At 31.4% G+C, this 57,671-nt stretch carries 53 protein-coding genes and 1 riboswitch (1 of these 54 running past the window's edge); of the genes, 29 read left to right on the top strand and 24 right to left on the bottom strand.

Features of this window, described 5'->3' with window-relative positions; translation table 11 throughout:
* The 5 genes from KO500_RS13375 to KO500_RS13355 all read right to left on the bottom strand — a co-directional run.
* Positions 1-587, bottom strand: the 5' portion of a protein-coding gene (locus KO500_RS13375; protein WP_215957059.1) for a type IV pili methyl-accepting chemotaxis transducer N-terminal domain-containing protein. Its footprint begins 220 nt before the window's first position; the window shows 587 of its 807 coding nt (coding positions 1-587); its start codon is at positions 585-587; its stop codon lies beyond the left edge, outside the window.
* A gap of 168 nt (positions 588-755) precedes the next feature.
* Positions 756-2,648, bottom strand: coding sequence for a phosphoglycerate dehydrogenase (gene serA, locus KO500_RS13370; protein ID WP_215957058.1), 1,893 nt, complete (start codon positions 2,646-2,648; stop codon positions 756-758).
* Positions 2,649-2,807: 159 nt separating this feature from the next.
* On the bottom strand, positions 2,808-3,506 hold the full coding sequence (locus tag KO500_RS13365) for a DUF3307 domain-containing protein (protein ID WP_215957057.1): 699 nt from the start codon (positions 3,504-3,506) through the stop codon (positions 2,808-2,810).
* Positions 3,503-4,114 (bottom strand): SatD family protein, encoded by a 612-nt coding sequence (locus KO500_RS13360; RefSeq protein ID WP_215957056.1) that lies wholly within the window; start codon positions 4,112-4,114, stop codon positions 3,503-3,505. The genes KO500_RS13365 and KO500_RS13360 overlap by 4 nt, the downstream gene beginning before the upstream one ends.
* Before the next feature lie 80 nt (positions 4,115-4,194).
* Complete coding sequence (locus KO500_RS13355; RefSeq protein ID WP_215957055.1) at positions 4,195-4,647, bottom strand: methyltransferase family protein; 453 nt, start codon at positions 4,645-4,647, stop codon at positions 4,195-4,197.
* 57 nt (positions 4,648-4,704) lie between these two features.
* Between KO500_RS13355 and KO500_RS13350 the strand changes: the two genes are divergently transcribed.
* From KO500_RS13350 to KO500_RS13335, 4 genes are all read left to right on the top strand, one after another.
* Positions 4,705-5,277 (top strand): non-canonical purine NTP diphosphatase, encoded by a 573-nt coding sequence (locus tag KO500_RS13350; protein ID WP_215957054.1) that lies wholly within the window; start codon positions 4,705-4,707, stop codon positions 5,275-5,277.
* 197 nt (positions 5,278-5,474) lie between these two features.
* Positions 5,475-7,301 (top strand): DEAD/DEAH box helicase, encoded by a 1,827-nt coding sequence (locus KO500_RS13345; protein ID WP_215957053.1) that lies wholly within the window; start codon positions 5,475-5,477, stop codon positions 7,299-7,301.
* Positions 7,302-7,391: 90 nt separating this feature from the next.
* Positions 7,392-8,177, top strand: coding sequence for a carboxypeptidase-like regulatory domain-containing protein (locus KO500_RS13340; RefSeq protein WP_215957052.1), 786 nt, complete (start codon positions 7,392-7,394; stop codon positions 8,175-8,177).
* A 50-nt stretch (positions 8,178-8,227) separates the two neighbouring features.
* Entirely contained in the window at positions 8,228-9,046 is an 819-nt protein-coding gene (locus KO500_RS13335; protein WP_215957051.1) for a metallophosphoesterase, read from the top strand.
* Here the strand turns inward: KO500_RS13335 and KO500_RS13330 are convergent.
* Positions 9,043-9,714 carry a TrmH family RNA methyltransferase gene (locus KO500_RS13330; protein ID WP_215957050.1) on the bottom strand — a complete coding sequence of 224 codons (672 nt, stop codon included), beginning with the start codon at positions 9,712-9,714 and terminating at the stop codon, positions 9,043-9,045. The two genes, KO500_RS13335 and KO500_RS13330, sit on opposite strands and share 4 nt — an antisense overlap.
* Positions 9,715-9,773: 59 nt before the next feature.
* Between KO500_RS13330 and KO500_RS13325 the strand changes: the two genes are divergently transcribed.
* The 3 genes from KO500_RS13325 to purB all read left to right on the top strand — a co-directional run bounded on the left by KO500_RS13325 (position 9,774) and on the right by purB (position 12,473).
* Entirely contained in the window at positions 9,774-10,475 is a 702-nt protein-coding gene (locus KO500_RS13325; protein ID WP_215957049.1) for an SIR2 family NAD-dependent protein deacylase, read from the top strand.
* The gene (locus tag KO500_RS13320) at positions 10,472-11,032 is read left to right on the top strand and encodes an adenylosuccinate lyase (protein WP_215957048.1); all 561 of its coding nucleotides are present in this window, start codon (positions 10,472-10,474) and stop codon (positions 11,030-11,032) included. The genes KO500_RS13325 and KO500_RS13320 overlap by 4 nt, the downstream gene beginning before the upstream one ends.
* Positions 11,033-11,129: 97 nt before the next feature.
* Positions 11,130-12,473, top strand: a complete 1,344-nt coding sequence (gene purB, locus KO500_RS13315; protein ID WP_215957047.1) for an adenylosuccinate lyase — start codon at positions 11,130-11,132, stop codon at positions 12,471-12,473.
* A gap of 71 nt (positions 12,474-12,544) precedes the next feature.
* On the opposite strand, the gene KO500_RS13310 is transcribed toward purB, so the two are convergent.
* The 6 genes from KO500_RS13310 to KO500_RS13285 form a co-directional block, all read right to left on the bottom strand.
* Positions 12,545-13,420, bottom strand: a complete 876-nt coding sequence (locus tag KO500_RS13310) for a mechanosensitive ion channel domain-containing protein (protein WP_215957046.1) — start codon at positions 13,418-13,420, stop codon at positions 12,545-12,547.
* A 158-nt stretch (positions 13,421-13,578) separates the two neighbouring features.
* Positions 13,579-14,115 (bottom strand): DUF4252 domain-containing protein, encoded by a 537-nt coding sequence (locus KO500_RS13305; RefSeq protein WP_215957045.1) that lies wholly within the window; start codon positions 14,113-14,115, stop codon positions 13,579-13,581.
* A 64-nt stretch (positions 14,116-14,179) separates the two neighbouring features.
* Positions 14,180-14,725 carry a DUF4252 domain-containing protein gene (locus KO500_RS13300; RefSeq protein WP_215957044.1) on the bottom strand — a complete coding sequence of 182 codons (546 nt, stop codon included), beginning with the start codon at positions 14,723-14,725 and terminating at the stop codon, positions 14,180-14,182.
* Between the two features lie 34 nt (positions 14,726-14,759).
* Positions 14,760-15,302, bottom strand: a complete 543-nt coding sequence (locus KO500_RS13295) for a DUF4252 domain-containing protein (RefSeq protein WP_215957043.1) — start codon at positions 15,300-15,302, stop codon at positions 14,760-14,762.
* Between the two features lie 12 nt (positions 15,303-15,314).
* Positions 15,315-15,752, bottom strand: coding sequence for a hypothetical protein (locus KO500_RS13290; protein ID WP_215957042.1), 438 nt, complete (start codon positions 15,750-15,752; stop codon positions 15,315-15,317).
* Positions 15,739-16,248 carry an RNA polymerase sigma factor gene (locus KO500_RS13285; RefSeq protein ID WP_215957041.1) on the bottom strand — a complete coding sequence of 170 codons (510 nt, stop codon included), beginning with the start codon at positions 16,246-16,248 and terminating at the stop codon, positions 15,739-15,741. Before KO500_RS13285 ends, KO500_RS13290 begins: the two co-directional genes overlap by 14 nt.
* Positions 16,249-16,454: 206 nt before the next feature.
* Between KO500_RS13285 and KO500_RS13280 the strand changes: the two genes are divergently transcribed.
* The gene (locus KO500_RS13280; RefSeq protein WP_215957040.1) at positions 16,455-17,975 is read left to right on the top strand and encodes a S41 family peptidase; all 1,521 of its coding nucleotides are present in this window, start codon (positions 16,455-16,457) and stop codon (positions 17,973-17,975) included.
* 57 nt (positions 17,976-18,032) lie between these two features.
* On the opposite strand, the gene KO500_RS13275 is transcribed toward KO500_RS13280, so the two are convergent.
* Positions 18,033-19,892, bottom strand: coding sequence for a TonB-dependent receptor plug domain-containing protein (locus tag KO500_RS13275; protein WP_215957039.1), 1,860 nt, complete (start codon positions 19,890-19,892; stop codon positions 18,033-18,035).
* 72 nt (positions 19,893-19,964) lie between these two features.
* A riboswitch (cobalamin riboswitch) is annotated at positions 19,965-20,169 on the bottom strand.
* Between the two features lie 234 nt (positions 20,170-20,403).
* On the opposite strand from KO500_RS13275, the gene KO500_RS13270 reads away from it, so the two are divergent.
* From KO500_RS13270 to KO500_RS13240, 7 genes are all read left to right on the top strand, one after another.
* The gene (locus tag KO500_RS13270) at positions 20,404-21,567 is read left to right on the top strand and encodes an ABC transporter substrate-binding protein (RefSeq protein WP_215957038.1); all 1,164 of its coding nucleotides are present in this window, start codon (positions 20,404-20,406) and stop codon (positions 21,565-21,567) included.
* The gene (locus KO500_RS13265; RefSeq protein WP_215957037.1) at positions 21,568-22,596 is read left to right on the top strand and encodes a FecCD family ABC transporter permease; all 1,029 of its coding nucleotides are present in this window, start codon (positions 21,568-21,570) and stop codon (positions 22,594-22,596) included. It begins immediately after the preceding gene.
* Between the two features lie 18 nt (positions 22,597-22,614).
* Entirely contained in the window at positions 22,615-23,385 is a 771-nt protein-coding gene (locus tag KO500_RS13260) for an ABC transporter ATP-binding protein (RefSeq protein WP_215957036.1), read from the top strand.
* An 81-nt stretch (positions 23,386-23,466) separates the two neighbouring features.
* The gene (rmuC, locus tag KO500_RS13255; RefSeq protein ID WP_215957035.1) at positions 23,467-24,852 is read left to right on the top strand and encodes a DNA recombination protein RmuC; all 1,386 of its coding nucleotides are present in this window, start codon (positions 23,467-23,469) and stop codon (positions 24,850-24,852) included.
* Positions 24,853-24,902: 50 nt separating this feature from the next.
* A complete protein-coding gene (locus KO500_RS13250; protein ID WP_215957034.1) occupies positions 24,903-25,268 on the top strand; it encodes a 6-phosphogluconate dehydrogenase in 366 nt (121 codons plus the stop codon).
* Positions 25,269-25,270: 2 nt separating this feature from the next.
* Positions 25,271-25,816, top strand: coding sequence for an acyl-CoA thioesterase (locus KO500_RS13245; RefSeq protein WP_215957033.1), 546 nt, complete (start codon positions 25,271-25,273; stop codon positions 25,814-25,816).
* Positions 25,817-25,854: 38 nt separating this feature from the next.
* Entirely contained in the window at positions 25,855-26,385 is a 531-nt protein-coding gene (locus KO500_RS13240; protein WP_215957032.1) for a GNAT family N-acetyltransferase, read from the top strand.
* Between the two features lie 65 nt (positions 26,386-26,450).
* Here the strand turns inward: KO500_RS13240 and pgl are convergent, their stop codons facing one another.
* Positions 26,451-27,164 (bottom strand): 6-phosphogluconolactonase, encoded by a 714-nt coding sequence (gene pgl / locus KO500_RS13235; RefSeq protein ID WP_215957031.1) that lies wholly within the window; start codon positions 27,162-27,164, stop codon positions 26,451-26,453.
* 9 nt (positions 27,165-27,173) lie between these two features.
* Positions 27,174-28,706 (bottom strand): glucose-6-phosphate dehydrogenase, encoded by a 1,533-nt coding sequence (gene zwf / locus KO500_RS13230; protein ID WP_215957030.1) that lies wholly within the window; start codon positions 28,704-28,706, stop codon positions 27,174-27,176.
* Positions 28,707-28,917: 211 nt separating this feature from the next.
* Here zwf and gndA point away from each other — a divergent pair, with 211 nt between their 5' ends.
* On the top strand, positions 28,918-30,330 hold the full coding sequence (gndA, locus tag KO500_RS13225) for an NADP-dependent phosphogluconate dehydrogenase (protein WP_215957029.1): 1,413 nt from the start codon (positions 28,918-28,920) through the stop codon (positions 30,328-30,330).
* A gap of 78 nt (positions 30,331-30,408) precedes the next feature.
* Here the strand turns inward: gndA and KO500_RS13220 are convergent, their stop codons facing one another.
* The 3 genes from KO500_RS13220 to rpmH form a co-directional block, all read right to left on the bottom strand.
* Positions 30,409-31,977 carry a sulfatase gene (locus KO500_RS13220; RefSeq protein WP_215957028.1) on the bottom strand — a complete coding sequence of 523 codons (1,569 nt, stop codon included), beginning with the start codon at positions 31,975-31,977 and terminating at the stop codon, positions 30,409-30,411.
* A gap of 124 nt (positions 31,978-32,101) precedes the next feature.
* The gene (gene carB, locus KO500_RS13215) at positions 32,102-34,954 is read right to left on the bottom strand and encodes a carbamoyl-phosphate synthase large subunit (protein WP_215957027.1); all 2,853 of its coding nucleotides are present in this window, start codon (positions 34,952-34,954) and stop codon (positions 32,102-32,104) included.
* A 112-nt stretch (positions 34,955-35,066) separates the two neighbouring features.
* Positions 35,067-35,228 carry a 50S ribosomal protein L34 gene (rpmH, locus tag KO500_RS13210; protein ID WP_215957026.1) on the bottom strand — a complete coding sequence of 54 codons (162 nt, stop codon included), beginning with the start codon at positions 35,226-35,228 and terminating at the stop codon, positions 35,067-35,069.
* 207 nt (positions 35,229-35,435) lie between these two features.
* On the opposite strand from rpmH, the gene KO500_RS13205 reads away from it, so the two are divergent.
* The gene (locus KO500_RS13205; protein WP_215957025.1) at positions 35,436-35,951 is read left to right on the top strand and encodes a DUF2892 domain-containing protein; all 516 of its coding nucleotides are present in this window, start codon (positions 35,436-35,438) and stop codon (positions 35,949-35,951) included.
* Between the two features lie 70 nt (positions 35,952-36,021).
* On the opposite strand, the gene KO500_RS13200 is transcribed toward KO500_RS13205, so the two are convergent.
* The gene (locus tag KO500_RS13200) at positions 36,022-36,969 is read right to left on the bottom strand and encodes a lytic transglycosylase domain-containing protein (protein ID WP_215957024.1); all 948 of its coding nucleotides are present in this window, start codon (positions 36,967-36,969) and stop codon (positions 36,022-36,024) included.
* 33 nt (positions 36,970-37,002) lie between these two features.
* Positions 37,003-37,680, bottom strand: coding sequence for an alpha/beta fold hydrolase (locus tag KO500_RS13195; protein WP_215957023.1), 678 nt, complete (start codon positions 37,678-37,680; stop codon positions 37,003-37,005).
* A 175-nt stretch (positions 37,681-37,855) separates the two neighbouring features.
* Here KO500_RS13195 and KO500_RS13190 point away from each other — a divergent pair, with 175 nt between their 5' ends.
* Complete coding sequence (locus KO500_RS13190) at positions 37,856-38,152, top strand: GNAT family N-acetyltransferase (protein ID WP_215957078.1); 297 nt, start codon at positions 37,856-37,858, stop codon at positions 38,150-38,152.
* Positions 38,153-38,185: 33 nt separating this feature from the next.
* On the opposite strand, the gene mtaB is transcribed toward KO500_RS13190, so the two are convergent.
* From mtaB to KO500_RS13175, 3 genes are all read right to left on the bottom strand, one after another.
* Positions 38,186-39,514: a tRNA (N(6)-L-threonylcarbamoyladenosine(37)-C(2))-methylthiotransferase MtaB gene (mtaB, locus tag KO500_RS13185; protein WP_215957022.1), complete on the bottom strand. Its 1,329-nt coding sequence runs from the start codon at positions 39,512-39,514 to the stop codon at positions 38,186-38,188.
* Between the two features lies 1 nt (position 39,515).
* On the bottom strand, positions 39,516-40,691 hold the full coding sequence (locus KO500_RS13180) for a GlmU family protein (protein WP_215957021.1): 1,176 nt from the start codon (positions 40,689-40,691) through the stop codon (positions 39,516-39,518).
* Positions 40,692-40,778: 87 nt separating this feature from the next.
* On the bottom strand, positions 40,779-41,033 hold the full coding sequence (locus KO500_RS13175; RefSeq protein WP_215957020.1) for a type B 50S ribosomal protein L31: 255 nt from the start codon (positions 41,031-41,033) through the stop codon (positions 40,779-40,781).
* A gap of 166 nt (positions 41,034-41,199) precedes the next feature.
* On the opposite strand from KO500_RS13175, the gene KO500_RS13170 reads away from it, so the two are divergent.
* The 9 genes from KO500_RS13170 (at position 41,200) to KO500_RS13130 (ending at position 51,468) form a co-directional block, all read left to right on the top strand.
* On the top strand, positions 41,200-41,709 hold the full coding sequence (locus KO500_RS13170; RefSeq protein ID WP_215957019.1) for a DUF4199 domain-containing protein: 510 nt from the start codon (positions 41,200-41,202) through the stop codon (positions 41,707-41,709).
* Positions 41,710-41,779: 70 nt separating this feature from the next.
* Positions 41,780-42,301, top strand: a complete 522-nt coding sequence (locus tag KO500_RS13165) for a DUF4199 domain-containing protein (protein WP_215957018.1) — start codon at positions 41,780-41,782, stop codon at positions 42,299-42,301.
* A 34-nt stretch (positions 42,302-42,335) separates the two neighbouring features.
* Positions 42,336-43,310: a glycosyltransferase family 2 protein gene (locus tag KO500_RS13160; RefSeq protein WP_215957017.1), complete on the top strand. Its 975-nt coding sequence runs from the start codon at positions 42,336-42,338 to the stop codon at positions 43,308-43,310.
* A 30-nt stretch (positions 43,311-43,340) separates the two neighbouring features.
* Positions 43,341-45,050 carry a phospho-sugar mutase gene (locus KO500_RS13155; RefSeq protein WP_215957016.1) on the top strand — a complete coding sequence of 570 codons (1,710 nt, stop codon included), beginning with the start codon at positions 43,341-43,343 and terminating at the stop codon, positions 45,048-45,050.
* Positions 45,050-46,873, top strand: a complete 1,824-nt coding sequence (locus tag KO500_RS13150) for an ABC transporter ATP-binding protein (protein ID WP_215957015.1) — start codon at positions 45,050-45,052, stop codon at positions 46,871-46,873. The genes KO500_RS13155 and KO500_RS13150 overlap by 1 nt, the downstream gene beginning before the upstream one ends.
* A gap of 107 nt (positions 46,874-46,980) precedes the next feature.
* A complete protein-coding gene (locus tag KO500_RS13145) occupies positions 46,981-47,523 on the top strand; it encodes an RNA polymerase sigma factor (RefSeq protein WP_215957014.1) in 543 nt (180 codons plus the stop codon).
* A gap of 45 nt (positions 47,524-47,568) precedes the next feature.
* Positions 47,569-48,090 carry a hypothetical protein gene (locus KO500_RS13140; protein WP_215957013.1) on the top strand — a complete coding sequence of 174 codons (522 nt, stop codon included), beginning with the start codon at positions 47,569-47,571 and terminating at the stop codon, positions 48,088-48,090.
* Positions 48,080-48,526 carry a hypothetical protein gene (locus tag KO500_RS13135; RefSeq protein WP_215957012.1) on the top strand — a complete coding sequence of 149 codons (447 nt, stop codon included), beginning with the start codon at positions 48,080-48,082 and terminating at the stop codon, positions 48,524-48,526. The genes KO500_RS13140 and KO500_RS13135 overlap by 11 nt, the downstream gene beginning before the upstream one ends.
* Positions 48,527-48,819: 293 nt before the next feature.
* On the top strand, positions 48,820-51,468 hold the full coding sequence (locus tag KO500_RS13130; RefSeq protein WP_215957011.1) for a TonB-dependent receptor: 2,649 nt from the start codon (positions 48,820-48,822) through the stop codon (positions 51,466-51,468).
* A 65-nt stretch (positions 51,469-51,533) separates the two neighbouring features.
* Here the strand turns inward: KO500_RS13130 and KO500_RS13125 are convergent, their stop codons facing one another.
* Positions 51,534-52,562, bottom strand: a complete 1,029-nt coding sequence (locus KO500_RS13125; RefSeq protein WP_215957010.1) for a WD40/YVTN/BNR-like repeat-containing protein — start codon at positions 52,560-52,562, stop codon at positions 51,534-51,536.
* Between the two features lie 74 nt (positions 52,563-52,636).
* Between KO500_RS13125 and KO500_RS13120 the strand changes: the two genes are divergently transcribed.
* On the top strand, positions 52,637-53,869 hold the full coding sequence (locus KO500_RS13120; RefSeq protein ID WP_215957009.1) for an RsmB/NOP family class I SAM-dependent RNA methyltransferase: 1,233 nt from the start codon (positions 52,637-52,639) through the stop codon (positions 53,867-53,869).
* A gap of 110 nt (positions 53,870-53,979) precedes the next feature.
* Positions 53,980-57,639: a phosphoribosylformylglycinamidine synthase gene (purL, locus tag KO500_RS13115; RefSeq protein WP_215957008.1), complete on the top strand. Its 3,660-nt coding sequence runs from the start codon at positions 53,980-53,982 to the stop codon at positions 57,637-57,639.
* The last annotated feature ends 32 nt before the right edge of the window (positions 57,640-57,671 follow it).

The raw sequence follows: 57,671 nt of genomic DNA, 5'->3' as shown, positions 1-57,671 counted from the left end.
ATCACGGGATTTACTATAAAAAATATTTCAAAAAGAATTATAATAAGCGAAAAAACAGCCAACTCTAATTCAACAATCATTATGGTTTTAATCTCTTCCTCCGATTGCCTTTGAAATAAATAAACAATATTATCCATTATTTCTAAAAAGCTATCCGTATTTGTTGCCAACTCCTTAGTATCTATACTTTCAAAATTATCAAAATCACTTAAATTGGTGTAAATATGATCCAAATAAGGTTTAAGATCATTAAATCTTGTTTGTATTTCCTCATTATCTAAAGGATAAACTCCTAATCCTTCATCCCCTTTTTGCAGTATCGTATTTGTTCTATTTAATTTATTTAATGCAATACGCATTTCAGAATAGTCACAATTTTGAAATTTGCATTCATAAAAATCTTTTAACACCAATTGACTCAACATTCTTTGCCTACCAGACATATTTATAACATAAGCTGCTTGTTCTTGCTTTTTTAAAGAATATTGAATTATTGACTGTATTAAAATAGTCAAAACAATTATAGTAAGCACCAATAAATAGTACCTATAAAATTTTTTAGTAGTATTTGAAAACTTAAATTTCATTTAATATATACAAGATATTTCCTACAATGTTAACGTTTAAATTATAATATATTATATGAACTACAGTGTTTTCAAACATAATTTATATAAAGTCTTGCTTTTAAAATACAAAAAAGCCACTATGTAAATTTACACAATGGCTTTTAAATAATAACACTTAAAAATTATTTAGTAAAGAACTCTAAATTTGATTGTATTTTCTATCTTTTTTAGTTCTTTTATAACATCTTTATCGTATTCTTTATTTACATCAGATATTACATAGCCAACTTCATTATCCGTAGATAAATATTGCCCTGTAATATTTAACTCATAACGAGCTAAAACTTCATTAACTTTAGCCATAACACCTGGTACATTCTTATGAATATGCAAGAACCTATGTGACTTATTTTGTTTTGGTAGACGAATATTTGGGAAGTTAACTGCATCAACAGTATTACCTGAATTTATATAATCCATAATTTTATTAGGCACAAACTCAGCTATATTTGCTTGAGCCTCTTCCGTACTCCCCCCAACATGTGGTGTTAGAATTACATTGTCAATGCCTTTCAACTCAGTTTCAAACTCACCATTACTTCTTGGTTCTTCAGGAAAAACATCAATTGCTGCACCTCCTAATTTACCACTTTTTAATGCATTAGCTAATGCAGGAATATCAACCACAAAACCACGAGCTAAATTAATGAAGAAAGCTCCTTTTTTCATTTGATTGATTTCACGCTCACCAATAAAATTAAGGTTGGCTTTATTATCATCAATATGTAATGTGACCACGTCAGATATATTCAAAAGATCTTCAAGACTATTACATTTAACTGCATTACCCAAAGCTAATTGATCATTAACATCGTAGTAATACACACGCATACCAATTGCCTCTGCTAGTACTGACAATTGTTTACCAATATTACCATAACCAACAATACCTAGGTTTTTACCACGAACTTCTCTTGAGTTTGCCGCTGTTTTTTGCCATTGTCCTTGGTGAATTTCTGTACTACGTGTAAACACACTACGCATTAACATTATAATTTCTCCAATAGCTAATTCTACTACTGAGCGTGTGTTTGAATATGGAGCGTTAAACACAACAACACCATTTTCCTTACACGTATCCAAATCTATTTGAGTTGTACCAATACAAAAAGCACCAACTACCATTAATTTATCGGCAGCTGCTAAAACAGCTTTAGTTACTTGCGTTTTAGAACGGATACCAAGTACGTGTACACCTTTTATTTTTTCAATTAAATCTTCTTCGGTTAAACTATGCTTTACTGTTTCAACTGAGAAACCTGCTTCTGTTAATGTTTTAAAAGCATCAGCATGTACATTTTCTAATAACAACATCTTTATCCTATTTTTAGGATAAGAGATTTTTCTAGGTAAATCGTTCACAAATAAAAATTCATCAAGGTTAGGTGTAATATAGTCTGCATTTTTTGCAGCCTTTTCACGGTGTACATTTTCGGTATAAGCAAAAAACTTATCGGCAATACCTGCTTCTCTCATCACGTAATCGCTATACCCATCGCCAATAACTTGAACCTCACCGTCAAGGTTCATGTTTTTAAGACAATCTATTTTTCCATTATGCTTTGAAAGGTAGTTTTCCTCATCAAAACCAATTATCTTTCCATCTTCATCAAACTTAAACGTGTTAGCATACACTCTCTCAGAAGGGATATTATATTCTTTCACAATCGGATCAATAAACTCTTTAAATCCACAGGAAATCACATAAATATCATCAGCATAGTCTTTAAAAAACTCTTTATTTGCCTCAATAGATTTAGAAATTTTGGTGCGTAATTGCTCTACCAATTCAACTAAATCATCTTTATGGGCATTCAATAGTTTTATACGCCTTTCTAAAGATTCTGTAAAAGAAATATCACCATCAATACCTAAGTTGGTAATTGCTTGAATTTCTTTAATAATTTCTTCTTTATCTGATTTACCTTCTAATGTTAGTTCGGCTAAAACATCTAAAGCTTCTACTCGGGTTAAAGTACTATCGAAATCGAATACATACTTTCTTCCTGTTGCTATCATTTTTTTGACTAATTAAGCGTCAAAAATAAAAATTTATTTACTCTAATAATACCTTTTCAATTTAAATCTGATTCCGAATTAATAATTGTAACATTTTGGTGTAGAATTGTTCGTTTGAATGGTCTTATATTGACAATCTGATAATTTAAAAATTCATAATTAAAAATTCAAATAAATCACACCTGTTAAAATTGCAATTCCAAAACTAAGAAGTGTTCCTATTAATATATATTCAGTTAATTCTCTACTATTACTTTCTTTTAAATCATTAAATCTAAAAACTGATTTTGCAGCAATTAAAAAACCTATTACTTCCCACCTACCCAATAAGATAAATGCCAATACAAAAAAACGTTCAATAATACCAATATACATACCTGCATTTGGTAACGATTCATGATCATCTTCTATATATTTTGACATACCCTCTAACAACTTACCGATTATAACTGCGGTTGGAAAACTCACAAATACAAATGCTGTTACTAGCTTTATATCAATACTTTCTACTAATGCCCAAGTATGCTCTATAACACCACCATAATAAGCACACACATATAAAACCAACACATGCAATAATTGATCTATAAAAAATGGAATACTTTTATTTTTAAATTTATGATTTACATATAGTTTTAGAGTATCTATCGCATAATGACTCATCAAAACTACCAATCCTATTTTCCAATAACTTAAATTCCACAACAAAAGCATCGCTAGCAAAAAATGCAACAAAACGTGATAATAAAGATATTTAGACTTCACTTTCTTATCTTCTTTACCAACAACCCATTTGGTAGGTTGCAACATAAAATCACCTATAAGATGTGCCAAAAAAAGTTTTATAAATAGTATCATTTTAAATGTTTGGTTAATGTTGTTTTGTAAAAATTTAAAACTTGATGCACCAAGTCTAACCTTGCTCTTTTTTGACGCTGACTAATAGCCGATTGTTGCACTCCTAATTTATCAGCAATTTCTTGTTGTTGCATATCGGGATTATCTAATGAATTGGCTATAATTTCAGCAGAAACAGGACTCCAATCATCCATAAAATCTAAAGCTAGTTTAAATATTAAATTTAAAGTCTCATTTACCTCATTGTTTGATGTTGCAATTGCCAAACTTAACTTTTGTTCTTTTAATTTTTCAAACACGCGACCTGAAAATTGATACGCTTCTCCGTTTGATTCACTCACTGTTTTAGCCTCATATGTTTCTTCACCAAGGCCAATTCCCATTCTCACATCTAAACCCTTAGTTTCCTTTATTTTTGCTTTTAACCCTACTGCACACTCTAAAGCTATATCTGCTTCTATTTTCAATTGAAACTCATCACCTCTATACACTTCCCAATCTTTTGGGGTTTCTCCAAAATTTGAAAGGTATTCTTTTAAAGTGTTCATCCACGCACTCACTTCATGGTGCTCTGAATTTATAATATCTCCAGTAATTACTGCCTTCATATTTATAAGCTAAAACGCTAATATATTAAAATATAAGTTAAATAGCTAATATGTGTAAATATTAGCCAAAAGACTAATATTTAAAACCACCTACGCACACTTTTCTTATAAAACTTATATTCTTTTCCAAAAAGTTTTTCTAAAGCAGTTTCTTCAGGTGTTATTTGAAATTTGTTCATATAGGATACAAAACCTGCCACCAACAAAATATTAAATGCATTACTCAAATACAGACTCCATGCTAAAAGAAATAACAAAATGCCTAAATACATTGGATTGCGAGAGTATTTATACAAACCAGATATCACTAAAGTTGATGCTCCATTTAGCTTTTTAGGGTTAATTGTTGTTTTCTTAGCATAGAATTGAACTAGTGACACAAAGCCAATAACGCTACCCAAACCTAAAAGTAAATACATTAAATACTTTTGACCTGTGAAAACAAAATTTCCGAAAGGCAATACGTAGGCTAAAACATACATTAAGAGCACTGTAATTAGTGTCACAAAAAAAGGCGGAATTTTTAAATGCATTTGATAAATATATAAAAGATTAAAATACTATTTTTGAATTTATTTATACCATAAATTATGGAACTTGTTTTTGCTACACACAACCAGAATAAAGTTAAGGAAGTACAACTACTAATTCCTGCAAATATTAAAATACTTTCTTTAACTGATATTGGTTGCCATGAAGAAATTCCTGAAACAGCAACTACACTTGAAGGCAACGCAAAAATAAAAGCTGACTTTGTAACTAAAAATTATGGTTATAACTGTTTTGCCGATGATACTGGTTTATTAGTAGATAGTTTAAATGGTGCACCAGGCGTTTTTTCTGCTAGATATGCAGGTGAACAAAAAAACTCAAATGACAATATTGATAAATTATTAAAAGAGTTAGAAAATAAGAAGAATAGAAATGCTGCTTTTACAACTTGTATTGCACTTAATATAAATAGTAATCAAATTATTTTCAACGGTACTGCCACCGGTGAAATCACAAAAGACAGACAAGGCATTGAAGGGTTTGGCTACGACCCTATATTTAAACCCACAGGATATTCTAAAACTTTTGCAGAATTACCTATTGAAGTAAAAAACAAAATAAGCCATCGAGGTAAGGCTATACAACAGCTAATTAGCTACCTTACAAAATAATAAAGACCAATTTAACACATTATACAACTTCACATATAAAATAAAACCCTATATACAAGGCTAATACATAAATTAATAGTACCTTTGCAGCTTTAAATAACGCCGCTGGTATAGCATGTGTTGCGCTGAGTTTGATAGGTTATAGAAAATAATCGCTCTATGCAACAGACATATTTGCGATTAAGAATAACATATTTATGACAAAATTTGAAGCGCTGGGACTACAAAAGTCCTTACTAGACGCTATTACAGACATGGGGTTTGAAACTCCATCAGACGTACAAGAAAAAGCAATCCCAATTTTATTAGGTGAAGACACAGATTTAGTTGCTCTTGCACAAACAGGAACAGGTAAAACTGCCGCTTTTGGTTTCCCATTAATTCAGAAAATTGACCCTAATAGTAGAACTACACAAGGGTTAATATTATCACCTACACGTGAGCTTTGTTTGCAAATTACCAAAGAAATGCAAGCATACTCTAAATATGAAAGAAATGTTAACGTTGTTGCTATTTATGGTGGAGCAAGTATTACTGATCAAGCAAGACAAATAAAACGTGGAGCTCAAATAGTTGTAGCAACTCCTGGCCGTATGAAAGATATGATGAGCCGTGGTTTAGTTGATATTACAAAAATTGACTACTGTGTATTAGATGAGGCTGATGAAATGTTAAACATGGGATTCTTTGAAGATATCAAAGAAATCTTATCAGACACTCCTAAAGATAAAAATACATGGTTGTTCTCTGCAACTATGCCTAGAGAAGTAGCTACTATTGCTAAAAAATTCATGAATTCTCCTCAAGAAATTACTGTAGGAACAAAGAATTCTGGTGCATCAACAGTACAACATGAGTACTATGTAGTTGGTGGTAGAGATAGATACCCTGCTTTAAAAAGATTAGCAGATACAAATCCTGATATCTTTTCAGTAATTTTCTGTAGAACAAAAAGAGATACGCAAAAAGTTGCCGAAAACTTAATTGAAGACGGTTACAACGCAGGTGCATTACACGGTGATTTAAGTCAAAACCAAAGAGATTTGGTAATGAACGCTTTCCGTAAAAAGCAAATTCAAATGTTAGTTGCTACTGATGTTGCTGCCCGTGGTATTGATGTTGATGATGTAACTCACGTAATTAACTACCAATTACCTGACGAAATTGAAACATATACGCACCGTAGTGGTCGTACTGGTAGAGCCGGTAAAACAGGAACTTCAATGGTTATTGTTACCAGAAGTGAGCTTAGAAAAATTAAAGCGATTGAAAATAAAATCAATCAAAAGTTTCTTTCAAAGAAAGTTCCAACAGGAATGGAAATTTGTGAGATACAATTACACCATTTAGCTAATAAGATAAAAGAAACTGAAGTTAATCCTGAAGTTGAATCTTATCTTCCTGCTATTAATGAAATTTTTGAAGGCGTTGAGCGTGAAGAATTAATTAAGAAAATGGTTTCAGTTGAGTTTACTCGTTTCTTTGATTATTATAACAAAACACGAGATATAAACTCAGGTGCTGATCGTGGTGATAGAGCAGACAGAAGTAACACAAAACCAGGAGAAATTCCAACAAGTGGTTCAGTTCGTTACTTTATCAATGTAGGTGAAAAAGATGATCACGACTGGATGTCTTTAAAAGATTTCTTAAGAGATACACTAGAGCTTGGTCAAGATGATATATTTAAAGTAGATGTAAAAGAAAGTTTCTCTTTCTTTAATACTGATGCAGCTATTACACCTAAAATTTTAGCAACTTTTAAAGATTTTAAAGTTGATGGTCGTTTTGTAAACGTTGAGATTTCTAGCAACCCAGGTGGTGGCGGAGGTCGTAGAAATCGTAGTGGCGGAAGACGCGATGGCGGTGGCGGAAGACGTCGTGAAAGATCATCTTCATCAAAAGGTGGTTACGGTGGTGACGGCGGAAGAAGAAGATCTGGTTCTAACTCTGGTTCAAGAGGTGGCAACAGAGATTCTAACTCAAGTGGTAGTAAGAGCAAACGTAGAGGTGGCTTTTTTTAAAAGATACTTTTAGTTAATTTCATATTAAAAAATACGCTTCGGCGTATTTTTTTATTTTGTTTACTATTTTTAGAGTCTTATATTACATAAATGAAAAAATATTTACTACACTGTTTATTTTTACTACTGACCACAATAAGCTTTGCTCAAGACAATGATGAAATTGAAGACGAAGGGCAATTGATTAATGCTTTAGTAGTAAATGCACAAGATGCATCAGCATTGGAAAGTGTACATATTATAAATTTAAATAAAGTAAAAGGTACTATTACTAACGAAAAAGGTGAGTTTAGTATCATGGCTTCTGTAAATGATACTTTATACTTTAGTTACCTAGGTTTTAAATCTCAGAAAGTCCGTGTTAGTAGTGATATGATGAAATTTAAAGACACAAAAATTACATTAACAGAACTTGCTTACGCTTTAGAGGAAGTTATTGTTACACCATATGAACTTACAGGTTATTTAGAAATAGACGTTAAAAACCTACCTATAAATGATTCTTACCAATACAGCATCTCAGGTTTAAATACAGGATATGAAGCTCGCAAGAAGAGTCCTAGTGCTGTTACCAAAGTATTAGGAGCCATTTTAAACCCTGCAGATTTACTACGGAATCTATTCGGAAAAAAACCGAATCAGATGAAAAAATTAAGAAAGGTTAAAGAAGATGATGCTATTAAAGATTTATTAGCTTCTAAATTTGACAGAGAAACTTTAATTGAGCTTTTACACATTGAAAAGGTTGATATTGAAGATATTTTAACCAATTGCAACTACTCAAAATCATTTATACTTACAGCGAACGACTTACAAATTTTAGATGCTATTAGTGGCTGTTATGAAGACTTTAAAGTTCTAAACAGAAAAAAATAAGGCTTTTTTTAAGTTTTAAAACTTAGAATTAAAATTATAAAGTCTTTAAAATGAATAGAAGAAAATTTGTTAAAAAACTATCATTAAGTTTATTAGGCTTATTCACTTTTATTTATATTGATAGTTATTGGTTTGAAAAATATATTATCGACTGGACTAAATTTGATCTTTCTAATAAAGGGGAAAATACGATTAAAATTGTTCAGCTTACAGATCTTCATTTAAGAGAGATAAAGTATTTTCATAAAACTATTGCCGCTAAAATAGCAAAAGAAGAACCGGACATAATTGCATTTACCGGTGACAGCATTACTAGCTACAAAAGACTCCATCTACTAGAAGGTTTTTTAAAACTATTAAATCCTGATATTTTTAAAGTTGTCATTTTAGGAAATAAAGAATATGACGGTAAAGTTCCTCTTGAAGATTATAGAAATCTATTTAAAAAATATAACGGCACTGTATTAGTTAATGAAAATCATGTTTATACTAAAAATACCCGACGAATTAATCTTATTGGTATTGATGATTTTTTAACGGGAAACGCTAACTTTAATAAAGCAATCCTAAATGTCGATAAGTCATTGGATACTGTCGTATTAAATCACTGCCCTGAGTATTCTGATGAAATAGCTATTATTAACGAAAAAGAAAACCTACCTATCAAAATGATTTTGTCTGGGCATACGCACGGTGGCCAAGTTACCTTTTTTGGTTTAGAAATATACAAACCAAGCGGAAGCGGTCGGTTTTTAAAAGGTTGGTACAAACTAAAAAACACTAAAATGTATGTTTCAAAAGGTATAGGAACAACAATACTACCGATTCGATTTTGTGCAAGAGCTGAAGCTTCTATTTTTAATATTTAATTATTCTGAGCCTCTTCCTCTTCATAATAACGCGCAACAATTTCTTTTCCACTTTTTATGGAGTTTTTTGCCCATTGTAATCGAGTAGCAAGCTTCTCACCTGCAGATAACTCCCAGTTATTAGTTTCTCTTTTTAATTTTGTAGTTAAGCTTTGTAATAATATTGCTGTAGAAACAGATATATTTAAGCTTTCTGTAAAGCCTACCATTGGTATTTTTAAATAACTATCGGCTTTTGCTAAAACCTCATCACTTAAACCTGTTTTTTCTGTACCAAAAAACAACGCTGTTTTTCCATCAAATTCAAAATCATCCAACAAACATGAGTCATTATGCGGTGTGGTTGCAATTATTTTATATCCTTTATTTTTCAAGGTATCAATACAACTAGCTGTACTATCATATTTATGCACATTCACCCATTTTTGTGAGCCCATAGCTATTTCATCATCTAACTCATTACTATTTCTCAACTCTATTATATGCGCTTCTTGCACTCCAAAAACATCACAAGTTCTAATTACAGCACTTGCATTATGCATTTGATACACATCTTCAACTGCAACCGTAATTTGGTTTGTTCTATTTTCTAACACTTTAGCAAAACGCTCTTTACGTTCTTCAGTTAAAAAATCTTCTAAATAATTTAAAAGTTTCAAATCAATCATAATTCGAAGATAATAAAAAATCAAAATTGTATATTTTTACAACAACATCAATTTCAATTATGAAAAAAATAGTTGTTTTAACAGGAGCAGGAATAAGTGCCGAAAGTGGCATTAAAACTTTTAGAGATGCCGACGGACTTTGGGAAGGCCATGATGTAATGGAGGTTGCTTCACCACAAGGTTTTACTAATAACCCAGAACTTGTTTTAGATTTTTACAATCAACGCAGAAAACAACTTTTACAGGTCTTACCTAACAAAGCACATTTAGCTTTAGCTAAACTAGATACGTATTTTGATACCACGATTATCACCCAAAATGTTGATGATTTACATGAAAGAGCCAACAGCAAAAATATTATGCATTTACATGGGGAATTATTAAAAGCTAAAAGCACTAAAGGTGACATTGACAAATCTATCACAGATTGTGAAAATGACATTTTTATGGGTGATTTATGCCCTAACGGACACCAATTACGCCCTCATATTGTTTGGTTTGGAGAAGAGGTTCCTATGCTCGAAAAAGCTATTGAAATTACAGAAAAGGCTGATATCCTAATTATAATCGGAACTTCAATGCAAGTATACCCTGCTGCAAGTTTGGTGAACTTTGTAAAACCCAATACTCCAATCTATTTTATAGACCCTAAACCAAGTGTTAGCAAAAATAGTTTCAACAACTTAACTATTATTTCTAAAACTGCAGTAAATGGTGTACCAGGTATTATTGATGATCTTATAAAAACTTATAAAAATTGATTAAAGAGGAATTATATCAATCTTTAAGCCATGTAAACCATTCGAGAGAGAAAAGAACTCAAATGGCAAATTTAGCTTTAGCTAATCCTGAAATAATTACACCCTTACTGGAAATAGCATTTTCTATTGATGACCCTATCTCTTCTAGAGCTTGTTGGGTACTAGAATTTACAGCAAAAGTACATTTGCCCTATATTTTTCCTTATTTAGATACTTTTACTTCAAAAATAGGAACTGTTTATTTACAACCATCTGTACGACCAATGGCTAAAATTTGTGAATACTTAATCAAATCCTATTTTTCAAAAGGTAAAAACAGCACTCAATTAGCTTTAACCGAAGTTCATTTAGAGCGTATAACTGCTACGTGTTTTGATTGGCTCATTGGCGAACACAAAGTAGCGCCACAGGCTTACTCCATGACCTGTCTGCTATTATTAGGTAGTAAATTTGATTGGATATTACCCGAATTAAAAATGATATTAGAAAAAAATTATGCAAAAGGTAGTGCTGCTTACAAAGCTAGAGCTCGATTAACTCTAGCTAAAATTAAGTAACATTTTAATCTTTATTATAAAACGTAATATTTTGATTTTTTAGCAACTACGGAATACTTATCTTTACTCGCTTAAAAAATCAAACAATCCTTATCACATGTCATTAACAAATTTGAATGCGATTTCACCGATAGATGGTCGTTACAGGAATAAAGTAGAAAAATTAGGCGATTATTTTTCTGAAGAAGCATTGATTAAATATCGTGTACTTGTAGAAATTGAGTACTTTATCGCATTATGCGAAATTCCATTACCTCAACTTTCAAGCTTTGACCATTCAAATTTTGAAGCTTTACGAAAAATCTACACTGATTTTTCAGCAACCGATGCGACTGCAATTAAAGAGATTGAGAAAACTACAAATCACGATGTAAAAGCTGTTGAATACTTTATAAAAGATAAGTTTGATGGTTTGCAATTACAAGCATTTAAAGAGTTTATTCATTTCGGGTTAACCTCTCAAGACATAAATAATACCGCCATTCCTCTTTCTATAAAAGATGCAATGAATGATGTTTACGTACCTCAATACCAAGATATTTTAACTGCAATTGAAAGTTTAGCGTCTGAATGGGATGCTATTCCTATGTTAGCTAGAACTCACGGTCAACCTGCGTCTCCTACTAGACTAGGAAAAGAAATTACAGTTTTTGCAGTTCGTTTAAAAGAACAATTCAATTTGTTGAATAATATACCAAGTGCCGCAAAATTTGGTGGTGCAACTGGAAACTATAATGCACACAAAGTTGCTTACCCATCAATTGATTGGCAAGCATTCGGAAAGAAATTTGTACAAGAGAAATTAGGTTTATACCATTCATTCCCAACAACTCAAATTGAGCACTATGATCATATGGCAGCTTTATTTGATGGTTTAAAAAGAATTAACACTATAATCTTAGACTTAGACCGAGATTTCTGGACCTATGTTTCTATGGATTATTTTAAACAAAAAATTAAGGCTGGCGAAGTTGGTTCTTCAGCAATGCCACACAAAGTAAACCCTATAGATTTTGAAAACTCTGAGGGTAATTTAGGTATAGCTAATGCTATATTTGAGCATTTAGCTGCAAAGTTACCTGTATCAAGGTTACAACGTGATTTAACAGATAGTACTGTACTAAGAAATGTTGGTGTACCTTTTGCTCACACTTTAATCGCTTTTCAATCTACCATAAAAGGTTTAGGTAAATTATTATTGAACAAAGAGAAGTTTGAACAAGACCTTGAAAATAACTGGGCGGTAGTTGCTGAGGCTATTCAAACAGTTTTAAGGCGTGAGGCTTATCCTAACCCATATGAAGCTTTAAAAGGCCTAACAAGAACTAATGAGAAAATAAATCAGCAATCTATTGCAAACTTTATTGATACTCTAAAGGTTTCTGACAGCATTAAAACAGAATTAAAACAGATTACACCAAGTAATTATACTGGAATTTAATTACTAGTTTTTATAAAATGAAAAAGACCGCAAATTGCGGTCTTTTTTTATGCTTAATAATTAATAAATTATTATTTATTAATCTGAACTTCATGTGGGTAAGGAATTTCGATTTTAGCAGCATCTAATGCTAATTTAGAACCTTCAATAGTTGCAAAATATACATCCCAATAATCTTCTGGCTTACAGAATGGACGTACTGCTAAGTTTACAGAACTATCAGCTAACTCTTCTACGTTTACTGATGGAGCTGGATCTTTTAAAACTTTTGGGTTAGCAACTAACATTGCTAAAAGCACTTCTTTAGCTTTCTTAATATCTTCACCATATCCAATACCAACTGTTGTATCAACTCTCATTTGCCCTTCAGCAGTATAGTTAATAATATTACCGTTTGCCATTGCTCCGTTTGGTACAATCGCTAATTTATTCTGTGGTGTAATTAATTTTGTAGTGAAAATTTCAATTTCTTTTACACTTCCTAAAACACCTTGTGCTTCAACTAAATCTCCAATTTTGTAAGGCTTGAAAATCATAATTAAAACGCCTCCTGCAAAATTTGATAATGATCCTTGCAATGCTAGACCTATAGCTAAACCTGCGGCTGCAATAACTGCTGCAAAACTTGTAGTTTCAACACCTAGTTTAGAAATTACTATAATAATTAAGAATATTTTTAGCGCCCAAGTTAAAAGGTTCATGATAAAACGCTTTAACGACTCATCATAACTTCCTTTGTCTAATACTTTATGAAGCGCACCTACTACTTTTTTAATTAACCATGACCCTACAATGTAAATGATAACTGCCATCAATATTTTTGGCCCAAAATCCATAACAAGGTCTATACCTTTATCCATCCATAATTTTGCAGTATCGCCACTGGCTTCAAGGTTATCGGTAATAACCTTTGTACTTTCTGTAATAACTTCTGTTGTTTCTTGCATAATTTCTAATAGTGTTTATTTAATATTATTAGTTAATAGTTGCCGAAAAATAAGAAATTGCTTTGATTTTTTAGGCCTAAATGAATAACTATTTACTTTTTAATAATAAAAAAGCCCATTCCGTAATGAAATGGGCTTTTTTATTAGTGCTTTTATACTTATTGAAACATTTTTGCTAAACTTTCTATTTTTTTACCATCTACATTTGATTTCTCTAATGTATTTATGAATTCAATTAAGTTTTCGGGCTTCATATTATTACCCAATACACGTACTATAACAAACCCTTTATCACTTGAGTCGCCGTATATAACAATCTCATCAATAGCTTCATCGTCCCCTAAAAATTTTATAGTCGCTTTACCAAATTTCGTATTCATCTTCATTAATTCTTGATACTCCTCACCTTTTAGTATCGCCTTTACTTTTTCTTTTTCTATGGTGAAATCTGCTGTATTTTCTACTGACTTTTTAAAAGCTAAAACATTTAGTTTTTTTAAAGATGATAATGCCTCTTCTTGCTTAGCAGATAAATCATCACTATTAATGTTTAACAAACTTGCTGGCAAATCAAAAGATATAAAATTAGGGTTCTCAGTATTTGCAACGAAATACTCTTGTAATGTTTCTTTTGATGAGCAACTAGACAACAATAAAACTCCTGCTATTACAAAACTTAAAATATATTTTTTCATACTATTATGTATTTTATAAATTCTTGAAACAAGCATTCTGTCCTTGCTTTCAGTTTATACTTATTTATTTACTTCTACTTGCTTTATTTAATTCTTTAGGCAAGTTCATTTTATTGGTCAGTGCTCCTATTTTATCTAGTGCAATATCACCTGTTAGTGATAATAAAACTGTTTCAACTTTTCTACCCTTTATTTCAACATCAGAATTACTAATACCTGAAACAAACATTAATAATTCTTTTACATGATTGCTGTCTTTACCTTCTTTAATATAGAATTTGACATTTACATCTTCGTCATTCACACGCATCAATTCCTCTAATTTTGAAGATTTTAAATACTTTTTTACACTCCCATACATTTCAGCAGATGCTAATTTATCTTCCGTAATAAATACTTTTAAACTTTTTAATTCTTTAGCGATATCTAAAAAGTCTTGTGTTTCTTTATCAGCATCTCCAAGTTGCAGTGAACTAACAAGATTTATCATACTCTTATTTACAATTACTGATGATACATTCTCCATATCTTCAAATTTGTCAAATAAAGATTGAGAATACCCTAAGAATGGCAATACTGTAAAGACTAAAATTAATGTGATTTTTTTCATGATTGTTCGTTTTTTGATTGATTAATTGATGTTTTTAATTATTTCTTTTTCCCGCTTCATTAAGCTCTTTTGGTAAATTCATTTTACTAGTTAATGATCCTATTTTATTTAAATCGATGTCTCCTGTTAAAGAAAGTAATACAGTTTCAACGCCTCTACCACCAGCACTTACATTTTTAATGCTTGTAATAAACATTAGCAACTCACTTACGTGATCTTCATCTCTACCACTTTTTATATAAAACTTTACATTAGCATCTTTATCTTTTACACGCATTAACTCTTCTAATGATGCTGATTTTAAATATTTATCCACTGATTTTGTCATATCAGCACCAATAGTTTTATCTTCTGTAGTAAACACTTTTAAGCTACTTACATTCTTAGCAATATCCATAAAATCCTTAGCGTCAGGGTCATCAACCTCTACATCAATTTTACTTAGAAGATTGAACATACTTTTACTAACAATTACCGAAGTAACCTTATCTGAATCTTCATATTTATCAAAGAAAGATTGTGAAAATCCTAATAAGGGAACAATACTGATTAAAATTATTATAAGTGATTTTTTCATGATTTCTGTTTGTTATTTATTGTAAATTTTTTGTTTGGTTTCTTCAAATTCTTTTAAATAAGCAACTTTTTCAGTTCCCTTATTAAAGTTTACAGCAAGTAAACTCAAAGCTTTTTTTGTTTGCTCATAGGCATATTCGGCTTGTGCTTGCTCTGCTTTTTTCTGTTCTATGTAATTATTACCAAAATAAATACCTAAAAGCACTACTGCAACAGCGGCAACACTCATCCATTTTCGATTCTTTTTAGATTCGCTCGTATTTAAAGGTATCTGTTTGATAAACTGTTCTTGCTTCGCATTTGCAAAATGAGCAAATAACGATTTATATTTTTCTAAATGCGGTACTACATTTTCATTTGAAAAATAAGCCTGCAAAATTTTTTCTTCAGCCACCGTAGTTGTAGCTTCAAAATACTTTTCTAGTAATTTTTCTATACTATTTAATTCCATAACTATGTTTTTGTACTAGTTTTTCTCTAACTGTTTTCCTTGCTCTAGATAATGCTACACGTATTGCTGTGGGTTGCATGTCAAGTATCTCTGCAATTTCATCATATTCATATTCTTCAACATCTCTCAATTGTAAAACTAATTTTTGTTGCTCTGGTAATTCTTCCATTATTTTCTGAACCCAATTTACGCTATCACTTGCTTCAACTTGCTTTTGTAAAGACGTATTATCATCGGTATAATTACTATGAACTAATTTTAAATTTCCTGCTTGTTTTGATTTTAAACGGTCTAAACAAAAGTTCTTAGTCATTGTCATCGCAAAAGCCTCTACATTTTTATAGTTGCTCATCGCATTATTTTTAGTCCATAATTTTAGTAATATTTCTTGTGTTGCATCCTCAGCTTCTTCACTAGAGACTAACAAACGTTTTGCTAACCTATAGAGTTTGTCTTTAAAAGGCATTACAACATTTAAAAATTCTACTTGTTTCATTATTGGTTGGGTTGTTGTTAAACCAGTATCATGTGGTTTATACAAAGAAGACGATACATTTTAGTTTTTGTTACAAGAAAAATTTATTTTGTTCAAATATGTAAGTAAAACTACTTATAAGCCACTCATTATAAATGAGCTCTAATTTAAATTAACAATATTTTAATTTGATAATTTTACGTAAATTGTTTGAAAAAATTCACTTTATGAAAAAACACTTATTATATTTATTAGTATTATTCCTTTTTTTGGCCAGTTGTAATAACGATGATGATTTAACGGAAGAAGAAAATGAAGAAGTTACGGTTACATTAGATAGTGAGGTTAATGAATTTATTTGGAAAGGATTAAACCATTGGTATTTATGGCAAGAAGAACAAACCGTTCTTAATGATGACTATTTTGCTAGTACTGACGATTTTTACACATATTTAAATAGCTATAACACCTCCGAAGGTTTGTTTGATGATTTAATTTACCAACCAGGCGTAGTTGATGATTTTTCATGGTATATTGAAGATATAAGTGAACAAGAAGATAGCTTTAATGGTATTTCAACCTCCTATGGTATTGGTTTTCCAGGAAGCTTAATTCGAGTAAGTGAAGATAATGAGTATGTAGTTATATATGTTGCTTATGTTGATGAAGGTTCTCCTGCTGATTTAGCTGGTATTGAAAGAGGTGATATCATTTCAAGAGTTGACGGTGAAACAATGACTTTAACTAATTATGCTATAATTAATAAAATATTTACAGAAGAAAATCTTTCTTTAGGCTTTGCTGATATAGTGGATGGAGAATTGACTCCAATAGAAGGTGAGGTAGAATTAACTGCAACTACATTTACTTCTAATCCAATCAATTATTTTGATGTGCTAGATGTAAGTAATACAAAAATTGGTTATTTAGTTTACAATAGTTTTACAAGTACTTTTAACGGCGAATTAGAAGATGTCTTTACTTATTTTAATGAACAAAGCATTACTGAACTTGTTTTAGATTTAAGGTACAATGGTGGTGGATCTGTTTTGACTTCTGATATTTTAGCAAGTATGATTGATGGTGGCGCAACTGCAAATTCTGATGCTTTTGCTAGTCTTGAATATAACAGTAAAAGAAGTGATCAAAACTTTACATATCCTTTTTTAGATGAAAACTATATTTATAGTAAAGATGGAGATTTTGAAGGTACTGAAGTGTTAACTAGATTAAATACGTTAAGTAGATTATATGTTTTAACAGGTAGTGGCACAGCTTCTGCTAGTGAAATGATTATTAATGGATTGAGACCTTATATGGAGGTTATTATTGTTGGCGAAACTACTGTAGGAAAAAATGAAGGTTCTATCACTGTAGTAGATGCGCCCGATGGTGATGATTCTGTTAAGTATACCGAAAGTGGCTCTAATTTAAATACCAGCCATACTATTGGGATGCAACCAATAGTTTTTCAAATCTATAATAGTCTTGGTCAAAGCGATTATACGTTAGGTTTCGACCCTGACATTTATGTTGATGAATATTCATACACTTCAGATATAAAAGCATTTGGAGATACTGATGAAGCCTTATTAAATGCTGCTTTAAATGATATGTTGGGTACTAGTACTGGAAAAGCTAGTCTTAGTAAAAACTCTAATTTTTCACGTACTGATAAAAGCATGAAACAACCTAAATTTTCTGCTGAAATGTACTTAAGAGACACTGAAAATTTAAAATTTAAATAAGTATTATTACATAAATAAAAAAAGGGTCAGAAATAATGCTTTTTATTTATGTAATAATTACAAAGTTAGATTAAGTCCTAACCTAAAGTTACGACCACGTGTTGTATAACCAATTACCTCGGTATACTCTTCATTAAATAAATTTTCAGCATTTAAAAACACTTTTAATTTATTTGAAAATAATTGATGACTAAAATATAAATTAACTAGTGAAAATGAAGATAGTTCCTCATTTAAAAACGTATTAAAATTAGTATCATAGCGTTCTCCTGTAAATGCATAGCTTAACGTTGCATTTGTATTATCTGAAATTTGATATGCTAAATTGGCATTTACTTTATGCTTAGGAATACGAATAGCAGTATCACCTGTACGTTCCGTAAAAGTATAATTACTACTTAAATTAAAAGATTTACAAAAAGACCAATCAAGTTCAACCTCTACTCCTTCTGCTTTAATATATCCATCAACATTCTCATAACCTAACGTACCATAAATTATAGTTTGGTTTTCATCTCTATTAAAATAAAGTGCACTTAATCTTAATTTATCATTGGAATATTCCAAACCTCCTTCAATAGTTTCACTCTCTTCAGGCTCTAAATCAGGATTTGCCCCAAAAAAACCATATAATTGAGAAAGTGACGGTGTAATATAAGACGTAGCATATGAGCCTAGAACTTTCACATAACCATTATCTAAACTATAGCTATATGATGGATTTACATTGTAAACTAAGTGAGAACCATATTCTGAATTATTATTAAAACGAGCTCCTACGTTTAAATTTAAGCCGAAAGGAGATACATATACTACATTTGCATAAGGGTCTGTAATTGTAATATTTTCAGTAGCTGCAAATTCAGATTCATCTTGAATATAATTTAATCCTAAAATGGTAAAAAATTGATCATTAAACACATATTTATTGAAAATATCTGCCGTATAATTATTACCTGTATAAGTAGAAGGAAAAGAACTTACACTCTCTGATTCATAATTTGTATAAGCCGCATTTAATTGAATAGATCCATTATCACTATACTTATATTCTGATACTAAACCAACTCTTTCTTGATCACTGTTATATAAATAATCTGCATCGTAATATCCAAACGATTCATCATATGAACTTCTATATTTGGTCTGATTAGCATAAACTTTTAAATTAAACTTTTCAGAAAACTCATATCCTAATTTTACATCCGTACTATAATTAGAAAAAAAGTCTTTTTCATTTTCTTCTGTTATTAAAGATGAAAGTCCATCAGAATACCTGTTTGAGAAACCCACCGAATAATTAAATTTACTTACAGTACCACTAACTAAAGCACTATTTGTAAATTCTGAAATATTATAGTTTTGATCACTGGCGGTTTGCTGTGTACCTAAGCTACTTTGAAAATTACCTGAAATATTTTTTTCAGACACCTTTTTAGTTGTAATATTTATAACTGCCGTTGCCGCATTTGTACCATAGAGTGTACTTGCCGCTCCTTTAATAATTTCAATTGATGCTACATTAGCTGTTGAAAGTAATCTTAAATCGTATTCAGATGACGTCGATGAAGGATCAGAAACACGAACACCATCAATAGTAACTAAAACTTGCTTACCACGTCCGCCTCTAACATATAAACCAAAAACTTCTCCATCTCTACTTCTACTTCCATTAATTTCAATGCCACTTTTGGTATTGATAATTTCCGCAATCGTCTTTCCTTGGTTGCGCTCCATTTCCGCTTCAGTAATTTTTATTACTGTCTTACCAGAATTTTCCCTTTTCAATTCAAAACGGGAATCACTTACAACTACTTCGTCTAATTTTTGGACTGTTGTTTCTTTTTGTTGTTCTTGTGCAATCAAACCTGTACTGGCTAAAGCTAAAGCACAAAAATTTAAAATTTTTTTGTTCATTTCGATTCATCGAATAAACGGGAGAATAGTATGTCTGTACCCATACGTAAACTTCTATCCCGAAAGTTTTACATTAGTTTTTTGAATCTGGCAGGTCTCCTGACTTACGTACTATCATTCACCTTCCCAAGTAAAAACTCAGTGGTATTTTGAAGAAATGATAGCCACCAATTAAGGCTAAGCTTACAGTTGCGGGAACAGCTCTAGAATTTCACTAGATTCCCTTTTAATCAACATATAAATAAAAGAATGTTGAACCAAAATTCGGCGCGAAGATATTGTTTTATGCTTCTAAAAAAAATATAAAAATGTTACTTTTTTTTATTCAGTTTAATTAACAACCATATAATACCAACAACAAAATGAAGTAGAATTATACCCGCAATTATATAAATTATGGTGTTTGAATTACTTCTCATTTTAAAATTTTAATTAAAAATAGTACGTTAAACAGTTTTAAAATATGACATTTGTTACGTTATTACCTATAAAAACACCCAAAATTAATCTTATGAGGTTTTTCACTACTATAATTATCTTCATACTACTTTTCTCTTGTAAAGAAACAAAAAAAGAACCTATAGAAAATTCACCTTTTAACTCTACTACTCCTAAAATTTCTGGTGAAACAATTAAATATGCTAAGGGCTTTAAAATTGAAAAACAAACCTCTGGTGTTACTATTATTACAATTACTTCTCCGTGGCCCAATGCTGAAAAAAGTTTCAAGTATGCATTAATCCCATTAGAAAAAGCCCCTTATATTACATTAAATAAAGATGAATATGATGCTATTGTAACAACTCCTGTAAATAAAATAATTGCAACATCAACTACACATATACCTGTTTTAGAATCTTTTGGAGTAGAAGAATCATTAATCGGCTTTCCTAGTACTGAATATATTTCCTCGAAAAACACGCGCAAGCTTATAACGAATGGGCAAGTAAAAGAAATTGGAAAAAATGAGAGTATCAATACTGAAATGGTATTGGAATTACAACCTGATTTAGTAATTGGTTTTAGTATCAACAATCAAAATAAAACCTATAACACTATACAACGAGCAAACATACCCGTGGTATATAATGGTGATTGGACTGAAGAAACTCCACTTGGCAAAGCTGAGTGGATTAAGTTTATTGCACCGTTTTACGGATTAGAAAAAAAAGGAGATTCTATTTTTAATGCCATTGAAAAAAATTACATTGATGCTAAATCAATTGCAAAAAAGGCCACTATAAAACCTACCGTATTGAGTGGTGCTATGTATAAAGATGTTTGGTATGCTCCAGGAGGCAACAGTTGGGCTTCACAATTTATAAAAGACGCTAATGCTACTTATATTTATAACGACACTAATGAAACTGGCAGTTTATCATTAAGTTGGGAAACCGTGCTTGAAAAAGGGCAACATGCTAATTTTTGGATTTCCCCTGATCAATTTACCACATATAGCGATATGGAAACTTCTAGTCCACATTACTCACAATTTGATTCATTTAAAAATAAAAACGTTTATTCATTTGCAAGTACAATTGGTGAAACTGGCGGCTTATTATTTTATGAATTAGGGCCTACAAAGCCCGATTTAATTTTGAAAGATTTAATTCATATTTTTCACCCTGAATTGCTACCTAATTACAAACCTTTCTTTTTTAAGCCTTTAAAATAAGTGAACCAACCAAAAACATATAAATTCTATTTTTTAGCTCTAGTGATTCTATTAGTAGTGCTATTCTTTGTGAATATTAGTTTAGGGTCAGTTTTCATTCCTATAAAAGAAACCTTTGCTACACTTTTTGGTAACAGCTCAAATACATCATGGCACTATATCATTTGGAATTACAGAATACCCAAGGCATTTACTGCAATATTTGTTGGTAGTGGTTTGTCCTTAAGTGGTTTATTAATGCAAACCTTATTTAGAAACCCATTAGCGGGACCATTTGTTCTAGGGATTAGCTCTGGTTCTAGTTTGGGTGCTGCACTGCTTATTATGGGTGCAGGTTTACTTACAAGTATATTTTCTTTTGATATATATAATAATGTAACGCTAATTATAGCTTCAAGTTTAGGAAGTTTCTTGGTTTTATTTGCTGTATTATCAGTCGCTATAAAAATAAAAGACACCATGTCTCTTTTAATTATAGGTCTTATGTTTGGTAGTATTACGGGCGCCGTTGTTAGTGTTTTATCGTATTTTACTACAGCTGAAAAATTACAACAATATACGTATTGGTCTTTTGGTAGTTTAGGAGATTTGTCATGGTCACAATTAGCATTACTAACGGGTATTTTAAGTATCGGAATTCTGTTAAGCATCATATCAATCAAACCATTGAATGCTTTTTTATTGGGTGAAAATTATGCACAGAGCTTAGGTATTCAAATAAAAAAATCAAGATATATTATTATTATAGCAACTGGTTTACTAGCAGGATCTATAACAGCATTTGCTGGGCCAATTGCATTTATAGGTTTAGCCACACCTCATTTAACACGACAAATTTTTAACACTACAGATCATAAAACATTAGTCCCTGCTGTATTAATTTTCGGAGCAGTAATTATGCTTATTTGTGATACTATAGCACAGTTTCCAGGCTCAGAAAGTGTATTACCTATAAATGCAATAACAAGTATTATAGGTGCTCCCGTAGTTATTTGGTTGCTAATTAAGAAACAAAAAATGGTATTTTAGATTATTGAAATTTGATACATGTCTATTAAGGTAGAAAACATAAATATTGGATATAAAAGCAAAAAACAAGATACTGTTATTGCTAAAAACATCTCTTTTTCTTTAAAAAAAGGTGAAATCACTGCTATTGTTGGTATAAATGGTATTGGTAAGTCTACTTTATTACGAACAATTGCTAATGTTCAACCTCCATTGAAAGGTAGTATCACAATTGATGATAATCAAATTACAAAATACAGTGCGCTAGACTTAGCATCAAAAATTAGTTTAGTATTAACTGAAAGCATAGCTAGTAAAAACCTAACTGTTATTGAACTTATTGCTCTGGGTAGGCAACCATACACAAATTGGCTGGGTACTTTAACTAATATTGACAAGAAAAAAATTAAAGAAGCTATTGAACTTGTCGAAATATCCGATTTACAACACAAACGTTGTTTTGAATTAAGTGACGGTCAACTACAACGTGTAATGATTGCTAGAGCTTTAGCACAAGATACACCAATCATTCTTTTAGATGAACCAACTTCGCATTTAGATCTATACCACAAAGTACAAATACTTAAGTTACTAAAAAATATTGCTCACAAGACCAATAAAACTATCTTATACACAACACACGAAATAGCAATTGCTATTCAGTTATGCGACAAAATATGTATTTTAAATACAGAAGAAAGTTTTTTTGACACACCTTGTAATCTCATCAAACAAAATCATTTTGAAAAACTTTTTCCTACGGATACAATTAAATTTGATTCTGGTACTGGAAGCTTTAAAATTGCATAAAATGTTGATACAATCTACTAGCTATTCTAGTTCTATTTTTCACAATCTAGTATCTTTACTTTATAAGATTTAAATTTTAAAATGAACGAATATAGCTTCTATTTACTTATTGGAATTATTTGTATTGCCATAGGTTGTTTTTTAGGCAATTACATTCAAAAATTAAAAACCACCTCATCACAAAGCGCTTTATTAGAGCGTGAAGAGCAATTACAGAAAAATATTAATTTTTTAGAAGAGAAACTTTTAAAATCAGAAGAAACTACTGCTGAAATTAGAACTCTGGCTGAATTAGATAAAAGTGAACTTAGAAGTGAAAAAGAACAACTTAGCAACCAAATAATACGCTACCAAGCAGATTTAGAAAACCTACAACTTAAAAACAAAGAACAAAAAGAAGAAGTTGAAAAACTTCAAGAAAAATTTACTAAAGAATTTGAAAATTTAGCAAATAAAATTCTTGATGAAAAGAGCACTAAATTTACAGAACAAAACAAAGAAAACATAAAAAATATACTTTCTCCATTGCAAGAAAAAATTCTGCTTTTTGAGAAAAAAGTAGACGATAGTCAAAAAGAAAGTGTAGGTATGCATGCCGCTTTAAAGGAGCAATTAGCTAACTTACAATTACAAAATTTAAAAATTACGCAAGAAGCTGAAAATTTAACTAAAGCCTTAAAAGGAGATAGTAAAATGCAAGGTAATTGGGGAGAATTAGTTTTAGAACGTGTGCTTGAAAAATCAGGACTTGAAAAAGACCGTGAATATAGTGTACAACAAAGTTTTACTAGAGAAGATGGCTCAAGAGTATTACCCGATGTAATTATAAATTTACCTGATGGTAAAAAAATGATTGTTGACTCAAAAGTATCATTAACAGATTATGAACGCTATGTGAATGCTGAAGATAGCGTTTTAAAAGAGAAATTTTTAAAAGATCACATCAATTCACTACGTAGGCATGTTGATCAACTTTCTGCAAAAAAGTATGAAGACTTGTACACTATGGAAAGTCCTGATTTTGTTTTGCTTTTTGTACCTATAGAACCTGCCTTTGCTGTTGCTATAAATAATGATAGTACATTATACAACAAAGCCTTTGAACAGAATATTATTATTGTAACACCCTCTACTCTATTAGCCACATTACGTACTATTGATAGTATGTGGACTAATGAAAAACAACAACGCAATGCCATTGAAATTGCCCGACAAGCAGGTGCTTTATATGATAAATTTGAAGGTTTTGTTAGTGATCTTACCAAAGTGGGCAAAAAAATGGACGAAGCCAAAAATGAATACCGTGGCGCTATGAATAAACTAGTTGATGGTCGTGGTAATATAATAACCAGTATTGAAAAACTAAAAAAAATGGGCGCAAAAGCAAAAAAAGCAATTCCTGATCAGTTATTAAAACGCGCAAATACGGATGATGAAGATTTTGAAGAACCAAAATTAAGCATATAAAAATAGTATATTTACCCAAATAATAGGACTAACCAAACAACAATACTTAAATGAAAAAAATTATCGGGTTAATAATTGTAGCCATTTTTGCTATTCTCGGCATCTACTACGCATTTGTATACTTTGCTACTTATAGTGAAGGTGTACGTTCTGGAGAACTAATCAAATTTAGCAGTAAAGGTTATATTGCCAAAACCTGGGAAGGTGAAATTAGCCAAGGAATTTCAGGAGCTCAAATATTTTCATTCTCTGTTTTAGATAAAGACAAAGAAGTAATTGAAAAACTACAAGAATACCAAGGTCAATATGTAAAATTACATTACATAGAACGTTACTCTACATTCTTTTGGCTAGGAGACTCCAAATACTTTGTTACTGAAGTTAAAAAAGAAAAATCACCACATTTAAGAAATTAATTATGGAAAAATATAAAAGTTCAAAAGAATCTAAAGTATCTATTACAGAACTAATGCTACCTGCCCATTCTAATTTTGGTGGTAAAGTTCACGGTGGCTACATTTTAAATTTAATGGATCAAATCGCATTTGCTTGTTCTTCAAAACATTCTAGAAGCTACTGTGTAACAGCATCTGTAAATAAAGTAGATTTTTTAAACCCTATTGAAGTTGGTGAATTAGTTACACTAAAAGCTTCAATTAACTATACGGGCAGAACATCAATGGTTGTGGGTGTACGTGTAGAGTCTGAAAATATTACTACAGGTAAGAAAAAGCATTGTAACTCTTCTTACTTTACAATGGTTGCAAAGGATTTAGAAGGCAAAAGTATTCCTGTGCCAGGTTTAATAGTAGATTCTATAGAAGATGTACGAAGATTTTCAAGAAGTATTCAGCGTAAGTCTGAAGCTTCTTCAAGAACAAGCCGTTTTGATTCTTCAAATTTTAAAGTTGAAGAATACATTGCACATTTAGAAAATGAAAATGTAAAATTAAATTTAAAATAATTTAAACATAAGCTTTAAAACTAGCTACATAATAAGAGATGAATGAAGTTATTTTATCAAAAGCTACAAAAAGTGATTTATTAAAAGTTCAAGATATTGCAAGAAAATGTTTTAAAGAAACATTCTCTAGTATGAACAGTGAGAAAAATATGAAAGACTATATAGAATATAGCTTTTCTACTAAAAAAATTAAAAAAGAATTATCCAACCCAAAATCTGAGTTTTATTTAGCTAAATACAAAGAAGAGATTATCGGATATTTAAAATTGAATTTTGAAGAGGCTCAGACTGAAATAAAAGATAAGAATAGCGTAGAAATAGAAAGAATTTACGTTTTAAGTAAATTTCATGGAAAAAAAGTCGGTCAATTATTATATAATAAAGCATTAGCAATTGCGAAACATAAAATGGCCTCTTATATTTGGCTTGGAGTGTGGGAAGAAAACCAAAGAGCTATACGTTTTTATCAAAAAAATGATTTTATTGTTTTTGATACTCATAATTTTAAATTAGGTGACGAAGTTCAAACAGATTTTATGATGAAACTTGAGCTCAATTTAATTGTTTGAAATAGATTATAAAACTAAAAAACCCCTTTAAATAAAGGGATTTTTTTTATACTTAGTGTTTTTGATTAGCTAATCAATTTTGCCGCATCAACATCTAAAAACCAAATTAAATTATTTGTTGTCGGTTTCACTAAAGTTGCTGGGTAATCTTTATAATTATCAACTTCTTTAATAATCTCTTTTACTTTAGGTGCTTTTCCTGCTCCTGTCACTAAAAATGCTACGGTAACTGCATTATTAATTATTTTACCTGTTAAAGACACTCTTTTTTGTCCAGAATCAGGATGTATTGCCACCTCACAATTTTCGGAAGAATCCCATAATTCAATTTCATGTGGAAAAACAGATGCCGTATGCCCGTCATCACCCATTCCTAAGATCACCAAATCAAATTGTGGAATATCGTGTGCTTTCGCTAAATTTTTATCTAATAAAGCTCGATAACGCACTGCTTCTTCTTTAGGATCATTTTCTCCTAAAATTCTATGAATATTCGCTTCAGGAATTTCAATCTTAGAAAGCAAATGTTCAACTGTCATTTTATAATTACTATCGTCATCAGTTGGAGCAACACAACGTTCATCTCCCCAATAAAAATGAATATTAGACCAGTCAATATCTTTAGCAAAATTTGAAGCTAAGTAATCAAAAACGATTTTTGGAGTACTTCCGCCCGAAAGTGCTACATTAAAAACAGCATCACCTTTAGCGATATCTTTAAAAAATTCTGAAAATTTTTCAGCTACTATTTGCTTTGTATTATATATTCTTACTTGCATTGTTTTGTTTTAGTTAATTACACAGTATCCAGAATCATCAACCAAATTCTCACCTGGATTACGCCATGTGTATTCATCATCAATTAAATCATCAGAATTTCTTGGTCCCCAAGTACCAGCAGGGTAACCATAGGTATTTACATTCTCATCCCGTTCCCAATAATTTAAAATAGGATCAACAAATGACCAAGCTGCTTCAACCTCATCGGCTCTTGCATAAAGTGTAGCATCGCCTTGCATAGCATCTAACAATAAACGCTCGTAAGCTTCCATTATATTGGCGTTAGGCAAACTAGAGTAGTAAAAATCTAAATTGGCACGTTCTACTTGAAAACCTTGCCCCGGAACTTTTACTCCGAATTTGATTAACACACCTTCATCTGGCTGAATACGGATGATTAACTTATTGTCTTTATTATTAATATCTTGCTCTTTAAATACCTGGTGATGTGGGGTTTTGAAATGTATTACCACCTCAGTCACTTTTGTTGGCATACGCTTAGCGGTACGTACATAGAAAGGGATGTCTTTCCAACGCCAGTTATCAACAAAAAACTTAACCGCAGCGTAAGTTTCAGTTTTAGATTCTGGATCAACACCTTCTTCTTCTCTATACCCTTTAACAGCTTTACCGTCAATTTTAGAGGAAACATATTGCCCTTTAATGGTATTATTAAAAAGAGTTTCATCATCGGTCATTATTCTAAGAGATTTTAAAGCTTTCACTTTTTCGTTTCTAATCTCTTCGGCATTTGAATTTATTGGTGGCTCCATTACAATTAATGAGACAATTTGCAATAAATGACTCTGAAACATATCACGCAACGCACCAGATTTATCATAATAGCCACCACGTTTTTCAACGCCTACAGTTTCTGCGTTAGTAATTTCAATATGATGAATGTAATTACGATTCCATAGTGGTTCAAAAATAGAATTAGCAAAACGAGTTACTAATAAGTTTTGTACGGTTTCTTTTCCTAAGTAATGATCTATTCGATATATCTGTGTTTCTTTAAAGTATTTCTGTAAACCTGTATTTAAGTTTTTGGCAGTTTCTAAACTATAACCAAAAGGTTTTTCGACAACGATACGTTTCCAACCCTCATCTTCATTCGTTAACCCTTGATCAGATAGGTTTTTAGCTATGGCTTCATACAAACTAGGTGGTGTAGAAAGGTAAAAAATATAGTTATTATCAGTACTAAACTTAGTATTTAAGTCCGATATTCTTTTGCTTAAACGATCATAATCAGTATCGTAATCATCACCTAAATCTTCATAAAAAAGTTTATCTGAAAATGAATTAATAAAATCAGCATCTTGCCCTTTTAATTCACTTTTTAAGTGTGCACTTTCTTGTACTACTTTTTTCCTAAACTCTCCGTCAGTAATGTTACTTCTACTAGCTCCTAAAACCACAAAGTTTTCAGGCAAGTGTTTCCCTTTATATAAATTATATATTGCAGGTATTAATTTTCTTGCTGTTAAATCTCCCGATGCTCCAAAGATTACAATCATTTGGTTCGAAGTCTTATTCATAATGCCTCTTTCTTTTTAGTAATTTGTTGTATTCCCAATTATTTGTGAAACATTGGTTAGTTTATCCCCTTATACCTTCAAAATTCGATAAAATAATTTAATTTTGAGATTATCTACGACTAAATTAAGGTTAAAATAAATCAATATTACATTTAGGCGTACAGTTAACACAATATTTACACCTAATGTTAGGTAAAATAAAAAAGATTCTATGAAGCATAAAAATTACGATTTCGGACTTGTTGGACTTGGCGTTATGGGACGCAATTTCATATTAAATGTCAAAGACAATAATTTTAAAGCCTTTGGTTACGATCTTGATCAAAAACAAGTTGACGCTCTTAAAGAAGAAGGTGGCGATTTAGATAAAGTTGATGCATCTACAGATATTAAAACATTTGTTGAAGCTTTAGCTAAACCACGTAAAGTAATGCTTTTAGTACCTGCTGGTAAAATTGTAGATGCTGTTATAGAAAGTTTACTTCCTTTATTAGATAAGGATGATATTATTATTGATGGTGGAAATTCATTTTTTACTGATACAGACCGTAGAGAAGCATACTTACAAGAAAAAGGAATTCACTTCTTTGGCTCAGGTGTTTCTGGTGGTGCTAAAGGTGCTCGTAAAGGGCCAAGTATTATGCCTGGTGGAAATAAAGAAGCCTATAGCCATATAAAACCTATTTTTGAAGCTGTTTCTGCTAAATTTAATGGAGAACCATGTGTTGCTCACTTAGGACCAAAATCTGCCGGAAACTATGTGAAAATGGTTCATAATGGTATAGAATATGGTTTAATGCAGTTAACTTCTGAAATATATGACCTATTAAGAAAATCTTGCAACTTAACTAATGAAGAGTTACACACTGTTTTTGATACTTGGAACAAAGGTAGATTACAATCTTTTCTAGTTGAAATTACTGCTGAAATATTCGCTCAGAAAGATGACAAAGGTGATGGCTTTTTAGTAGATAAAATATTAGATAAAGCTAAACAAAAAGGAACTGGTAAATGGACCTCACAAAATGCGATGGATTTAGGTATTCCTGTACCTTCAATTGATATTGCTGTTAGCATGCGTGAAATATCTGCTTTAAAAGATGAACGTGTTGCTGCTGATAAATTGTATGACAGACCAACACCTGAAGCAATTGATAAAGATGAATTAATTGAAAAGGCAGAACAAGCTTTATATTTTGCTTTTATAAACACATACGCACAAGGTTTAAGCCAATTGGCTGATGCATCTAAAGAGTATAACTACGATTTAGATATGTCGATTATTGCTAAAATATGGAGAGCTGGTTGTATTATTAGAGCCGGTTTATTAGAAGATATTTCTAATGCTTACGTAGCTGATAAAGATTTAGCTAATTTATTATTAGCACCTTCATTTGTACCACAAGTACAAAAAGCTGTACCTGCTGCAAGAGATTTAGTTACTTATGCTGCTAAAAACGGTATTCCTGTTCCAGGATTATCAAACTCATTAACTTATTTTGATGCGTATACATCAAGTAATTTACCGTTAAACTTAATACAAGGGCAACGTGATCATTTTGGTTCACATACTTATGAGCGTACTGATATGGATGGTATTTTCCATACAGAATGGGGTGCTTAATATGTTCCAAATAATTTTATAAAAAAAGTCTGTAACTTTATTGCTACAGACTTTTTTAATTTTAGAAAATTGGTAACTTTATTTTGATAATTCTGGTTGTGCTTTTTTCCAACCTGCTAAAAGTTCTTTTGATAGTTTATATACAATGGTTTTGTATTTCTTTTTAGTAGCAAGATTAATAGTTTCATATTCATCATTAACTGAGTCGTACAGTTCTGAAGATTTGAACTCGCCTCTAGTACCTGTTTTAGGATCCCAACCATACCATTCAATATAGTGATATTCATCTGTATTTATAGAGTATCCCATATAACGTTTGCCATCTGCAGAAACCTTTGGCCTTCTATGAAATTGGCTGAATGCTGCATTTTTCCATTTTAAATCTGGGTTTTTAATTAAAGGAACAAAACTAGTACCTTGCATGTAATCCGGCACTTTAATTCCTGCTATTTCGCATAATGAAGGAAACATATCAACCAGTTCTGTAATAGCATAGGTTTTACCACCTCTATTCTCTTGATTTGGGTAACGAACAATCATAGGTACTTTTAAATCTATATTATAATTTGTCATTTTGCCCCAACTATTATGTTCTCCTAATTTCCAGCCATGGTCTCCCCAAACTATAATGATTGTATTTTCGTAAATACCAATATCTTTCATGTGCTGAATTAAATCTCCTAATAAAGCATCAATATAACTAACACTTGCATAATACCCGTGTTTTAAAGTTTTGATGGTGTCTTTACTAATTTTATTAGGCGCCGTAGGATGATTAATATGACTAAACCCATCATAATGCCTCAATTCATACATAGAATTCATTGCATATAAAGGAGCTCCTTCTGGCATATTGGGGTTTTCAGCTACTGGTATTTTCTCTCTATCGTATAAATCCCAATATTTTTTAGGTGCTGCAAATGGTAAATGAGGCCTGAAATACCCTAAACCCATAAAAAATGGCTCTTTACTTTTTGAAAGCCTTGTAAGTACTTGTTTTGCCATTTTAGTTTGTGCTCCATCATAATACATAGTATCATGTACATCTGCTGCTTCCCAAGCCGGACCTGTATTCCAACCATCGGCATACCTAACGGGTCTTAATTTTAATAATGAATCTCTTTTTATTGCTTGTGATTTATTTACCTCTTTACTTATATAAAATGTCTCTCCATCTCTACCTAACCATTCTTTTTTTAAATAACGAGAAGGTCTTAAATCTGGTTCATCCCATGATATAGAATCTGGCATGTAATTATGAAACATTTTTCCAAGATTTACTGTATGATAGCCATGCTTTGAAAAATACTGAGGCATGGTTACTACATTTGGATTTATTTCTCTAAACTTGTCTCCTAAATGCCAAACTCGTGTACTATCTGGTCTCACACCAGTCATTAAACTTGCTCTTGAAGGTGCGCAAACAGCTACTTGTGCATATGTTTGCATAAAAGTTGTTCCTTCTGAAGCAAGTTGATCAATATTCGGTGTTACCGCATTTTCATCTCCATATACTCCCAATGTTGGACGAAGATCATCAACAGAAACAAAAAGAATATTAGGTTTATTTTCTTGTTGTTGCGCATAACAAGTTAAAACTGAAAAAACAGCTATAAACATCCCTTTCATCCATTTTCCACTCATCATTTATCTCTCTTTAAAATTTATAATTCTTAAAAATAATACAATTAGTCTAAACTCAGAATTATTATAAAAAAAGCACCCATTTATACGTAATAAATGGGTGCTTAATAATTCTACATATTAAATTTTACTTGCTTAAATACATTTTTCTACGTGCATATAAGTTGTAAAAATCATCATCTTTTAAGCTATCAATAAATAAAATACTTTCTCCTGTACTCTTCATTTCAGGACCTAAGTTTTTATTTACATTATGGAACTTTTCAAAAGAGAATACTGGTTGTTTTATTGCAAAACCTTCTAATTGAGGGTTAAAATTAAAATCTTTCACTTTTTTCTCACCTAACATTACTTTAGTTGCATAATTTACATATGGCTCTTTATATGCTTTAGCAATAAATGGTACTGTACGCGATGCTCTTGGGTTTGCTTCAATAATATAAACGATATCATCTTTAATAGCGAATTGAATATTTATTAAACCAACTGTATTTAAAGCTAAAGCAATCTTTTTAGTATGGTCTTTTATTTGTTGTAAGACAAATTCACCTAAGTTAAAAGGTGGCAATGTTGCATTTGAATCTCCTGAATGAATACCACAAGGTTCTATATGCTCCATTATACCTATAATGTATACATCTTCTCCATCACAAATAGCATCAGCTTCCGCCTCTATCGCACCATCTAAATAGTGATCTAAAAGTAATTTGTTGCCTGGTATTTGTCTTAAAAGATCAACAACGTGAGATTCTAACTCTTGCTTATTAATTACAATTTTCATTCCTTGACCTCCTAATACATAAGATGGTCTAATTAATAATGGAAAATCTAACTGATCAGAAAGTGCTAAAGCTTCATCTGCTGTTTCAGCAATACCAAACTTAGGGAAAGGAATATCATTCTTTTCTAACATTTCAGAAAAGTTACCTCTATCCTCAGCTAAATCTAATGCAGCAAAGCTAGTTCCGATAATTTTAATTCCGTTTTTCTCTAATTTCTCAGCCAATTTCAGTGCTGTTTGTCCTCCTAATTGAACGATAACACCTTCTGGTTTCTCATGAAGAATGATATCATAAATATGTTCCCAGAAAACTGGTTCAAAATACAATTTGTCAGCAGTATCAAAATCTGTAGAAACCGTTTCAGGGTTACAGTTAATCATGATAGTTTCGTAACCACATTCTGCCGCAGCTAAAACACCATGAACACAACAGTAATCAAACTCAATGCCTTGACCAATACGGTTAGGCCCTGAACCTAAAACAACAATTTTCTTTTTATCAGTAACAATACTATCATTTGCTACAAAACGTTCTCCTGATGCTGTTTCAATTTCTGCTTCAAAAGTAGAATAGTAGTAAGGTGTCATCGCCTTAAATTCTGCAGCACAAGTATCAACTAACTTGTATACTCTATTAATTTTAAGTGCCGTTCTCTTTTTATGAACTTCACTCTCATAACAATCTAACATATGTGCTATCTGACGATCTGCAAATCCTTTTTGCTTCGCTTCTAACAGTAAATCTTTTGGTAAAGATTCTATAGTATATGTTTCAATTTCTTTTTCTAGTCTATTTAATTCTTCGTATTGTTTTAAGAACCACATGTCAATTTTAGTAATCTCATGTATCGTACTTAAAGGAATACCTAATTGTATTGCATCATAAATAACAAACACACGATCCCAACTTGGAATAGTCAGCTTACTAATAATTTTATCATAATCTTTTAAACCTTTACCATCAGCACCTAAACCATTTCTTTTAATTTCTAATGATTGTGTTGCTTTGTGCAATGCTTCTTGAAAAGAACGGCCAATACCCATTACCTCTCCAACAGATTTCATTTGTAACCCTAATGTGCGGTCTGACCCTTCAAACTTATCAAAATTCCAACGTGGTATTTTTACAATTACATAATCTAATGTTGGCTCAAATAAAGCCGATGTAGATTTTGTAATTTGATTATCAAGTTCATCTAAATTATAACCTATTGCTAATTTTGTGGCTATTTTTGCAATAGGGTAACCTGTTGCTTTTGAGGCTAATGCAGAAGAACGAGATACTCTTGGGTTAATTTCAATAGCAATAATCTCTTCGTTTTCATCAGGACTAACAGCAAACTGAACATTACATCCGCCTGCGAAATCACCAATACTACGCATCATGTGAATTGCCATGTCACGCATTTTCTGATAAGTTCTATCAGACAATGTCATAGCTGGTGCAACAGTAATAGAGTCTCCAGTATGAATACCCATTGGATCCATATTTTCTATCGCACAAATAATAACAACATTGTCATTTTTATCACGCAATAACTCTAATTCGTATTCTTTCCAACCCATTAGAGCCTTATCAATCATCACCTCATGAATAGGAGAAATCTCTAATCCTCGACTTAATAATTCGTCAAAATCTTCTGGTTTGTATACAATTGAAGCTCCTGCTCCTCCTAAAGTATAAGAGGCTCTGATTACTAACGGAAAACCAAATTCTTGTGCTATTTCTTTTCCTTTTAAGAAAGATGTAGCTGTTGCTTGTGGAGCCATGCCAACTCCAATTTTTAGCATTAACTCACGAAACTGCTCACGATCTTCCGTTATATTAATAGCGTCAATATCAACACCTATAAGCTCAACATTAAAATCTTTCCAAATACCTTTTTCGTCAGCTTCAATACAAAGGTTTAATGCAGTTTGCCCACCCATCGTTGGTAAAACAGCATCAATATTTGGATGTTTTTTTAATATCTCTATTATCGATTTTGTTGTTAATGGTTTTAAATAAACATGATCGGCCATGCTAGGATCCGTCATAATGGTTGCAGGGTTACTATTAATTAAAATAGTTTCTATTCCATCTTCACGTAAAGAACGTAATGATTGTGAACCTGCATAATCAAATTCACAAGCTTGACCAATAACTATAGGTCCTGAACCTATTAATAAAACACATTTTAAATTTTCATTCTTTGGCATTGTAATCGTATTATATATAGTGGGAAATTATTGTTTATTTTAAAAAATGACAAAAAAAAAGGTGTTACTTAAAAAAAAGTAACACCTAATCTATTGAAAATAACTTCAATCATTATTTCTTATGTCTTGTTTCAGAAGATACAGTTAACTTTTTTCTGCCTTTAGCTCTTCTACGAGCAAGAACTTTCCTTCCATTTACAGACGCCATGCGTTCTCTAAAACCATGTTTGTTCTTTCTCTTTCTTTTTGATGGTTGAAATGTTCTTTTGCTCATCTTATAATATCTTTAATATGCTTTAAACCTGTTCTAACTTTTTTTTGCCCATAGCTCAGGCAAAACTGGGCGCAAATATACAAAGAGTTTTTGCAATGACAAATCTAATTTAAAAAATATTTTAGTTTGTTTTTATTACTTTTGCGAAATCAAAATTACGAACAACTAATTTTAGTTATAATAACCTTATACAAATTAACAAAAAACATGTTTAATAAAATTTTTAAATTAATCATTGCAGGATTAATTATTGCTTATGCTATTTACCAATTTATTGAAGGAAACATTGGAAATGGTATATTTTTAATACTATTTTCATCAATATTCATCTTCTTATACTTTAGAAACGAAATTATTTTATTAGCATTTTTAAGAATGCGTAAGCAAGATTTAGCTGGAACAGAAAAATGGTTAACTAAAATTAAAAACCCTGAAGCAGCATTAACGGTAAAGCAACAAGGGTATTATAATTATTTACACGGAATTATTTTTTCTCAAACAAACCTTACTACTGCCGAAAAATACTTTAAAAAGGCATTAAAACTAGGTTTAACAATGGATTATGATATTGCTATGGCAAAGCTTAGTTTAGCTGGAATATCTATGCAAAAGCGAAGAAAAAGAGAAGCTACGATGTTGCTTAACGAAGCTAAAAAATTAGATAAGCAAAACATGCTTGCTGATCAGATTAAAATGATGAAACAACAATTGAAAAAAATATAAGTTCACAAGTATTCAAACATAAAAAAAGCTTTAGCAATTGCTAAAGCTTTTTTTATACAAATTAACTTCTTTATTTAGAAGCCATATAATATCCTTTATTCGGAATTTCAATAATATACTTTTTACGAGAATTATTATTTAAATGCGGCTCTCTTAACCATGGATTATGACGTTTTAATATCTTGTAATTAATTTCATATTCTTTTGCAAAAACAGCGAAATCAGTAACAGGAACATCAACCTCTACATTAAATGTTGGTACTTGTTTATATAAATTTTCTTTAGAAATTTCAAAACCATATTTCTCTGGGTGCGATAAAATCTCTTTGATAGCCAAAATTCTGAATACATAACGACCAGTTTCTTGCCCTAAAAGCAAATCATAATATTCATTTACATCTTGCGCTTTTAAATACTTCTGAATTCCGTAAGGTCCTGCATTGTATGAAGCAGCTGCAAGTGTCCAAGAACCAAATCTTTCTTTTGAACTCAATAAATACTTACAAGCAACCTCTGTAGATTTTTCAACATGGTAACGCTCGTCAACATTACTATTTACTTCAAGACCATATTCTCTACCTGTAGTTTTCATAATTTGCCAAAAGCCAGTTGCACCTGCTGGCGAAACTAAATTCTGCAAACCACTCTCTGCAACAGCTAAATATTTAAAATCATCAGGAATTCCGTTTTTAGCTAAAATAGGTTCTATGATTGGAAAATATTTATTGGCTCTTTTCATTAAAAGCAATGCATTAGATTGCCAGTAGGTATTTACTAAAAATTCACGATCCACACGCTCCATCACCTCAGGATCTTCAAATGGAACTTTTTCACCTGCAAAGTTTAAATCATCAGGAATTTCAACTGACGATATCTTATATCCAGAAGCTTCTTTTGCTTTAGCCACTTCCTTTGCTACATCAGCAGGAACAGCATTTGAACTTTGCACAGCAAAAATTAGTGTACTCATTACAAAAAGCACCCCTAAAAACATTAAAACATTCTTTATAAACTTCATAGATTTTTATTTTTTCATTTATACTCAAAGGTATTAAATAGAACTATCGTTTTCTAAAATAATTTTAGGAAGATGTTCATTAAACCAACGGAATCTATGTATAATCATTGTATGAGTTCCGTTTTTTACCGTAATACAATTACTTATATTACGAATAGGAAAAACTGGGTCTTTATCGCCATGAATATGTACCAAATTAGAAATTGTTCCGCGTTGCTTCCAATTTACAACCCTATCTACAGACCAATCTATATAACCTTTATCTCTTACTGATAAGTATTTTTCATATAAATCTAACCGTTTTGTGACTGCTTCTCCAAAAGCATATTTAGCAAGTAATTCAATATTATTAACCATTCCTGTAGGCAACAATTTATGCACCTTAGTAACCCTTGCAAAATGCATTTTTGCTGGTAATTCTTTTTCTGATTTGACACTTGAAATTATAATTACTTTTCTGGTTTTTATAATTCGAGACATTTCTTGAACTAACAAACCACCAAGGGAAACACCAATAAGAACTGGATTTTCATGCCTAATATGCTTACACATTAACTTAGCATACTCTTCTAAACTAATATTTTTTTCAGGAATTGACCATTCCAGAAAATTGACATCAAAAATTTCAGGTAACAAAACAAGGTTATCAAATATATTTGATGATGTTGCCATACCCGGCATTAAATAAACAGGGATTTTAGAATGCTCCATAAACAATCAAACTATCAGATTTTTAGGTTATTAGCCATAAATTGACTAATTTTATAATCTTTCAAATTTACTTTATAATACAATCACATTAAAATGATTACTTAAAAAACCACTATAATCTTGAGAACATTATAGATTGGTTGCACACACTATTGAAAATAAAATCACAACAAATATGAATGAAGTAGAAATTAAGGACAATGCTTTTCAGCGTCAATTTGAAACTACTGTCGATGGCAATTTAGCTAAAATGGAGTATTCCTTACAAGAAAGAAAAATTTTCTTAACTAAATTAATCATTCCTGAAACAATTACAAGAGAAGGCTTTAAAGAAGAATTTATTGAAGCTACACTCTCAATTATTCAAGAAAGAAATCTTAGAGTAGTACCTACAAGTCCTCAAGTAGCAGGGTTTTTACGAAAAAACAGCAGAAAGTATAAAGAAATGCTTCCTGTAGGAATTCGCATCTAACAAAATTAAAAACCTCTCAATTGAGAGGTTTTTTTATGCTTCTATTTTTTCTGAGATAAAATTTAAACGAACCAAACCATCTTCATCAATTTCAGTAAGTTCTACCTTTTTTAATTGATTTACTAGTTCCGGATTCCATGGCGCTTTTACTTTTACATAATTCTCTGTAAATCCTTGAATATATCCTTCTTTATTTTCACTTTCAAAAAGTACGGTTCTTTTACTTCCTAGTTGACTTTCATAGAAAGCTCTTCGCTTTTTAACTGATAAGCCTCTTAGCATTTTACTACGCTTACTACGCACATTTTGAGGTACCGCATTTTTCATACTTGCCGCAACAGTATTATCACGTTCAGAATATGTAAATACATGCAAATAAGATATATCTAATTCATTTAAAAAATGATATGTTTTTAAAAATAGCTCATCTGTCTCACCAGGAAAACCAACAATTACATCAACACCAATACAAGCATGAGGCATTACTTGCTTTATTTTAGCCACCCTATCTACATACAAACCGCTTAAATAGCGACGTCGCATTAGTTTTAAAATCTCATCACTCCCACTCTGTAATGGAATATGAAAATGAGGCACAAATGAATTGCTATTTGCCACAAAATCAATAGTCTTATTCTTTAGTAAATTTGGCTCTATAGATGAAATACGAAGTCTGTGAATACCCTCAATAGTATCTAGTGCTTCTACCAAATCAAAAAAAGTATGTTCGTGTTTTTTATTCCCAAACTCACCTTTACCGTAATCACCAATATTTACACCCGTAAGTACAATCTCTTTAATATCTTGAGACGCAATTTCAGCTGCATTTTTTAATACATTTTGCAACGTATCACTACGAGAAATACCTCGTGCTAAGGGAATTGTACAGTATGTGCACTTGTAATCACAACCATCTTGTACTTTTAAAAAAGCACGAGTTCTATCACCAATAGCATAACTACCCACATAAAAATCAGCATCAACAATTTCACAAGAATGTACTTCACCGAAATCATTCTTAGATAAATCGTTTATATAATCTGTAATCTTAAATTTCTCTGTTGCCCCTAAAACCAAATCAACCCCATGTACAGATGCTAATTCTTCTGGCTTTAATTGCGCATAACAACCTATTGCCGCAACAAAGGCATCCGGGTTAACTTTTTGCGCTTGTTTTACAATATTTTTAAATCTCTTATCTGCATTTTCAGTTACTGAACAGGTATTTATTACATACATATCTGCTTGTTCCGTAAAATCTACACGATCAAAACCTTCTTCTTGAAAACTTCTTGCTATAGTAGAAGTTTCTGAAAAATTAAGCTTACAACCTAACGTATAAAATGCGACTCTCTTCTTCATTTTAGTAATTCCTCCATTTTTTTGTTTCCTCAAATACATGAGTCATAATTGCTTCTTCCACCTCATCAAATTCAATGTCCCTACGAGACATTACAATTCGCATTGTTTCAAACGCCTTATTTGGCAAGTAGCTTTTAAAACCAGATGCACCACCCCAACTATAACTTGGCACAAAATTACGAGGCAAACCGCTACCAAAAATATTAGCACTCACCCCTATAACCGTACCTGTATTAAACATGGTATTAATTCCACATTTACTATGATCACCCATCATTAAACCACAAAACTGCAAGCCTGTTTTTGCAAAACCTTCCGTTTCGTAACTCCACAAACGAACAGCATCATAATTATTTTTGAGGTTTGAATTGTTAGTATCTGCTCCTATATTACACCACTCACCTAGCACTGCATTACCTAAATAACCCTCATGACCTTTATTTGAATATCCAAATAAAACCGAATTATTCACTTCACCTCCGATTTTACTATACGGGCCCACAGTAGTTGCACCGTATATTTTTGCTCCCATTTTTACAACAGAATTATTACAAAGCGCAAAACCACCTCTAATCATAGCACCTTCCATAATTTCAGAATCTGCACCAATATAAATAGGCCCTTTTGTAGCATTTAACATACAAAACTCAACCTTGGCACCTTCTTCAATAAAAATATTACTTGGGTTGATAACCTGGTTTGTTTTTGAAATAGGCTCGCTTACTCTATCTTCTGTAATAAAATTAAAGTCTTCTTGTAATGCTTCTGCATTTTTAGAGAAAATATCCCACGTATTTTCTATTCTAAGTACAGTATCGGTATATTCAATAGCTTCATAAGCACTTAAATCTACCTCTTCTTGATTTTCTTTTGTAAAAAAAGCGATTACATCATCACCAAAAAAAATTGCTTGATTCTCTTTTAAATCACCAATCATTTCAACTAAAACTTCGTTTGGCAAAAAAGAAGCATTAATTAAAATATTTTCTTCCATTTCAACCATCGGATACTTATCAGATAAATAATCTTCAGTAATGGTAGTAGTGGTTGTTCGTAAATAATTTTCCCATTTTTCTCTAATGGTAAAAATTCCTATACGAATATCAGCCACAGGCTTCGTAAAAGTAAATGGTAACAGCGCATTGCGAACAGTACCATCAAAAAGTATATAGTTCATTGTGGTTAATATTTTAGTGCAAAAATAAAAAAAGTCACGCTCCGAATAACTTCAGAACGTGACTTTATTGCTAAAAATAGCAAATATTTATTTTTTATCGAACTTCTTGTATTTGTTCTTAAATTTATCAATACGACCAGCCGTATCAACTAATTTAGCTTTACCTGTGTAAAAAGGGTGAGAAGTTCTAGAAATTTCTAACTTAATCAAAGGATATTCAACACCTTCAACTTCTAACGTTTCCTTTGTATTGGCAGTAGACTTAGTAATAAAAACATCTTCATTAGACATGTCTTTAAATGCAACTAATCTATAATTCTGTGGGTGTATATCTTTTTTCATCTGTAAAAAAATTTGTAACTTCTATTTTTAGAGGTGCAAATTTAAGTTTTTTTCTGATACTAACAATTAATATTTGCAAAAAATAAAACAAAAAATGCATTTTGCCCCAAACATACTGTATAATAAAGGTTATTTTTGTAATCTAAACTTCAAAATTAAAGATAAATTGACCGATAATTCATCAAATTCAATTAAAAAATTTGTTCTTCCGATAGCTTTACTCTTTAGTTTAGGTAGAATAATTCTTGATATAATTTCAAAATTAGCTCAAGTAGGCGCTAAAATGTACTACGCTACTTTTTTAATAGCTTTTGTATTAGAAGTACTTGCCATTATTTACCTTATTGCTGGCTATAAAAAAAGACAAGGTAATTTAATAAACCTTAGAGAAGCACTGGTAGTTGGTGTTATGTTTATGGTTATTGTTGGATCTTTATTCGCAATTGAGTCATATATATATGATACATTTATTGATGGTGAGTTTCAAAAAAACGTTGCCATTGAATGGGCTAACTTATATGGCAAAGGTGAAGATGTAGAAAAAATGATGAATGATGGTAGTGGCACACAAAAAACAAATGCCATATTTAGCATATTTACAAGCATTATTAAATTTTCAGTAATCGGAATTTTAATATCTTTTATTGTCGGTAGTATTTTGAGAAACAAAAAATAAAGCTACCTTTTTTATGTAACAAATATTTAAATAAGAATACTAATTTGTTGCAACCAAAAATTCTTAAAAAATGAAAACTAAAGAACCTAAGGCATTAAATTTCGGAATTGTTTACGGAGCAACGGCATCAATCATCGGCTTTATTTTTACTCTCATGCTTTTGTATGCAAATATGCTATATGAGCAATCTATTGGTAAAACATTAGTCGGTATTTTTATATTAGTCGGCATTGTAGCACTGGCTATCTATAACTTCAGAAAACAGAACAATGGTTTTCTTACAATAAAACAAGGTATAGTTGTTGGTATTTTTGTTTCACTATTTGCAGGTATCTTAACTATACTATTAACATATGTATTAACAACATTTATAGTTCCTGATTTTTGGGAAACTTCTACAGCATACAATAAAATTGCAATGCAAACCAAGTATCCACAAATGACAGCCGAACAAATAAATGATACTGTAGCTATGCAAAGTAAAATGTATTGGATTACTTACCCAATAATATTACTTTTCAACCTATTTCTTGGATTCATTACTGCTTTAATCACAGCTCTTATCTTAAAAAGAACAGAAGAAATTAATTAATCCGTACTTTTGTTACTATTATCAGTTATAGTACATGAATTTATCAATTGTAATACCCCTTCTTAACGAAGAAGAATCATTAAACGAGCTTCATAATTGGATAGTTTCTGTAATGGAAGCTAATAAATACAGCTATGAAATCCTATTTATAGATGATGGTAGTACCGACGATTCATGGTTGAAAATATCAGAACTATCTTCAGTAAACCCCAATGTAAAAGGTCTTCGGTTTTTGAAAAATTTTGGAAAATCACAAGCTTTACATGCTGGTTTTAAAGCTGCTAATGGCGATGTAATCATCACTATGGATGCTGACCTTCAAGATAATCCCGAAGAAATTCCTGAACTATTTGACCTTATACAAACTGAAGGTCTAGATCTAGTTTCAGGTTGGAAGAAAAAAAGATACGACTCTATCATTAGCAAAAACATGCCTTCTAAGCTTTTTAATTGGGCGGCACGTAAGACTTCAGGAGTAAAACTTCATGATTTTAATTGCGGACTAAAAGCGTACAACAAAAAAGTAGTAAAAAACATAGAGGTTTCTGGTGAAATGCACCGTTACATTCCTGTTTTAGCTAAAAATGCTGGTTTTTCTAATATTGGAGAGAAAGTTGTTAAGCACCAAGCTAGAAAATTTGGTAGCACAAAATTTGGCATGGAACGCTTTATTAATGGCTTTTTAGATTTAATTACCATTTGGTTCGTATCTAAATTTGGAAAACGACCAATGCATTTATTTGGAGCTCTAGGTGTTGTAATGTTTATCGTAGGTTTTAGCTTTGCGATATACCTTGGCATAGACAAACTTTTGATAAACGAAACTGGTAGATTAATTACAGATAGACCTCAATTTTTTATAGCTTTGACTTCAATGATTATGGGTTCGCAATTATTTTTAGCTGGTTTTCTAGGCGAAATAATGGTACGCTCACGAAAAAATGAAACACAATATAAAATTATTGAAGAAGTAAATAATACAATAATAAAAGAACAATATACTATATAATTTAACCCTAACTTTTTTAAAGTCGAATTTATGGAAAACATATTAAACACTGCTAAAACCTGGTTAACTGATTTTTTTGACGCTGATGTTAGAAAAGAAGTACAAGATTTAATAGACAACAACACTGAAGAACTAAAAGACCGTTTTTACAAAAACATGGAATTTGGTACTGGTGGTATGCGTGGTGTTATGGGTGCGGGTACTAATAGAATTAATAAGTATACATTAGGAAAAAGTACACAGGGGCTTAGTAACTTTTTAAAAGAAACGTATAAAAATGAAGAAATAAAAGTTGTTATTGCTTATGATTGTCGTCATAATAGTGATACCCTTGCCAAAACTGTAGCAGAAGTATTTTCCGCTAACGGAATTAAAGTATTTTTATTCTCAGAATTAAGAACTACACCTGAATTATCTTTTGCTGTAAGACATTTAAATTGCCACGCAGGTATTGTTTTAACAGCTTCTCATAACCCACCAGAATATAATGGGTATAAAGTTTATTGGGCCGATGGCGGACAAATAGTGCCACCACAAGATGGTAAAATTGTCGCAGAAATTAATTCTCTTGCTTTTGAAGATATTAAATTTGATGCTGACGAAAGCTTAATTGAGTTGATTGACAAAGAAGTTGACGAAGCTTTTATATCTGAATCTGTAGAAAAAGGTAGTTTTAACGCTAAAGGTAAAGATGATTTTAAAATTGTATTTACATCATTACACGGTACTTCAATAACTGCAATTCCTGAAGTTTTAAAACGTGCTGGTTATAAAAATGTAACTGTAATAGAAGAGCAAGCAAAACCTGATGGAGCTTTCCCAACCGTTGTTTCTCCAAACCCTGAAGAACCAGAAGCACTTTCTATAGCTATTAAAAAGGCTGAAGAAATTGGTGCTGACATGGTTGTTGGTACGGATCCTGATAGTGACCGTTTAGGTATTGCTGTACGTAACCTTGATGGTGAAATGGAAATTTTGAACGGAAACCAAACTATGGTTTTAATGACTAAATTTCTTTTAGATCAACAAAAAGAAGCTGGTTTTAAAGGTAATGAGTTTATTGCTACAACTATAGTTTCAACCCCAATGATGGAAGCTATGGCTAAAAGTTTTGGTGTAGATTTCAAAACTGCTCTTACTGGTTTCAAATGGATTGGTAAAATGATAAAAGACTTCCCAGAACAAAAATTTATTGGTGGTGGCGAAGAGAGTTTTGGTTTTATGGTTGGTGATTTCGTAAGAGATAAAGATGCTGTAACCTCTACCCTCTTAGCCTGTGAAATTGCAAGTAATGCAAAAGCTAACGGAAGCTCTTTTTATAAAGATTTAATTGAAGCGTATACTGCTTACGGTTTTTATAAAGAAAAATTAGTTTCTATTACTAAAAAAGGAATGTCTGGTGCTGAAGAGATTAAGCAAATGCTTATCGACTTTAAAGAAAATCCGGTAGCGTCTGTTGCAGGGTCAAAAGTGCAGTGGATTGAAGATTATAATACTTCAATTGCCAAAAATGTGATAACTGGCGAAGAAAAAACTATTGATTTACCAAAATCTAATGTATTAATTTACGAAACTGAAGATGGCACTCGTGTTGCTGCAAGACCTAGTGGAACTGAACCAAAAGTGAAGTTTTACATCAGTACAAACACAACATTAGATGACGCTGCTAATTTTAAAAATGTAGATGCTACTTTAAATACTAAAATTGAAGGTATTTTAAGTGAACTGAAATTGAGTTAATGAATTATTTTAAGAAGATTCTTCGCTTTGCGAAACCTTATAAAATGTTTGCGGTTTTAAATATAATCGCAAACATTTTTTATGCTTTGTTTGCTACACTATCAATGGTATCATTGTTTCCAATGTTATCTGTTATTTTTAAACAAACAGAGCCAATATATACACAACCTATCTGGAAAGGTGTATTTAATGCTAAAGAATATATATTTGATTACTTAAGTTATTTTGTAACTCAAAAATCGGGTCAAGGCGAGAATGATGCTTTGATTTTTATGGTGGCACTTGTTATTTCAATGTTTTTTCTTAAAAACTTGTTTAATTATTTAGCCATGTACTTTATTACTTTCTTAAGAAACGGTGTTTTAAAGGATATTCGAAATGAATTGTACGCAAAAACTGTAGAGTTGCCTTTATCTTATTATTCTGAAAAAAGAAAAGGAGATACAATTGCCCGTATTACTTCTGATGTTTTAGAAATACAACATTCTTTTCTATCTATATTAGAGTTAATAATTAGAGAACCGCTAACAATTTTGTTTACCATCATTGCAATGCTTTCTATAAGTGTCAAGCTTACTATTTTTGTATTTATTTTTTTACCAATATCAGGATTTTTAATTTCATTATTAGGAAAATCTCTAAAGAAAAAATCAGATAAAGTACAAAAAGAGCAAGGAACTTTTTTATCGATTTTAGAAGAAACTCTTGGTGGGTTACGTGTTATTAAAGCTTTTAATGCTGAAGAAAAGTTTTCAAATACATTTCAACATTCCACTAAACGCTTTTATGACTTTTCTAATACGTTATTAAATCGTCAAAACTTAGCTTCACCTACTAGTGAATTTTTTGGCATTGCTGCAATTGGAGTCATCCTATGGTTTGGAGGCCAAATGGTTTTAATTGAAAAAACTTTAAAACCTGAGCTTTTTATCGCATATATGGGGTTAGCATACAACATACTAACACCTGCTAAAGCTATTAGCAAAGCATCGTATGGCGTTAAGAAAGGTAATGCAGCTGCAGAACGTGTGTTAGAAGTTTTAGAAACTGAAAGTCCTATTATAGAAAAAGAAAATGCACTTTCTAAAAATACTTTTGAGAATAATATTACACTTGAAAAAATCTCGTTTAAATATGAAGATGATTATGTTTTAAAAGATTTTACGTTAAATGTTCCAAAAGGAGCTACCGTAGCTTTAGTTGGGCAGTCTGGTAGCGGAAAAAGTACTATTGCAAACCTTGTTACTCGTTTTTATGATGTAAATGAAGGCAGTATCACCATTGACGGTACTAATATTAAAGATATGACAAAAAAATCTCTTAGAGGTTTATTGGGTCTAGTTACACAAGATTCCATTTTATTTAACGATTCTGTAACCAATAATATTCGATTAGGAAAAAAAGATGCTTCCGAAGAGGAAATTATTGAAGCTGCTAAAATTGCAAATGCCCATAATTTTATCTCTGAATTACCAAATGGTTACAACACTAATATTGGTGATAGTGGTAACAAGTTAAGTGGCGGACAAAAGCAACGTTTATCAATTGCGAGAGCGGTTTTAAAAAACCCTCCAATAATGATTCTTGATGAAGCAACTTCTGCATTAGATACTGAAAGTGAACGTTTAGTACAAGATGCGTTAGAAAAAATGATGCGCAACAGAACTTCAATTGTAATTGCACATCGTTTATCCACCATTCAAAATGCAAATACCATTGTTGTTTTACAAAAAGGAGAAATTGTAGAGCAAGGTTCTCATAATGAACTTATCGCATCCAATGGCGCTTATAAAAAGCTTGTTGACATGCAGTCATTGGCATAAAACTTCATAATAAATTTAAAAGCTACGATGTTTTTTATAAAATTCGTCGTAGCGATTAAACCTTTTTCTATTTTTAAAGTCTTATTAGAACATTAAGACGTATTAATTTGATATCAGAAGAACTCTTAGTTGAACAGTTGCAGTCCTCAAGCACCCAAGCTCGTGCTTTTGAAATGCTAATTAACGCCTACAAAGAAAAATTGTATTGGCACATTCGTCGCATCGTTTTAAACCATGATGATACTGATGACGTTTTACAAAATACTTTTATTAAGGTTTTTAAAAATATTAAAAACTTTAAAGGTGATAGTAAATTATATTCTTGGATGTACCGTATTGCTACTAATGAAGCTCTAACTTTTTTAAAAACAAAAAGTAGAAAGCTTGGTATTAGCGATGCTGAAACACAAGAAAAAATGATTTCTAGTTTAGAATCAGATGTTTATTTTGAAGGTGATAAAATTGAGCTTGCATTACAAAAAGCTATTGCAACGTTACCAGAAAAACAAAAACTGGTTTTTAATATGAAGTATTATCAAGAATTAAAATATGATGAAATATCAGATATTCTTGAAACTTCAGTTGGTGCATTAAAAGCATCATACCATTTAGCTGTAAAAAAAGTAGAATCGTTTTTAAAAGAGAATTAAACCTTTTAACAAATTGATAGTCAAAATATTGGAAATCAAAAGAAAATGAAAAATAAACCTAATAGTTTTAAAACACCAGATGACTATTTCGATAGTTTAACGGATAAATTGATGTCGCAAATATCAATAGAAGAAACTACAGCCGATACCAAAGGTTTTAAAGTTCCTGAAGGTTATTTTGATACATTAAACGATAGTATTCAGCAAAAACTAAAAGAAGAAGAGCCTAAGGTTATACAACTCAAATCATATAAAAAGTATTACTACAGCGTTGCTTCAATTGCGGCTGTTCTTATTCTTTTTATCGCAATAACATTTTATAACACTAATACAAATAATAGTAACAACGCAGTAAGCTTTGATGATTTAGCAAGTACTGATATTGAAAACTATTTAGAAAATACTGATCTAGAGTTAAGCAGTTATGAAATTGCTGAGCTTGTACCAATTGATGAATTAGAGATTAACGATTTAATAAGTCAATTAGATAATGAAAATATTAATACTTATTTAGATGAATCTATGGATTCCTTTGATGAACTTAATTTATATACCAATGATTACTAATAAAAAAATAGTACTTGTAGTTGCTTTGTTTTTTGCAACAATTACATTCTACGGACAACATGATGTTGATAGAGACAAAATAAAAGCTTTAAAAATAGCTTACATTACTGAACACCTTGATTTCAGCTCTAAAGAAGCTCAAGAGTTCTGGCCTGTTTATAACGATTTTGAAGAGAAAAAAAACAAACTACGTAAACTGGGGCATTCTGAAGTGTATTCTCAAATAAAAAATTCTGATAACCTTTCGGATAGTGATGCTACTAAATTACTTGAAAAGTATACGAAGTACCAAGCTGAAAAGAATGATTTAGAGGAGTCTTACACAAAAAAAATGAAGACTATTATCTCTGCTAAAAAAACATTGCTTTTACTTCGTACTGAAGACGATTTTAAACGCCAACTTATAAAACAATACAGAGACAAAAATAAAAAATAGTATTAAAAACTAAATTTTAGCTCCGTTATAAAGCAATTTATAACGGATTTTTTTTGCCTTATTTTTAATTGAAAAAATATAACATACTCGTTTTAAGCACTTCCTAAAACAGCAATTAGTATTCTTAAAAAATTCACAATTTATTTTTGAAAAATAAATTATTTTTAATCAATCTAAATAAATATAAAGTAATACTTTTGTCCCCGTTTTCAAAATTTTAATACAAAAAAGACAACATTAAAATTTACTATTTGAAACAGTTTTTATAAGAAAGCCTAAAACGAGAATGCATTATGAAATTACAAAAAATGAAGTTTTTAAACTTTGCAAAACTGGTCTGTTTTATTTTATTGCTGACACAAGTTCATGTAATAAAAGCACAAAATTCAGTTAAAAAAAATGAAATTATTGGTACTGTAACTAACGAAGACGGAATACCATTAGCTAATATCTCTATTATGCTAAAAAATACCTCGTACGGTACCTCAACTAATAGAAAAGGAGAGTTTAGTTTATATGTGCCTGTTGGTTCTTATACATTAGTAACCTCATCATTAACACACAAAAAAGCAGAACAGAACATAACTTTAGAAGCTGATAACGCGCTAACAATAGAGCTAAAACTTATTGAAAGTTCAGAAGTATTAAATGAAGTTATTGTTGAAGGTAGTGTCAATAAAGAGCATATTATTTTAGAATCTAAAACAGCAACAAAATCAAACATCAGCTTAATGAATACTCCTGCTCCTATTGTTGTGGTTAGTGGAGCTTTATTAGAGCAACAAGCTAATAGTACAATTCAAGAGAGTATTAGAAACATAAGTGGTGTTACACAAGCCGGTAATAACTATGGTATTGGTGATAATTTAATTATTAGAGGTTTGAGTGCTAACTACGCTTACGATGGTATGTATGGTGGTGGTAGTTTAGGAAACACATTTAACCCTGTTCGTTCACAAACAAATATTGAAAAAATTGAAGTTTTAAAGGGCCCTTCTGCTGGTTTATACGGCATGGGTGCCGCTGGCGGTGTAATTAATTTAATTGAGAAGAAGCCTTTAGATTTTGAACAATATGTAATTGAAACAAGAATTGGCCAATGGGATCACTACAGAGCGATGGTAGATTTAACAGGTCCGTTATCTGATAAAATAAGCTACCGTTTTGTAAGTGCAAGTGAACGTGAAAATGGCTACAGAGATGTATCTACTGAAAGATATGAAACGTACGGAGCTTTAAGTTACAAAACAGACAAACATCAATTTACTTTATCAAGTGCTTATATTGAAGATGCTATTCAAATTGATGCAACTGGTAATCCGGTACGATTAATAACAACTGATTTATTAGGTGACCCTAATGATGGTGGTTATGATTGGGAAAATTTAGTGAATGACACCGCTGTAGATAGTAATGGCGACTTTATTGGTGAGCAATTAACTGATGAACAGAGACAAGAATTAGCAAATTCATTATTAAATACTGATGGTTACGAGCCTTTTGATATTGGTGGCGCTACATTAGTTTCTCCTTTGGCTACGCCAAACCAAGGTGCTGAGTTTAGAATAAAACTTCGTCATGATTGGCAACCATCAGAAACATTTACAATTACAAATCAGTTTTTATACAGAAAATATAACTCTGATTATGTTAGACAAACTGGTGCTTTAAACTATTCATACTATCAAAATAGTGGTATTATACACGATGGTGCTCGTTCTCCATTAATTATTGATGATGTAATATACCCTTACGCTGCAAGAAGACAAGAATATAGAATTGTTGATGCTCAAGAAAAAATGTTCCAATATTTTGGTGACTTTCAGAAAACTTGGGGAGCTGACAATGCAGTTCGCGGTGAACACTTATTAAGTATCAATTACGAAAACAGAAATATTGATTACAGTCAACACTCCACTTGGGATGCTGATGATAGTAGAGCTACTACTCCTGTACCATATATTTTAGATATTAGAAATCCTAATTGGGGAACTGGTGATATTTGGGACTATGATCCAATATTAAGATCTCAATACGAAAAAACGGTACAAGGTTACGGAGTTGGTTTTCAAGAAGTTGTTTACTATAATAAATTCACAGCACGTATTGGCGGTGCATATTTAGGCACAAAACAAAGTTACCAGAATTTATATGACGACGGTCAATTGATTGATTTTGATGATTCTGGTTTTGCATATAACTTAGGTTTAAATTACAGAGCAATGGATCAGTTATCTGTCTACGGAAATTACTCTGTTGGTAGAACAGTTTACAGCGTTACCTCTTCTTTAGATGGAGACGATAGACCAGATTCTGAATCGGAATCTATTGATTTTGGCTTACGTTACAAAAGCACTGATAATAATTTATTAGCTTCTCTTGTATTTTTCCAAACTGCAACAACAAACTTACAATATACAAATGATGATTATGATGATGACCCAGACTCTAGTAGTTATAATGTAGATGTTGTTCAATATTTCTACGATCAAGAAAATAGAACAAAGGGTATTGAATTAGATGTAAACTATTCACTAACTAATTTCTTGTCATTTAATGCGAATGCAACTTTTCAAGATCCAAAAACTTTAGAAGGTGAAGAGGTTACTACAGAACAAACGAAAGGTGTGCCAAAAACTTACGCACGTTTCTGGAGTCAGTACAAGCACTTATTAGGTAAAGCTAAAAACCCTTTAAGCTTTAACTTTGGTGTTAGTTATGAAAGCGAAAGAACTATTGATGGTTACAGCTTAACTGGTGCTCATGTAGATAGTTACGTGCTTTTTGATACTGCATTAGGTTATGGAATTGGAAAAAACTGGGATTTAAGATTGAATATTGACAACCTTTTCAATACAAGGTATTATGTAAAAGCAATGTTTGCTGGTGCATTACCTGGTGAAACAAGAAACTATCAGCTTACCGCTAGATATACTTTTTAAGTTCACAAAACATTTAAACAAAAAGCCGCTTTAGTAATTAAAGTGGCTTTTTTTTATCTAATTTTTTATCTAAAAGTCAGTTTTGAAACCCCTCCTTTACCAGCAGCGTACGCTACTGAATCATTTTTGAATCGTAAGGTATAAAAACCTTCATCAGATAATTGTTTCCAAGTTGTTCCCATATCTGTGCTATAACTAATACCTGTAAAACCTACAGCTACCAAACCTAAACCTCTATCGTTTGGTACAAATTGCACACAACTTTTATAACCCGGTTCACTTTGGTCTGCAACTAATTGCCATGTTTTACCTGCATCAGTAGTAATTGCTTTATTAGCTTTTGTAGCATCAGGTTGAGTGAAATCACCACCAATAGCAAAACCTAAATTTTCATCATAAAAATCAATAGAATAAATACCTTGTGTAGCTTTTTTACTTATAAAATTAGTCATAATCGCTTCCCAAGATTTTCCCTTATCACTTGAATAAAGAATAGTTCCGTTAGTCGTAGCAACCCAGGTTTTATCACCAACTATTTTTATATTAGTGTTACTTGCTGCAAATGCTCCTTCCCCATCAATTGCTTCTGGCAAGCTACTACAATCTTGTTTGTTCCATGTATTCCCGCCATCTCTAGTAATCAAAATTGACATACAACCGTTCATACTATCGCCGATAGCTATTCCTTCTGTATCATTATAAAAAGTCATCGCATCATAGAAAACCTCATCACCTTCTTCTTTGTAAACCAATTCAAATTTTCCATTATCACCTGTTTTATATAATAATGCTGGACTACCTGCTGAAAGCACAAAAACATCTTCAGTAGTATGCGCAATAGTTCTAAACTCAGGAAAAATAGAGTCGTATTTTTGGTTTGTTGCATATACTTTATTGGTATTCAAATCAATATTACCAATAAAACCATCATTTGCTGCAAATGATAAATTAGTACCTATCAATTCAATAGCTCTTACACTTAGACTATCTTCATAAATAGTTTCAATTTCAACAGTTGAAAATGGGATTTTTTCTTCTTTTGTTTCACAAGAAAAAAGCAATAATAAAAAGCTAAAAACAAATAAATACTTCATAACGATAAATTTCAATCAAAAATATAAGGAATAAGTTCTAATACAATACCTTTGCACCCTTATATTTTAGAATTATGAAACTACATAGAAATTTGGTGTTTGCAGTTGTTGATGCCTTGAATCTAATATTTAATGAAGAAGAATACGCGGACAAAGTAGTTCAAAAAGTATTAAAGTTCGATAAACGTTGGGGTGCAAGAGACAGAGGTTTTATTGCAGAAACAACTTATGAAATTGTACGTTATAAAAGATTATATACTGAAATTGCTGAAGTAAAAGCTCCTTTTAGCAGACCAAATTTATTTAGATTATTTGCTGTTTGGGCTGTTTTAAGAGGAATTGAATTACCAGATTGGAAACAAATTGAACCTGTACCAACTCGTAAGATTAAAGGTAGATTTGATGAACTTTCTAAGATTAGAAAATTTAAAGAAGCAATACCTGATTGGATTGATGAAATTGGAGTAAAATCATTAGGAGAAAAGCGTTGGACAAAAGAGATTAATGCTTTAAACCAACAAGCTGATGTAATTTTAAGGGTAAATACTTTAAAAACTACAAAAGATGCTCTGCGTAAAAATTTATTAGAAAATGGTATTGATTGTGAACCTATAAAAGGATATACAGATGCTTTAAAGTTAGCTGAACGTGGTAATGTTTTTAGAACAGATGCTTTTCAAAAAGGGCATTTTGAAGTTCAAGATGCATCATCACAATTAGTAGCTGAGTTTTTAGATATTAAACCAGGTCAACGTATTGTTGATACTTGTGCAGGTGCCGGTGGTAAAACATTACACATTGCTGCTTTAATGGAAAACAAAGGGCAATTAATTGCCATGGATATTTACGAAAACAAATTAAAAGAACTTAAACGTAGAGCTAAGCGTAATGGAGCTTTTAATATTGAGCCAAGAGTTATTGATTCTACTAAAGTGATCAAAAAATTAGCCGGTAAAGCTGATCGTATTTTAATTGATGCGCCTTGTACAGGTTTAGGTGTTTTACGGAGAAACCCTGATGCCAAGTGGAAATTACAACCTGAGTTTTTAGAAAAAATAAAAACAACACAGCAAGAAATTCTTCGTAGTTATAGTAGAATGTTAAAACCAAATGGAAAAATGGTATATGCCACTTGTTCTATTTTACCACAAGAAAATAACGACCAAGTAAAATCATTTTTAGCTTCTGAAGAGGGTAAAGACTTCAGGTTAATTAAAGAAAATAAGGTTTCTGCAGCTGAAAGTGGTTATGATGGTTTTTACATGGCATTGCTAGAGAAAGTAGCTCCTGCCAAAAAAGAAGCTTAAAATAAAAAGTAATCAACAATTTGAATTAAAACTGTTAACTATTCTAAGAAAAAGATAGGCGAAAAAGATGTAAATTTGTTCTTTCTAAAAACGAACAATTTATACCGCTCATGATTCACTTTTTCGGGGATATAACCAGTAAGGTTTTTGCAGTTCAAACTAAAAATGAACTTTCAGAAGATAACATTTCAAAATTATCATGGTTGTTTGGCAACCAATCTAAAATAAATACGGCGTCTCTTGACGCCTTTTTTGTTGGCCCTAGAGCCGCAATGATTACGCCTTGGAGTACCAATGCTACCGAAATTACTCAGAATATGGGTATTGAAGGTATTATTAGAATCGAAGAGTTTATCACTTCAACAGAAACAGCAAAAGATTTTGATCCAATGCTATTTCAAAAATACAATGGCTTAGATCAAGATATATTTACTATTGAAATTACTCCTGAAGCTATTCTTGAGATTGACGATATAGCTACCTACAATCAAAAAGAAGGCTTAGCTTTAAGCGATGAAGAGGTTGCGTACTTAGATAATCTATCTAAAAAATTAGGGCGTAAATTAACCGATTCTGAAGTATTTGGTTTCAGCCAAGTAAATTCAGAACACTGTCGTCATAAAATATTCAATGGTACTTTTGTAATTGATGGTGAAGAAAAACCTTCTTCTCTTTTTAAATTAATAAAAAAGACCTCACAAGAAAACCCAAACGGGATTGTATCTGCATATAAAGATAATGTAGCTTTTGTTGAGGGGCCAAAAGTGATTCAATTTGCACCAAGAAGTGCTGATAAGCCTGATTTTTATGTAGAGCAAGATTTTGATTCTGTTATTTCATTAAAAGCAGAAACACATAATTTCCCTACAACAGTAGAGCCTTTTAATGGTGCTGCAACAGGTGCAGGTGGTGAAATTAGAGATCGTTTGGCTGGTGGTAAAGGTTCTTTACCCTTAGCAGGAACAGCGGTTTACATGACTTCGTATTCTAGATTAGAAAAAGATAGAAAATGGGAGAACGGTATGCCGGAACGTAAATGGTTATACCAAACTCCTATGGATATTTTAATCAAAGCCTCAAATGGAGCTTCTGATTTTGGAAATAAATTTGGTCAACCTTTAATTACAGGTTCTGTTTTAACTTTTGAACATTCTGAAAATGACCGTCGATTAGCATACGATAAAGTAATTATGCAAGCTGGTGGAATTGGTTATGGTAAAGCTGACCAAGCTATAAAAGCAAAACCAGAAACTGGAGATAAAATAGTTATACTTGGTGGAGACAATTACCGTATTGGTATGGGTGGAGCAGCTGTTTCAAGTGCTGATACTGGTGAATTTAGTTCTTCTATTGAATTAAACGCGATTCAACGTTCTAACCCTGAAATGCAAAAACGTGCCGCTAATGCTGTCCGTGGTATGGTAGAAAGCGACAAAAATACTATCGTTTCTATTCATGATCATGGTGCTGGTGGACACTTAAATTGCTTATCGGAATTGGTTGAAGAAACTGGTGGAAAAATAGATTTAGACAAACTTCCTGTTGGTGACCCTACATTATCTGCAAAAGAAATTATCGGCAACGAATCTCAAGAGCGTATGGGGCTTGTAATTGGTAAAGAAGATGTTGATTTACTTTCTCGTATTGCAGACCGTGAACGTTCGCCAATGTATGAAGTTGGTGATGTTACAGGTGACGACCGTTTTACCTTTGAGTCTAAAACCAACGGCGACAAACCAATGGATTTAGCACTTGAAGATATGTTTGGTAGTTCACCAAAAACAATAATGACAGATAAAACTGTTGATAGAAATTATACCGAATTAGAATATTCATTAGAGTTTTTTCATGATTATTTAGATGGCGTTTTACAGTTAGAGGCTGTTGCATCTAAAGATTGGTTAACAAATAAAGTAGACCGTTGTGTTGGTGGTAAAGTTGCGAAACAACAATGTGCAGGGCCTTTACAATTACCATTAAATAATTGTGGTGTAATGGCTTTAGATTTCAAAGGAAAAGAAGGCATTGCAACTTCTATTGGACACTCTCCTATTTCTGGATTAATTGACCCAAAAGCAGGTAGTAAAAATAGCATTACTGAAGCTCTAACCAACATTATCTGGGCACCCTTAAAAGATGGCTTAGCTTCTATTTCATTATCTGCAAACTGGATGTGGCCTTGTAAAAACGAAGGTGAAGATGCTCGTTTGTATGAAGCTGTTGAAGCAATTTCAGATTTTTCAATTGCATTGGGCGTGAATGTGCCAACTGGTAAAGATTCACTGTCAATGAAGCAAAAATATAAAGATGGTGATGTTATATCACCTGGCACAGTTATTATTTCTGCCGCAGGTAATTGTAACGATATTACTAAAGTAGTTGAACCTGTTTTACAAAAAGATGCCGGTTCTATCTATTATATTAATCTTTCACAAGATAGTTACAAATTAGGTGGTTCATCATTCGCTCAAATATTAAACAAAGTTGGTCATGAAGCTCCAACTGTAAATAATCCTGAGAATCTAAAAATTACGTTCAATACAATTCAAAATTTAATTAAGAATGATGAAATTGTTGCCGGGCACGATGTTGCTTCTGGCGGTTTAATTACAACATTACTAGAGCTGTGTTTTGCTGATGTTGATTTAGGTGCAAACTTAAACTTAACTAGTTTAGGTGAAGAAGACACTATTAAAATATTGTTCTCAGAAAATGCAGGTATTGTTTTTCAAGCAAAACATGATGCTTCAATTGAAAAAGTTTTAAGTGATGCTAAAATAGATTTCCATAAAATTGGTACAGTTGCTAATGAAAGTACATTATCAATTAAAAACGGAAGTATGGAAATGGGGCTAAACGTAAACACATTACGTGATACTTGGTTTAAAACTTCTTACTTATTAGATGCCAAACAAACAGCAAAAAATTTAGCTAAAGACCGTTTTGATAATTACAAAAATCAGCCATTAAATTATATTTTCCCTGTAAATTATGAAGGTAAGTTACCTGCTAATTCATTCACGAGACCTAAAGCTGCTATTTTAAGAGAAAAAGGAAGTAATTCTGAGCGTGAAATGGCAAATGCTATGTATTTAGCTGGTTTTGATGTAAAAGATGTTCACATGACAGATTTAATTTCTGGTCGTGAAACCTTAGAAGATATTCAGTTTATTGGTGCCGTAGGTGGTTTTTCTAATTCTGATGTTTTAGGAAGTGCGAAAGGTTGGGCTGGTGCTTTTAAATACAATGAAAAAGCGAATATTGCTTTAAAAAATTTCTTTGCAAGACCTGATACACTATCTGTTGGTATTTGTAATGGTTGCCAATTGTTTATGGAGTTGAGTTTAATTAATCCAGAACATCATACTCATGGCAAAATGTTACATAATGAATCATTGAAGCATGAAAGTAACTTTACATCAGTAGAAATTCAAAAAAATAACTCTATAATGCTTTCTTCTTTAGAAGGATTAAAACTAGGAGTTTGGATTTCTCACGGTGAAGGAAAATTCAATTTACCACTCTCTGAAAATGACTATAATATCGTTGCTAAATACGGCTACGAAGGTTACCCTGCAAACCCTAACGGAAGTGATTTTAATACCGCTATGCTTTGTGATAAAACTGGAAGACACTTAGTAACTATGCCACATATTGAAAGATCTACTTTCCCATGGAACTGGGCACACTACCCTTCTTATAGAAAAGATGAAGTTACGCCTTGGTTACAAGCTTTTATAAACGCTAAAGAATGGATTTTAAATAAATAGTCTAGATTACCATATTATAAAAAAGCAAACAG

It is taken from the genome of Cellulophaga baltica (assembly GCF_018861125.1).
Classification (GTDB): domain Bacteria; phylum Bacteroidota; class Bacteroidia; order Flavobacteriales; family Flavobacteriaceae; genus Cellulophaga; species Cellulophaga baltica_A.
Note: the sequence above shows the minus strand (reverse complement) of the source record. Positions and strands in the feature narration are given on the sequence as shown.

What these genes read in the sequence shown, in the direction of transcription:
- serA (WP_215957058.1), bottom strand. Translation starts at nt 2,648, where the DNA reads ATGATAGCAACAGGAAGAAAGTATGTATTCGATTTCGATAGTACTTTA.
- KO500_RS13365 (WP_215957057.1), bottom strand. Translation starts at nt 3,506, where the DNA reads ATGATACTATTTATAAAACTTTTTTTGGCACATCTTATAGGTGATTTT.
- KO500_RS13360 (WP_215957056.1), bottom strand. Translation starts at nt 4,114, where the DNA reads ATGAAGGCAGTAATTACTGGAGATATTATAAATTCAGAGCACCATGAA.
- KO500_RS13355 (WP_215957055.1), bottom strand. Translation starts at nt 4,647, where the DNA reads ATGCATTTAAAAATTCCGCCTTTTTTTGTGACACTAATTACAGTGCTC.
- KO500_RS13350 (WP_215957054.1), top strand. Translation starts at nt 4,705, where the DNA reads ATGGAACTTGTTTTTGCTACACACAACCAGAATAAAGTTAAGGAAGTA.
- KO500_RS13345 (WP_215957053.1), top strand. Translation starts at nt 5,475, where the DNA reads ATGACAAAATTTGAAGCGCTGGGACTACAAAAGTCCTTACTAGACGCT.
- KO500_RS13340 (WP_215957052.1), top strand. Translation starts at nt 7,392, where the DNA reads ATGAAAAAATATTTACTACACTGTTTATTTTTACTACTGACCACAATA.
- KO500_RS13335 (WP_215957051.1), top strand. Translation starts at nt 8,228, where the DNA reads ATGAATAGAAGAAAATTTGTTAAAAAACTATCATTAAGTTTATTAGGC.
- KO500_RS13330 (WP_215957050.1), bottom strand. Translation starts at nt 9,714, where the DNA reads ATGATTGATTTGAAACTTTTAAATTATTTAGAAGATTTTTTAACTGAA.
- KO500_RS13325 (WP_215957049.1), top strand. Translation starts at nt 9,774, where the DNA reads ATGAAAAAAATAGTTGTTTTAACAGGAGCAGGAATAAGTGCCGAAAGT.
- purB (WP_215957047.1), top strand. Translation starts at nt 11,130, where the DNA reads ATGTCATTAACAAATTTGAATGCGATTTCACCGATAGATGGTCGTTAC.
- KO500_RS13310 (WP_215957046.1), bottom strand. Translation starts at nt 13,420, where the DNA reads ATGCAAGAAACAACAGAAGTTATTACAGAAAGTACAAAGGTTATTACC.
- KO500_RS13305 (WP_215957045.1), bottom strand. Translation starts at nt 14,115, where the DNA reads ATGAAAAAATATATTTTAAGTTTTGTAATAGCAGGAGTTTTATTGTTG.
- KO500_RS13300 (WP_215957044.1), bottom strand. Translation starts at nt 14,725, where the DNA reads ATGAAAAAAATCACATTAATTTTAGTCTTTACAGTATTGCCATTCTTA.
- KO500_RS13295 (WP_215957043.1), bottom strand. Translation starts at nt 15,302, where the DNA reads ATGAAAAAATCACTTATAATAATTTTAATCAGTATTGTTCCCTTATTA.
- KO500_RS13290 (WP_215957042.1), bottom strand. Translation starts at nt 15,752, where the DNA reads ATGGAATTAAATAGTATAGAAAAATTACTAGAAAAGTATTTTGAAGCT.
- KO500_RS13285 (WP_215957041.1), bottom strand. Translation starts at nt 16,248, where the DNA reads ATGAAACAAGTAGAATTTTTAAATGTTGTAATGCCTTTTAAAGACAAA.
- KO500_RS13280 (WP_215957040.1), top strand. Translation starts at nt 16,455, where the DNA reads ATGAAAAAACACTTATTATATTTATTAGTATTATTCCTTTTTTTGGCC.
- KO500_RS13275 (WP_215957039.1), bottom strand. Translation starts at nt 19,892, where the DNA reads ATGAACAAAAAAATTTTAAATTTTTGTGCTTTAGCTTTAGCCAGTACA.
- KO500_RS13270 (WP_215957038.1), top strand. Translation starts at nt 20,404, where the DNA reads ATGAGGTTTTTCACTACTATAATTATCTTCATACTACTTTTCTCTTGT.
- KO500_RS13260 (WP_215957036.1), top strand. Translation starts at nt 22,615, where the DNA reads ATGTCTATTAAGGTAGAAAACATAAATATTGGATATAAAAGCAAAAAA.
- rmuC (WP_215957035.1), top strand. Translation starts at nt 23,467, where the DNA reads ATGAACGAATATAGCTTCTATTTACTTATTGGAATTATTTGTATTGCC.
- KO500_RS13250 (WP_215957034.1), top strand. Translation starts at nt 24,903, where the DNA reads ATGAAAAAAATTATCGGGTTAATAATTGTAGCCATTTTTGCTATTCTC.
- KO500_RS13245 (WP_215957033.1), top strand. Translation starts at nt 25,271, where the DNA reads ATGGAAAAATATAAAAGTTCAAAAGAATCTAAAGTATCTATTACAGAA.
- KO500_RS13240 (WP_215957032.1), top strand. Translation starts at nt 25,855, where the DNA reads ATGAATGAAGTTATTTTATCAAAAGCTACAAAAAGTGATTTATTAAAA.
- pgl (WP_215957031.1), bottom strand. Translation starts at nt 27,164, where the DNA reads ATGCAAGTAAGAATATATAATACAAAGCAAATAGTAGCTGAAAAATTT.
- zwf (WP_215957030.1), bottom strand. Translation starts at nt 28,706, where the DNA reads ATGAATAAGACTTCGAACCAAATGATTGTAATCTTTGGAGCATCGGGA.
- gndA (WP_215957029.1), top strand. Translation starts at nt 28,918, where the DNA reads ATGAAGCATAAAAATTACGATTTCGGACTTGTTGGACTTGGCGTTATG.
- KO500_RS13220 (WP_215957028.1), bottom strand. Translation starts at nt 31,977, where the DNA reads ATGATGAGTGGAAAATGGATGAAAGGGATGTTTATAGCTGTTTTTTCA.
- carB (WP_215957027.1), bottom strand. Translation starts at nt 34,954, where the DNA reads ATGCCAAAGAATGAAAATTTAAAATGTGTTTTATTAATAGGTTCAGGA.
- rpmH (WP_215957026.1), bottom strand. Translation starts at nt 35,228, where the DNA reads ATGAGCAAAAGAACATTTCAACCATCAAAAAGAAAGAGAAAGAACAAA.
- KO500_RS13205 (WP_215957025.1), top strand. Translation starts at nt 35,436, where the DNA reads ATGTTTAATAAAATTTTTAAATTAATCATTGCAGGATTAATTATTGCT.
- KO500_RS13200 (WP_215957024.1), bottom strand. Translation starts at nt 36,969, where the DNA reads ATGAAGTTTATAAAGAATGTTTTAATGTTTTTAGGGGTGCTTTTTGTA.
- KO500_RS13195 (WP_215957023.1), bottom strand. Translation starts at nt 37,680, where the DNA reads ATGGAGCATTCTAAAATCCCTGTTTATTTAATGCCGGGTATGGCAACA.
- KO500_RS13190 (WP_215957078.1), top strand. Translation starts at nt 37,856, where the DNA reads ATGAATGAAGTAGAAATTAAGGACAATGCTTTTCAGCGTCAATTTGAA.
- mtaB (WP_215957022.1), bottom strand. Translation starts at nt 39,514, where the DNA reads ATGAAGAAGAGAGTCGCATTTTATACGTTAGGTTGTAAGCTTAATTTT.
- KO500_RS13180 (WP_215957021.1), bottom strand. Translation starts at nt 40,691, where the DNA reads ATGAACTATATACTTTTTGATGGTACTGTTCGCAATGCGCTGTTACCA.
- KO500_RS13175 (WP_215957020.1), bottom strand. Translation starts at nt 41,033, where the DNA reads ATGAAAAAAGATATACACCCACAGAATTATAGATTAGTTGCATTTAAA.
- KO500_RS13165 (WP_215957018.1), top strand. Translation starts at nt 41,780, where the DNA reads ATGAAAACTAAAGAACCTAAGGCATTAAATTTCGGAATTGTTTACGGA.
- KO500_RS13160 (WP_215957017.1), top strand. Translation starts at nt 42,336, where the DNA reads ATGAATTTATCAATTGTAATACCCCTTCTTAACGAAGAAGAATCATTA.
- KO500_RS13155 (WP_215957016.1), top strand. Translation starts at nt 43,341, where the DNA reads ATGGAAAACATATTAAACACTGCTAAAACCTGGTTAACTGATTTTTTT.
- KO500_RS13150 (WP_215957015.1), top strand. Translation starts at nt 45,050, where the DNA reads ATGAATTATTTTAAGAAGATTCTTCGCTTTGCGAAACCTTATAAAATG.
- KO500_RS13140 (WP_215957013.1), top strand. Translation starts at nt 47,569, where the DNA reads ATGAAAAATAAACCTAATAGTTTTAAAACACCAGATGACTATTTCGAT.
- KO500_RS13135 (WP_215957012.1), top strand. Translation starts at nt 48,080, where the DNA reads ATGATTACTAATAAAAAAATAGTACTTGTAGTTGCTTTGTTTTTTGCA.
- KO500_RS13130 (WP_215957011.1), top strand. Translation starts at nt 48,820, where the DNA reads ATGAAATTACAAAAAATGAAGTTTTTAAACTTTGCAAAACTGGTCTGT.
- KO500_RS13125 (WP_215957010.1), bottom strand. Translation starts at nt 52,562, where the DNA reads ATGAAGTATTTATTTGTTTTTAGCTTTTTATTATTGCTTTTTTCTTGT.
- KO500_RS13120 (WP_215957009.1), top strand. Translation starts at nt 52,637, where the DNA reads ATGAAACTACATAGAAATTTGGTGTTTGCAGTTGTTGATGCCTTGAAT.
- purL (WP_215957008.1), top strand. Translation starts at nt 53,980, where the DNA reads ATGATTCACTTTTTCGGGGATATAACCAGTAAGGTTTTTGCAGTTCAA.